The 57,671-nt window shown below is 61.1% G+C and carries 42 protein-coding genes and 3 pseudogenes (1 of these 45 running past the window's edge); 24 read left to right on the top strand and 21 right to left on the bottom strand.

The genetic code is table 11. The features are described from left to right. A protein-coding gene (locus BV106_RS01165; protein WP_081891419.1) for a serpin family protein crosses the window boundary here: on the top strand, nt 1-701 show its 3' portion. It extends 544 nt beyond the left edge of the window; only the last 701 of its 1,245 coding nucleotides appear in the window; its start codon lies beyond the left edge, outside the window; it ends in the stop codon at nt 699-701. Between the two features lie 112 nt (nt 702-813). Here BV106_RS01165 and BV106_RS01160 read toward each other — a convergent pair whose 3' ends face one another. Next, entirely contained in the window at nt 814-2,403 is a 1,590-nt protein-coding gene (locus BV106_RS01160) for a PhoH family protein (RefSeq protein ID WP_265595203.1), read from the bottom strand. 410 nt (nt 2,404-2,813) lie between these two features. On the opposite strand from BV106_RS01160, the gene BV106_RS01155 reads away from it, so the two are divergent. The 9 genes from BV106_RS01155 (at nt 2,814) to BV106_RS34860 (ending at nt 15,506) form a co-directional block, all read left to right on the top strand. After that, a complete protein-coding gene (locus BV106_RS01155; RefSeq protein ID WP_038159216.1) occupies nt 2,814-3,662 on the top strand; it encodes a PIG-L family deacetylase in 849 nt (282 codons plus the stop codon). A gap of 1,069 nt (nt 3,663-4,731) precedes the next feature. Then, nucleotides 4,732-6,543 carry a potassium-transporting ATPase subunit KdpA gene (gene kdpA, locus BV106_RS01145; RefSeq protein ID WP_038159209.1) on the top strand — a complete coding sequence of 604 codons (1,812 nt, stop codon included), beginning with the start codon at nt 4,732-4,734 and terminating at the stop codon, nt 6,541-6,543. 19 nt (nt 6,544-6,562) lie between these two features. Beyond that, entirely contained in the window at nt 6,563-8,584 is a 2,022-nt protein-coding gene (gene kdpB, locus BV106_RS01140; protein WP_038159206.1) for a potassium-transporting ATPase subunit KdpB, read from the top strand. A gap of 8 nt (nt 8,585-8,592) precedes the next feature. Further along, the gene (gene kdpC, locus BV106_RS01135; protein ID WP_038159203.1) at nt 8,593-9,210 is read left to right on the top strand and encodes a K(+)-transporting ATPase subunit C; all 618 of its coding nucleotides are present in this window, start codon (nt 8,593-8,595) and stop codon (nt 9,208-9,210) included. Nucleotides 9,211-9,289: 79 nt separating this feature from the next. Continuing rightward, complete coding sequence (locus tag BV106_RS01130) at nt 9,290-9,715, top strand: potassium-transporting ATPase subunit C (protein ID WP_038159202.1); 426 nt, start codon at nt 9,290-9,292, stop codon at nt 9,713-9,715. 134 nt (nt 9,716-9,849) lie between these two features. After that, entirely contained in the window at nt 9,850-11,292 is a 1,443-nt protein-coding gene (locus tag BV106_RS01125) for a hypothetical protein (protein WP_038159198.1), read from the top strand. A gap of 16 nt (nt 11,293-11,308) precedes the next feature. After that, nucleotides 11,309-13,966, top strand: a complete 2,658-nt coding sequence (locus BV106_RS01120; protein ID WP_038159194.1) for a sensor histidine kinase KdpD — start codon at nt 11,309-11,311, stop codon at nt 13,964-13,966. Beyond that, nucleotides 13,963-14,661, top strand: a complete 699-nt coding sequence (locus BV106_RS01115) for a response regulator (RefSeq protein WP_051944683.1) — start codon at nt 13,963-13,965, stop codon at nt 14,659-14,661. Before BV106_RS01120 ends, BV106_RS01115 begins: the two co-directional genes overlap by 4 nt. Nucleotides 14,662-14,732: 71 nt before the next feature. Beyond that, nucleotides 14,733-15,506 (top strand): helix-turn-helix transcriptional regulator, encoded by a 774-nt coding sequence (locus BV106_RS34860; protein ID WP_081891418.1) that lies wholly within the window; start codon nt 14,733-14,735, stop codon nt 15,504-15,506. A 448-nt stretch (nt 15,507-15,954) separates the two neighbouring features. Here BV106_RS34860 and BV106_RS39195 read toward each other — a convergent pair. The 13 genes and pseudogenes from BV106_RS39195 to BV106_RS01055 form a co-directional block, all read right to left on the bottom strand. After that, a pseudogene (locus BV106_RS39195) lies at nt 15,955-16,077 on the bottom strand (VOC family protein); the annotation flags it as partial. Nucleotides 16,078-16,132: 55 nt separating this feature from the next. Next, nucleotides 16,133-16,735 carry a hypothetical protein gene (locus BV106_RS01105; RefSeq protein ID WP_265595202.1) on the bottom strand — a complete coding sequence of 201 codons (603 nt, stop codon included), beginning with the start codon at nt 16,733-16,735 and terminating at the stop codon, nt 16,133-16,135. 82 nt (nt 16,736-16,817) lie between these two features. After that, complete coding sequence (locus BV106_RS01100; protein WP_038159187.1) at nt 16,818-17,237, bottom strand: VOC family protein; 420 nt, start codon at nt 17,235-17,237, stop codon at nt 16,818-16,820. Nucleotides 17,238-17,450: 213 nt separating this feature from the next. Next, on the bottom strand, nt 17,451-17,972 hold the full coding sequence (locus tag BV106_RS01095; protein ID WP_038159184.1) for a hypothetical protein: 522 nt from the start codon (nt 17,970-17,972) through the stop codon (nt 17,451-17,453). Between the two features lie 98 nt (nt 17,973-18,070). Next, nucleotides 18,071-18,349 (bottom strand): hypothetical protein, encoded by a 279-nt coding sequence (locus BV106_RS01090; protein ID WP_038159181.1) that lies wholly within the window; start codon nt 18,347-18,349, stop codon nt 18,071-18,073. Next, the gene (locus BV106_RS37935) at nt 18,295-18,519 is read right to left on the bottom strand and encodes a hypothetical protein (protein WP_265595201.1); all 225 of its coding nucleotides are present in this window, start codon (nt 18,517-18,519) and stop codon (nt 18,295-18,297) included. The genes BV106_RS01090 and BV106_RS37935 overlap by 55 nt, the downstream gene beginning before the upstream one ends. 30 nt (nt 18,520-18,549) lie before the next feature. Continuing rightward, complete coding sequence (locus tag BV106_RS01085; protein ID WP_038159178.1) at nt 18,550-21,063, bottom strand: protein kinase; 2,514 nt, start codon at nt 21,061-21,063, stop codon at nt 18,550-18,552. Between the two features lie 232 nt (nt 21,064-21,295). Further along, entirely contained in the window at nt 21,296-22,066 is a 771-nt protein-coding gene (locus BV106_RS34855; protein WP_051944673.1) for a peptidylprolyl isomerase, read from the bottom strand. Nucleotides 22,067-22,224: 158 nt separating this feature from the next. Continuing rightward, nucleotides 22,225-22,572 (bottom strand): hypothetical protein, encoded by a 348-nt coding sequence (locus BV106_RS01075; RefSeq protein WP_038159174.1) that lies wholly within the window; start codon nt 22,570-22,572, stop codon nt 22,225-22,227. Next, nucleotides 22,569-23,513, bottom strand: coding sequence for a glycine cleavage T C-terminal barrel domain-containing protein (locus tag BV106_RS01070; protein WP_038159163.1), 945 nt, complete (start codon nt 23,511-23,513; stop codon nt 22,569-22,571). The genes BV106_RS01075 and BV106_RS01070 overlap by 4 nt, the downstream gene beginning before the upstream one ends. 2 nt (nt 23,514-23,515) lie before the next feature. After that, nucleotides 23,516-26,314, bottom strand: coding sequence for an NAD(P)-binding domain-containing protein (locus BV106_RS01065; RefSeq protein ID WP_038159161.1), 2,799 nt, complete (start codon nt 26,312-26,314; stop codon nt 23,516-23,518). A gap of 58 nt (nt 26,315-26,372) precedes the next feature. After that, entirely contained in the window at nt 26,373-27,428 is a 1,056-nt protein-coding gene (locus BV106_RS01060; RefSeq protein WP_038159159.1) for a peptidylprolyl isomerase, read from the bottom strand. 45 nt (nt 27,429-27,473) lie between these two features. Beyond that, nucleotides 27,474-28,481 carry an ATP-dependent Clp protease proteolytic subunit gene (locus BV106_RS01055; protein WP_038159157.1) on the bottom strand — a complete coding sequence of 336 codons (1,008 nt, stop codon included), beginning with the start codon at nt 28,479-28,481 and terminating at the stop codon, nt 27,474-27,476. 147 nt (nt 28,482-28,628) lie between these two features. Here BV106_RS01055 and BV106_RS01050 point away from each other — a divergent pair, with 147 nt between their 5' ends. The 7 genes from BV106_RS01050 (at nt 28,629) to BV106_RS01020 (ending at nt 40,276) form a co-directional block, all read left to right on the top strand. Further along, nucleotides 28,629-32,354: a PVC-type heme-binding CxxCH protein gene (locus tag BV106_RS01050; RefSeq protein ID WP_051944670.1), complete on the top strand. Its 3,726-nt coding sequence runs from the start codon at nt 28,629-28,631 to the stop codon at nt 32,352-32,354. 305 nt (nt 32,355-32,659) lie between these two features. Continuing rightward, complete coding sequence (locus BV106_RS01045; protein WP_038159144.1) at nt 32,660-33,577, top strand: ABC transporter permease; 918 nt, start codon at nt 32,660-32,662, stop codon at nt 33,575-33,577. Next, on the top strand, nt 33,570-34,562 hold the full coding sequence (locus BV106_RS01040; protein ID WP_038159122.1) for an ABC transporter permease: 993 nt from the start codon (nt 33,570-33,572) through the stop codon (nt 34,560-34,562). The genes BV106_RS01045 and BV106_RS01040 overlap by 8 nt, the downstream gene beginning before the upstream one ends. An 89-nt stretch (nt 34,563-34,651) precedes the next feature. Beyond that, on the top strand, nt 34,652-35,017 hold the full coding sequence (locus BV106_RS01035; RefSeq protein ID WP_265595200.1) for a hypothetical protein: 366 nt from the start codon (nt 34,652-34,654) through the stop codon (nt 35,015-35,017). Nucleotides 35,018-35,041: 24 nt separating this feature from the next. After that, complete coding sequence (locus BV106_RS01030; protein ID WP_081891416.1) at nt 35,042-36,037, top strand: endonuclease/exonuclease/phosphatase family protein; 996 nt, start codon at nt 35,042-35,044, stop codon at nt 36,035-36,037. 49 nt (nt 36,038-36,086) lie between these two features. Continuing rightward, on the top strand, nt 36,087-38,912 hold the full coding sequence (locus tag BV106_RS01025; RefSeq protein ID WP_265595199.1) for a zinc-dependent metalloprotease: 2,826 nt from the start codon (nt 36,087-36,089) through the stop codon (nt 38,910-38,912). A 14-nt stretch (nt 38,913-38,926) separates the two neighbouring features. Further along, nucleotides 38,927-40,276 (top strand): carbon-nitrogen hydrolase family protein, encoded by a 1,350-nt coding sequence (locus tag BV106_RS01020; protein WP_051944664.1) that lies wholly within the window; start codon nt 38,927-38,929, stop codon nt 40,274-40,276. 650 nt (nt 40,277-40,926) lie between these two features. Here the strand turns inward: BV106_RS01020 and BV106_RS01015 are convergent. Further along, nucleotides 40,927-42,365: pseudogene (locus BV106_RS01015) on the bottom strand (DUF1501 domain-containing protein). Continuing rightward, nucleotides 42,358-44,724 (bottom strand): annotated as a pseudogene (locus tag BV106_RS39190) (DUF1549 domain-containing protein); the annotation flags it as partial. The pseudogenes BV106_RS01015 and BV106_RS39190, both read right to left, overlap by 8 nt. Before the next feature lie 215 nt (nt 44,725-44,939). Here BV106_RS39190 and BV106_RS01000 point away from each other — a divergent pair. Then, nucleotides 44,940-45,779, top strand: coding sequence for an AraC family transcriptional regulator (locus BV106_RS01000; RefSeq protein WP_265595198.1), 840 nt, complete (start codon nt 44,940-44,942; stop codon nt 45,777-45,779). A gap of 170 nt (nt 45,780-45,949) precedes the next feature. Here BV106_RS01000 and BV106_RS00995 read toward each other — a convergent pair whose 3' ends face one another. The 3 genes from BV106_RS00995 to BV106_RS00985 all read right to left on the bottom strand — a co-directional run bounded on the left by BV106_RS00995 (nt 45,950) and on the right by BV106_RS00985 (nt 47,514). Next, entirely contained in the window at nt 45,950-46,312 is a 363-nt protein-coding gene (locus tag BV106_RS00995) for a hypothetical protein (RefSeq protein WP_265595197.1), read from the bottom strand. A 260-nt stretch (nt 46,313-46,572) separates the two neighbouring features. After that, nucleotides 46,573-46,914 carry a DUF4282 domain-containing protein gene (locus BV106_RS00990; RefSeq protein ID WP_038159086.1) on the bottom strand — a complete coding sequence of 114 codons (342 nt, stop codon included), beginning with the start codon at nt 46,912-46,914 and terminating at the stop codon, nt 46,573-46,575. Nucleotides 46,915-47,025: 111 nt separating this feature from the next. Next, the gene (locus BV106_RS00985) at nt 47,026-47,514 is read right to left on the bottom strand and encodes a DUF4870 domain-containing protein (protein ID WP_081891414.1); all 489 of its coding nucleotides are present in this window, start codon (nt 47,512-47,514) and stop codon (nt 47,026-47,028) included. 143 nt (nt 47,515-47,657) lie between these two features. Between BV106_RS00985 and alaS the strand changes: the two genes are divergently transcribed. After that, a complete protein-coding gene (alaS, locus tag BV106_RS00980) occupies nt 47,658-50,411 on the top strand; it encodes an alanine--tRNA ligase (RefSeq protein ID WP_038159084.1) in 2,754 nt (917 codons plus the stop codon). Between the two features lie 105 nt (nt 50,412-50,516). Here the strand turns inward: alaS and BV106_RS00975 are convergent, their stop codons facing one another. Then, nucleotides 50,517-51,404, bottom strand: coding sequence for a diacylglycerol kinase family protein (locus BV106_RS00975; protein ID WP_051944660.1), 888 nt, complete (start codon nt 51,402-51,404; stop codon nt 50,517-50,519). Between the two features lie 271 nt (nt 51,405-51,675). Between BV106_RS00975 and BV106_RS00970 the strand changes: the two genes are divergently transcribed. The 5 genes from BV106_RS00970 (at nt 51,676) to BV106_RS00950 (ending at nt 56,120) form a co-directional block, all read left to right on the top strand. Then, a complete protein-coding gene (locus BV106_RS00970; protein WP_038159081.1) occupies nt 51,676-53,757 on the top strand; it encodes a hypothetical protein in 2,082 nt (693 codons plus the stop codon). A 304-nt stretch (nt 53,758-54,061) separates the two neighbouring features. After that, nucleotides 54,062-54,280 (top strand): translation initiation factor IF-1, encoded by a 219-nt coding sequence (infA, locus tag BV106_RS00965; protein WP_038159077.1) that lies wholly within the window; start codon nt 54,062-54,064, stop codon nt 54,278-54,280. Nucleotides 54,281-54,349: 69 nt separating this feature from the next. Then, entirely contained in the window at nt 54,350-55,138 is a 789-nt protein-coding gene (locus BV106_RS00960; RefSeq protein ID WP_038159074.1) for an RDD family protein, read from the top strand. 28 nt (nt 55,139-55,166) lie between these two features. Further along, nucleotides 55,167-55,715 carry a ribonuclease H-like domain-containing protein gene (locus BV106_RS00955; RefSeq protein WP_038159253.1) on the top strand — a complete coding sequence of 183 codons (549 nt, stop codon included), beginning with the start codon at nt 55,167-55,169 and terminating at the stop codon, nt 55,713-55,715. 63 nt (nt 55,716-55,778) lie between these two features. Then, nucleotides 55,779-56,120 (top strand): helix-hairpin-helix domain-containing protein, encoded by a 342-nt coding sequence (locus BV106_RS00950; RefSeq protein WP_081891412.1) that lies wholly within the window; start codon nt 55,779-55,781, stop codon nt 56,118-56,120. Between the two features lie 30 nt (nt 56,121-56,150). On the opposite strand, the gene BV106_RS00945 is transcribed toward BV106_RS00950, so the two are convergent. Further along, nucleotides 56,151-57,671, bottom strand: a 1,521-nt coding sequence (locus BV106_RS00945; protein ID WP_038159071.1) for a tetratricopeptide repeat protein, incomplete at its 5' end; no start/stop codon positions are given.

Below are 57,671 nucleotides of genomic sequence, written 5' to 3'. Positions count from 1 at the left end.
TGGGGAGTGATCCCAATGCGCTGGCTCTGGTGAACACGCTGTATTTCAAGGGGCCATGGGCAGACCGCTTTCCTCCGCAGGATACTGTGCAACGGGTGTTCTGGGTGCCCTCAGTCAGGAGGGACAAGCAGGTCATGATGATGCGGAGGAAAGGCACTCTGCGTCACGTCAAGATGGAGGCCCAGGGGTATGGGCTGCTGGAGATGCCAATGGGGGACCGGTCACAGGACTACAGCATGCTCATCCTGCTGCCTGCCGCACAGGACGGGCTGCCCGCGGTGGAAAAGGCTCTCACTCAGGTTGGGCTGGAGGAGGCCATCGGCAAACTTGAGTCCACTCAGGTGACGGTGCACCTGCCCCGGTTCTCCTTTTCCCTGGGCGGGGAGCTTTCGATGCTGCTACGTGCCTTGGGGGCCGGAAGAGTGATCACTCCCGGGGGTGCGGAGTTGGGGCCGATGAGCCGGAGCCAGCCTCTCTTTCTCAGTGGACTCTACAAGGAGACCACAGTGGATGTCAATGAAGCGGGGGCAGAGGCGACGTCTGCCCTCTATGCGCCTGCAGATCCTTTTGGCGGCGGCAAGCCTCCGGAGGAGAAGGGGCCGATCCCCGTGCTCTTCATCGCCAACCACCCGTTCCTTTTCTACATCCGCCATCAGCCCAGCGGTTTGATCCTGGTGATGGGACGGGTGGGGAATCCCTAGTCACAGGTTCGATGGGGCAACATCCGTGATGTGCCTCAGGGGGGCCAAAACAATGCCGGCCTGGGCGATGAGCCCAGGCCGGCATCGGTGTCTGAGAGCGGGAGTAAATGAACTACAGCAGGCGGGCCCCGGCTTCCGCGAGCGGGCTGCGCTCGCCCTTGCCCAGCGGGACGTGTGCGGCAAAGGACTGGCCGCGCATGCGCTGGCGGGTGTACACCAGGCCGTTGCTGCGGCTGTCCACATATGGGTTGTCGATCTGGGCGGGATCGCCGATGAGGACCAGCTTGCTGCCACGGGACATGCGGGTGACCACGGTCTTGGCCTCCAGCGGGGTGAGCTGCTGCGCCTCATCCAGGATGAAGAAACGGTCCGGGATGCTGCGGCCGCGGATGTAGCAGAGCGCCTCGATCTCGATCACGCCGGACTGCACCAGCGGATCGTAGGGGGCGGCGGCGCTGCCGGAGGCCATGCTCTGCAGGGGCGGGTTGGGGTTGCCATGACGGGAGGTCTTCTTCTTGCTGAAGCTGGGATTGGCAGCAGGGCGGGTCAGCAGATCCAGGGCATCGTACACCGGCTGGAGCCAGGGGCGCATCTTCTCATGCAGGGAACCGGGGAGGAAGCCGATGCCCTGGCCCATGGCGACGATGGGGCGGCTCACGGTGATGCCGGAGTAGGTGTTTCCCATCACCTGGGAGAGACCTGCGGCACAGGCCAGCAGCGTCTTGCCCGTGCCCGCCTGGCCGAAGCAGGTGACCAGGGAGATCTCCGGGTTCATGAGCGCATCCAGCAGGCAGGCCTGGCCCAGGTTCATGGGCTTGATGGTGCGGCCCTGCAGGATCTTGAGCGACTCCGGCACCTGCAGTTTGATGAAGGAGCCCGTGGCGCTGAAGCGCGCGGGCATGGTGTTCTTCTCCCCGGCGGAGAGCAGGACGTATTCGTTCACGGCCAGCGCGGGATAGCGGCGTGGCTCCAGCTCCAGCGTGGCGCTGCTGGCAAAGCGCTGCAGCTCATGTGAGGTCACCTGCACGGTGACGAGCTCGGTTTGGGAAACTTCGCGGGCCTCCACCTTGTCATGCAGATAGTCCTCACAGGGCATGCCCACGGCGCGGGCCTTGAGCTGCATGTTCAGATCCTTGCTTACCAGGATCACCGGATGATCCGCGATGTGACCCAGCCAGAGGGCGCAGGCGAGGATGCGGTGATCCGGCTTCTCCATGTCATGAAACACGCGTTCAAAGCGCTGCACCGGCTTGGATTGAAGCGCTTCCTTGAGGTCAAACACCACCAGGCGCACGCGGCCTCCGCCGGCAGTGGTCACCCCCTGCATGACGTCCGCGCCGGGCTGTGAAAAGGCGCGGGAGAGGGCACGGTGCACCTCGCGGGCGTTGGCTCCTCGATCGCTGGGTTCGTTCTTGAACCGGTCCAGCTCGCCCAGCACATCCACGGGGATGCACACTTCATTGTCCTCGAACCTTTGCAGGCAGGCCGGATCATGCAGCAGCACGTTGGTGTCCAGCACAAAGGACTTCACCCGGGTGCTCTGGGCGGAGCCGTTCCGCCCGTTGACTCCTCGCTTCCTTCGCGTCCCTGTTCCGCCGCTTCCGTACTGGACGCCGCCCCCGTTGCCGTTTTCCCTCCCGTTAGTGATTTCCTCTTCGAGACTCAGCATCAGTTCGGGGGAAGGAGCGGCTTCGTGGAGCATATAGGGTGTTGTTGGGGTGGTTGAAGGTTCAGGGTTGACCAGCCAGCAGTGGGGTTAGCCCGACCATGGCGGAAAAAGAAAACCGCCCATAAGGAACGCAGAGGCGTCCTCGGGCGGTTGGGGTCGTGCGGATGAAGCGTACATCCGAATTAATTAAGTTCGTCAAAGTAAACACGACTTTGAGTGGCAACTGCAAGCATAAAAACCACGATCCCTCCATTTTCATGGAGAATCGCGTGACAGATCTGTTGCATGCCTAAAGCGTGCCAGATGCTCCGGTAACCTTGGGCCGCCCGGTCCGAAACTTGGAGATTTTTGCTCCCAATGTGCCGGTTTCGGACATTCGTCTTTCGGAATGCCACCAATCGCCTTGCCCCGAGGCGGTTTCCGCTCATCGTGAACCACCTGCCATGCTCTTTCGCCACTCCAAAGCCGACCTGTTTGTCCCCGATCAGACTGACCCCGCCCAGGCATTTGCCCGGGTGACCCACCTTGGCATCGTCAGCCACCAGGACGACCTGGAAATCGCGGCCTATCACGGCATCACCGAGTGCTTTCGGCGGGATGAAAAGTGGTTCGGCGGCGTGGTGGTGACGAACGGATCCGGCAGCCCGAGAAAGGGGCCGTATGCCCACTACACGGATGAGGAGATGCTGGAAGTGCGCAAGCACGAGCAGCGGAAGGCCGCCTTCGTCGGCGAGTACAGTGTAATGGTCCAGCTGGGCTATCCCAGCGAAGACGTGAAGACCGGCCGCAAAGAAGACGTCTCTGATGACCTTCTGCGCATCCTCAAGCTGACTCAGCCCCAGTTTGTGTATCTGCACAATCCGGCGGACCGTCATGACACCCATGTGGCCACCTTCCTGCGTTGCCTGGAAGCCCTGCGCTCCCTGCCCAAAGAGGCCCGCCCCCAGCGGGTGTACGGCTGTGAAGTCTGGCGCAAACTGGACTGGCTGCTCAGCGAGGACAAGGTGATGCTCTGGGTGGACCAGTATCCGCATTTGATCGGTGCGCTGCTCGCAGTGTTCGACTCCCAGATCAGCGGTGGCAAGCGCTATGACCTGGCCGAGGAAGGCCTGCGCCGTGCGAATGCGACCTATTTTGACTCCCACACGACCGATGCGACTAACTCGCTCACGTTTGCGATGGATCTGACGCCGCTCATCCAGGATGATACCTTGAACCCTGAAGAATTTGCCCTGGGATTTGTGGATCGCCTGAAGGATGACGTGCGGGCACGGATGCGGAAGTTTGCTTGAGGAGAGGTTTAGGCGCGCTGCGCGCTGGTTGAGGGGCCCGCAAGCGGGCTGTTGAGGCGCTCCGCTGGTTTAGGCGGCGCGAGCGCCTGGGGGGGATGGGGTGAGAGGTGAGAGGTGAGAGGTGAGAGGAAACGCCTTTCGCCTCCGATGTTGCAAGCCGACTTCATGTCCGGCCTCTTTTAGGCATCCTCCACCTGGATGCGAAGCATCTTTAGGAGTGCGGCGAGAATCGCCGCTTTGGGGAGTCCTGTGTTGGACTGAAGGCGGGGAGACGTGAACGGAGGGATGATGGTCGGCTTCGCTGGAAGGTGTAAGGGGATCGAACCTCACAAGGCGTAGCGAAAGCGGTGATGCTCACCGCAGTCCCAAAACGGCTGCGCCGTCAGGTGATGGGGACGCTGAGGGCAGAGGGTGCCTGGCGGGCTTGCGATATCGGAGGGTGATTGAATGGCAGGCCAGGATGGATGTTCATCACCTGGATGCGAAGCATCTTTAGGAGTGCGGCGAGAATCGCCGCTTTGGGGAGTCCTGTCTGACTGAAGCCGGGATACGTGAACGGAGGGATGATGGTCGGCTTCGCTGGAAGGTGGTGAGGGGGATCGAACCTCACAAGGCGTAGCGAAAGCGGTGATGCTCACCGCAGTCCCAAAACGGCTGCGCCGTCAGGTGATAGAGGTGCTGAGGACAGAGGGTGCCCGGCGGGCTCGCGATGCCGGTGGCCCAGGCGCATCCCCCATCCGCCCCGTCGTTTTAACACTTTTTTAACACCTCTTGGCCCCCTTTTAATTCGAGGGCCAGAGCGGGTGGAGGATCGTGGTTCCAATGAAACATCCAACCCGGAACCACCCATGACTGACCTCCTCTACATCGCTGCCTTCACCGGCTTCTTCCTCGTGAGCGGACTCTATGTCCGGTTCTGCGAGAAACTCTAACCCCGCCCTCCACGCACACCATGGAAACCATCCTCGTGGGCGGCGTCGCGCTGCTCCTCTTCATCTACCTCTTCACGGCCATGATCCGTCCGGAGAAGTTCTGATTCTTTCCTGAAACTCTTTCACCCATCCATTTCATGCACACATCAGACTGGCTGCAGCTCGCCCTTTTCATCGGGTTGCTGGCCGTGATCACCAAGCCTCTCGGCCTCTATCTCACGCGGGTTTTGGATCCGCAGGGGCGGACCTTCCTGGACCCGGTGTTGGGTCCTTTGGAAAGACTCACCTATGCTCTCATGGGCGTGGACCGCACGCGGGAGCAGAACTGGAAGCAATACACCGTGGCCATGCTGCTCTTCAGCGTGGCAGGCTGTGCGTTCACCTACGCCATCCTGCGGTTGCAGCATCTGCTGCCCTTCAACCCCCAGGGGCTCGGGCCGTTGAATCATCATCTGGCTTTCAACACGGCCATCAGCTTCACCACCAACACCAACTGGCAGAGCTACGGCGGGGAGGGGACGGTGTCCTACTTCTCCCAGATGGTGGGGCTGACCCTTCACAACTTCACCTCGGCTGCCACAGGCATCGCCATCGCGGCCGCCCTTGTGCGTGGCATCACGCGCCAGTCCACCGGAGTGCTGGGAAATTTCTGGGTCGATCTGGTTCGATCCACCTACTACCTGCTGCTGCCTCTGAGCCTGGTGTTCGCGATCTTCCTGGTCTCCCAGGGCATGATCCAGAACTTCAAGCCCTATGACACCGCCACGCTTCTGGAGCCGCAGAAGGTGCAGGTGGAGAAGAAGACTGAGGCGGGCGAAACCGTCCAGGGTGCCGATGGCAAACCCGTCATGGAGGAGCAGGTCATCACGACGCAAACCATTGTGCAGGGGCCCATGGCCTCCCAGGTGGCGATCAAGATGCTGGGCACCAATGGCGGTGGTTTTGCCAATGCCAATGCGGCTCACCCTTTCGAAAACCCCACGCCGTTGTCGAACTTCTTGCAGATGCTCTCGATCTTCGCGATCGGCAGCGGGCTGACTTACTACCTCGGCCGCATGACCAAAAACCAGGCGCATGGCTGGTCGGTCTGGGGCGCGATGATGACCCTGTTCGTGGCCGGGGTGTTGATTTGCTGGTGGGCAGAGGCCCGGGGCAATCCCATTCACCAGGCGCTCGGCGTCTCGCTCACGGATGGCAACATGGAAGGCAAGGAGGTGCGCTTTGGCATCATGAATTCCTCACTGTTCGCCACGGTGACCACCGCCGCCTCCTGCGGTGCGGTGAATGCCATGCATGACTCATTCACGGCCATCGGCGGCCTGGTGCCCTTGTTCATGATGGAACTGGGCGAGGTGGTGATCGGTGGGGTGGGTGCCGGGCTCTATGGCATGCTCGTCTTTGTGGTGCTCGCCGTGTTCATCGCGGGACTCATGGTGGGGCGTACGCCCGAGTATCTGGGCAAAAAGATCCACGCCTATGATGTGAAGATGGCCATGCTCTCGCTGCTGGTCCTGTGCCTGTCCATCCTCGGCTTCACCGCCTGGGCATCCGTGAGTGACTGGGGCCTGGCCGGTCTCAACAATGCCGGCCCGCACGGGTTCAGCGAAATGCTGTATGCCTACAGTTCCACCACCGCCAACAACGGCAGTGCCTTTGGTGGTCTCACGGCGAATCCTGCCAACGGTGATCCGCACTACAACGTCACGCTTGGCTTTGCCATGCTCATCGGCCGTTTCCTCATGATCATCCCCATCATGGCGCTGGCCGGTTCTCTGGTGCAGAAAAAGATCTCCCCTCCAAGTGTCGGCACGTTTCCGGTGGCAGGGGTCACGTTCACCGTCCTGCTGATTGGCACCGTGCTGCTCGTTGGGGCGCTCAACTTCCTGCCTGCCCTCGCCCTGGGCCCCATTGTCGAGCACTTCCTGATGCTCAAGGGCCAGTTGTTCTAAACCTTTATTTCCTAAGACCATGTCTCATCAAGTTCCTTCTCTGTTTGACTGGAAGATCGCCGGACCGGCGGTCGGCGGGGCGTTCAAGAAGCTCGACCCGCGCCTCATGTTCAAGAACCCCGTCATGTTTGTGACGATGGTTGGCGCGGTGCTGACCACCGCCAGCATCTTCACCGCCAGCGCTGACCGCTTCTTCATTGTCCAGTTGGCCATCTGGCTCTGGTTCACGGTGTTGTTCGCCAACTTCGCGGAGGCAATGGCCGAAGGTCGTGGCAAGGCCCAGGCGGACTCCTTGCGCAAGGCGCGTAAAGACACCGTTGCCCGCCGTGTGCGCAGCGGCAAGGAGGAGCGGGTCCCTGCTCCCGAGCTGCAAAAGGGCGATGTCGTGGTGTGTGATGCCGGAGATGTCATCCCTGCCGATGGCGAGGTGATCGAGGGCATCGCCAGCGTGGACGAGGCCGCCATCACGGGTGAGTCCGCTCCGGTGATTCGTGAAAGTGGCGGTGATCGCAGTGCGGTCACCGGCGGTACCAAGGTCATCAGTGACCGTATCATCATCCGAATCACTTCGGAGAAGGGGAACACCTTCCTGGATCGCATGATCTCGATGGTGGAAGGAGCCAAGCGTCAGAAGACGCCCAACGAGATCGCCCTGACGATTCTGCTCTCGGCCCTCACACTCATCTTTCTGCTTGTGGTGGTGACGTTGAAGCCGTTTGGCATCTATGCCGGGACGAACTTCACCTTGCCGGTGCTCATTGCCCTGCTCGTGTGCCTCATTCCCACCACCATCGGTGGGCTGCTGAGTGCCATCGGCATCAGCGGGATTGATCGTCTCATCCGTCGCAACGTCATGGCCACCAGTGGGCGCGCCGTGGAAGCGGCCGGCGACATCGATGTCCTGCTGCTTGACAAGACGGGCACGATCACGATCGGCAACCGCATGGCTTCAGACTTCCGCCCTGCTCCGGGTGTGTCCGAGCAGGAACTGGCGGACGTCGCACAACTCGCCTCCCTGGCGGACGAGACGCCGGAGGGCCGCAGCATCGTGGTGCTGGCCAAGGAGAAGTTCAACATCCGCGGTCGTGAGCTGGCAGAACCCCATGCCACCTTCGTTCCCTTCACCGCCCAGACCCGGATGAGTGGGGTGGATCTCGACGGGCGCAGCATTCGCAAGGGCGCGGCGGAATCCGTCCGCCGCCACATCGAGGCGTTGGGAGGCGCTTATCCCACCGAAGTCGAGAAGATGGTGGAAGCTGCCGCCCGGGCCGGTCGCACGCCCCTGGTGGTGGCGGAAGGTTCCCGTGTGCTCGGTGTGGTGGAGCTCAAGGACGTGGTCAAAGGAGGGATCAAGGAGCGCTTCGCCCAACTGCGCAAGATGGGCATCCGCACCGTGATGATCACCGGGGACAACCCCATGACTGCCGCCGCCATCGCTGCCGAAGCGGGCGTGGATGACTTCATGGCCCAGGCCACACCGGAGGACAAGCTCAAGCGCATCCGTACGGAGCAGGCGGAGGGGCACCTCGTCGCCATGACGGGTGACGGCACCAATGATGCCCCGGCCCTGGCCCAGGCGGATGTGGGCGTGGCCATGAACACCGGCACCCAGGCCGCACGTGAAGCTGGCAACATGGTGGACCTGGACAGCAACCCCACCAAGCTCATCGAGATCGTGGAGATTGGGAAACAACTCCTCATGACCCGCGGCTCGCTGACGACCTTCAGCATCGCCAACGACGTGGCCAAGTACTTTGCCATCATCCCGGCCATGTTGATGGTGACCTTCCCGGCCATCGCCCCGCTCAACATCATGGGCCTGGCTTCGCCGCAGAGCGCCATCCTCAGCGCCATTGTCTTCAACGCGCTCATCATCATCGCCCTCATTCCCCTGGCCCTTCGTGGTGTGGCCTACCGGCCCGTGGGGGCGGTGGCGGTGCTCCGTCGCAACCTCTGCATCTACGGGCTCGGCGGCCTGGTCCTGCCCTTCGCGGGCATCAAGGCCATCGATGTCATCATCACCACCCTTCACCTTGCCTGATACACACTATGAAACAACTCATTCATGACCTTCGCGGAGCCGTGGTGTCCACGCTCGTCTTCACTGTGGTGCTTTGCGGCGCCTACCCCCTCGTGGTCTGGGCAGTGGCCCAGACCGCCTTTCCCGACAAGGCCAATGGCAGCCTCATCAAGGATGCCGATGGCACGGTGAGAGGCTCCACTCTGCTGGGGCAGAACTTCACTGGGGAGGCGTGGTTCCAGCCGCGCCCCTCTGCGGCCGGTGCGTTTGGCTATGACGCTGCCAGCTCCAGCGGCAGCAACCTCGGCCCAACGTCCCAGAAGCTGGCGGATGCCATCAAAGAACGTGTTGCGGCTTATCGAACCGCCAACGGCCTTGCCGAGACCGAATCTGTGCCCGCGGATGCAGTGACGGCCTCCGGCAGCGGCCTGGATCCCCACATCAGTCTCCGCAATGCCGAGCTGCAAGCAGGTCGGGTGGCCCGGGCGAGGAATCTCACCGTGGAGCAGGTGCGCGTGCTCATCGCCCGCTGCACGCAGAAGCCTGATGCCGGCCTGCTGGGCGATGCGGGCGTGAACGTGCTCCAACTCAATCTTGAGCTGGAGCGGATGCCGCACAGCGCCACCAGCAGCACGGGGACGCCTTGATCAATCCGACTCATGCCTGACCGGGAAGGTGATTCCCAAGTCCCTCCCGGTCTTTCAACCATCCCCATTTATCCAAGCCATGAAAGCGCAAACCAATGACAGTTTTCCCATTCGCATCATGGGGTTCTTTGCGGCGGGCCTCGTGTTGATGTTTCTTCTGTTCTCCGGCATGGCCGCCTACATGCGGCACCTGCGTGCCGATGATGCCAGGCCGATACCGGATGAAAAGGTGGTCGCGGAGCAGTTGCTGGCGGAGAAGCTCACCGGTCCCCGCTACTTCGAGCTCGATGAGCCAACCACAGAAACGCCCCGCCCTTTCCTCAGCCCGTTCCAGGCGAAGCAACAAATCGAACGGATTGCCCGGGAGCGGCATCTGGATGCCGCCGGAGTGCAGAAGGTGGAGCAGCTCATTGAGAAGCTGACGGAGCCGCCGCCGTCCCGGGCGATCGGGACCGACCGGGTCAATGTGTGGCGGTTGAACCTGGCCCTGGATGAACTGCCCTAGCGTGTCGCCGTCCGCCGGCTCCAGCCAGGCGGGCGGGACAATCCCGAGACCTCCCTCATCGAAAGGGTGGTCCCGGGACTGCCCCTCCGTGGGCGGTTCGCAAACCGTCAGTTCATTCTTCACAACCCACTGCCATGAATCAGGCTCAAACCATCTTTGCCATTCCCACCTATCGATTGCGGGACGTGCCCGCGACCATCGAGGCCTATGATGACAATTTCTGGCGCAACGGCCATGCGGCACGCATGGTGATCTTTGACGACTCCAGCCTGGCCGCCCACCAGAAGTACTACGAGCTGCTGGAGCAGACGCGCACGGCCAATGAACTCTATTATGTGGGGCCGAGGGAGAAGGAGCAGTTCATTGATTTCCTGAACCGCAAGCTGCGTGACCGCAAGCTGGAGTCCCTGGTTCGCAGTCTCTTCCGCCCCAGCTACGGGGGGAACCGCAACTTCACCCTCATCTACACGCTGGGGCACTACCTGATCAGCTCGGACGATGACATGCGGCCCGATGCATTCATTGAGGAGAGCATGGAGACTCTTGGGGCCAACGAGATCTGCCGGGGCAAGCTCTGCCGCACCTCGCAGAATGGCTACGTCAGCAAATCGTTCGACTTGCTCGCTGCCTTCAAAGATGCCCTTGGCAAGAAGGCCGGGCAGATGCCTGCTAACTACGAAAAAGGGGAGCTCGTGGTGGATACGGCCATGGATCTGGAGACCAACACCACCACCAGTTTCTCCCGTGAGAATTCGCTCATGCTCCAGTCCGGGCCGTTGTCGAAGGATGCAGTGGTGAAGATCGCGCAGACCTACCGCACCGGCACCAACGACATCGATGCGCTCGACTACGTGGAGATGTTTCTGGGGGACGAGAGCCAGACGGACATCGATGCCCTGAATGACGTCTATGTGCTGGTGAACTTCCGACCCGTGGTGACGAAGAAGAACTGGCGCATCGACTGTGGGGTGGCTGGCTATGACAACCGCCTGGGCCTGCCGCCGTTCTTTCCCACCCGACTGAGGTTCGAGGACTACATCTACCGGCTCTGGATCCAGCAGCCTGGCGTGGCCGCCGCTCATGTGGACGCGGTGCAGCGCCATACGAAGAACAACTACATGCGCAATCCCCTGGCCATGGAGGTCTTCAACGAGGAGCTGTGCAGCCTGCTCAAGAAGAAGATCAAGGACAGCGTGTATCACCGGGATGATCTCGGTATCAAGTTCCGCTACAACGGTGAGGTGACCCTGGAGGACACCCAGGAGATCTTGGGGAAGGTGACGGCCGTGCACGCCCGCGTCCAGGCTGCGGCGTCGGCCTGCAAGGATCCCGCCCGGCAGCAGACGCTCAAGGTCTTTGCGGAGAATCTGGCGAAGGTGTTCTATGGCTTTGAGCCGGACTTCTTCCAGCAGAACGTGAGTCGTATTGTAGATGATGTCATCAGCCAGATCCACGCCTCGCTCGAACTCTGGCCGACCCTGGTGGAGATCTGCTATTATCAGAAAGACAAGCAGGCATTTCCCCAGACTCGTGTTAAGAACAAGCGGGTGAAACCCGGTGCCTCTGAGACGCTTTGATCCACCTGCCATCGCGATGACTGAACCCCAGCGCCCCGACCCCGATGCCCTGCTGGCTGAGCTGCAGCGCACCGAGCAGGCATCCCGTCTCGGAAGGCTCTTCATCTTCCTGGGGATGTGCCCGGGCGTGGGCAAGACTTACGCCATGCTCCAGGCGGCCCGGCAGAGGCAGAAGGAAGGAGCCCGGGTGCTGGTGGGCGTGGTGGAGACGCATGGACGGTCAGAGACCGCTGCTCTGCTGACGGGGCTTCCTGTCCTGCCCCGCCGGCAGTTGGAGCATCGGGGGCACACGCTGGAGGAGTTTGATCTGGATGCTGTGTTACAGCAGCGGCCGGATCTGGTGCTGGTGGATGAGCTGGCCCATAGCAATGTGCCCGGCTCCCGCCATGCCAAGCGCTATCAGGACGTGCTCGAACTCGTCGGCGCAGGCCTGGATGTCTATACGACCGTCAACGTTCAGCACATTGAGAGCCAGGTGGACATCGTCCGTCAGATCACTGATGTGACCATTCGGGAAACGGTGCCGGATTCCATCCTGGATCATGCCGATGAGATTGAGCTCGTTGACCTGAGTGTCGAGAAACTCCTGGACCGCATGGCCTCAGGCAAGGTTTACCTTGGCGACCGTGCGGAGTGGGCCGTATCCAACTTCTTCAAGGAGGGCAATCTCACCGCACTGAGGGAGATGGCACTCCGGTTCACGGCGGAACATGTGGACCGTGATCTGGTGGACATCCGGCGGGCTCGAAGGGTCAGCACGGCGTGGAAGACGCAGGCGCGTCTCCTCGTGGGGGTGGGCCCCAGTCCGTATTCCGAAAGTCTCATCCGCTGGACGCGTCGCGCCGCTGCCCGGCTCGGCTGTCAGTGGATTGTGGCCTGGGTGGACAGCACCCGGCGGCTGGTGCCAGCGGAGCAGGAGCGTCTTGCCCGTTCCCTCGCCCTGGCCCGCAAGCTGGGCGCAGAGGTGGTGAGCGTTTCTGGAGAGGATGTGGCCGCAGCGCTTTTGCAGGTCGCCCGCGAGCGCAACGTCAGCCAGATCGTGGTGGGCAAGCCCGGAGGTTCGTCGTGGTGGCGCAAGTCCCTGTCAGACCGGCTCGTCCAGGAAAGTGGTGACATTGACGTCTGCATGGTGCGGCCGGAAAGCAGCGGAAGTCAGACGGAAACGTCCAGGCTGCAGACAGCGGAGGCGGTGATGACAGGCGGAGTCCTGCCAGAGTACTTCTGGGCCATCGGTCTTACCTTTGGCGCAGCCGTGCTGGGCTGGCTGGCACTGGCCTATACCGGCTACGTCTTCGTCGGGTTGCTGTTTCTGCTGGTGGTCATCCTGGCCGCCGTGCGGCTGGCCCGTGGGCCGGTGCTGTTGATGGCGGCGCTGAGCGCGTTTCAGTGGGATTATTTCTTCATCCCTCCGCGGTTCACGTTCCACATCAATCAGCCGCATGACATCGTCATGTTCGTGATGTTCTTCATTGTGGCCTTCAGCATGGGGCATCTCACCACGAGATTGCGCCAACGGGAGCAGGCGGAGCGTCGGAGGCAGAGGCAGACCGCCGCCCTGTTGCGTGTTACCCAGAGCGCCGCGTTGACGGCTGAACCCGAGCGGGGGCTGGAGGAGGCGCTGACTGCCATCAATGAGTTCCTTCGCGCGGACACGGCCGTGGTCGTGCGCAATCTGGATCGTTCCCTTCCCCATGCCGTGCATGCGGCCAGCACCTTCCAACCCAGTGGAAAGGAGTGGGGCGTGATCAACTGGAGCTATCAGAACAAGCAGGCTGCCGGCCGGTTCACGGACACTCTGCCTGAGTCCGAGGCGGCGTGGTTCCCGCTGCAAACCGCCACTTCACAGATGGGCGTGTTCGGCGTGCGTCTGCGGGAGGCGTCAATCATGGACTTCACCACCCGTCAGTCCATCGAGGCCTTCGCGCTCCAGCTGGCACTGGTGCTGGAGAAGGAGCACTTCATCTTTGCTGTGCGTCATGCGGAGCTCATGGAGCAGTCGGAGCGTCTGCAGCGCACGCTGCTGGACAGCGTCTCGCATGAGTTGAAGACACCGCTTGCCGTCATTCACGCAGCTCTCGAGGGGCTTTCCGGCACCAAGAACGCGTATCTGGATGAGATTCACACCGCATCGGCGCGTTTGCAGCGGGTGGTGAATCATCTGCTGCAAATGACCCGCATCGAGTCCGCCGCCGTCCGGCCGGTGCGGGAGTGGTGTGTGGTCGGTGATCTGATCGAGCAGGCAAAAGAATCCGCCGGGGCGGCGCTCGACAATCATCCGCTCACCCTCGACGTTTCACCGGATCTTCCCGCTGTGAAACTGGACCCCAATCTCTTCTCCCAGGCCCTGGCCAACATCCTGCACAATGCGGCGGTGTACACCCCTCCAGGCAGTCCTGTAGAGGTTCAGGCCACCCTGGGTCACGGTGGCACGCTGACCGTGCGTATTGCGGATCGCGGCCCAGGCCTGCCGGCCGAGGCGGAGGAGCAGGTGTTCCAGAAGTTTTATCGCGGGCCTGGCAGCCCCACGGGCGGCACCGGACTGGGCCTGTCGATCACACGGGCGTTGCTGCGCTCGCTGGATGGCGAGGTGAAAGCCTCGAACCGTCCCGGCGGCGGCGCGGAATTTGTGATCACCCTGCCTGTGGAAACCCTGCTCACACCATCGCTTCCATGAGTGTTTCCTCGATACCCAGCCAAGGTCGTGCCCTCGTGGTGGATGATGAGGTGCAGCTGCGGCGTTTGCTGCGTCTGGCGCTGGAGAGCAAGGGCTATGAAGTCTTTGAAGCGGGCACCGGCTCGCTGGGTCTCTCTGAGGCGGCGTTCCGTCATCCTGATGTGATCCTGCTGGATCTGGGTCTGCCCGACATGGACGGACTGGAGGTGCTCAAGCGGCTTCGTGAATGGACTGAGACCCCGGTGCTTGTTTTGTCGGTTCGTGACCAAGAGGCCACCAAGGTGGCGGCGCTGGAGAACGGCGCGGATGACTATGTCACAAAGCCATTTTCCACCGCAGAACTGGCGGCTCGTTTGGTGGCGATTCAAAGACGACGCAAGACCCCGGAGGAACCTGCTCTGGAGCTGGGAAAGTTATTCCTCGATCTCGCCGCACGGGAGGTGAAACTCGCCGGCGCCGAGCTCAAGCTCACGCCGATCGAATACAACCTGCTCAAGCTGCTGGCCCGCAATGTGGGCAGGGTGATCACGCAGAAGCAGATCCTGAAAGACGTGTGGGGCCCCAATGCCACGGAACAGGCCCAGTACCTGCGCGTGTATGTGGCCCATCTGCGCAAGAAGCTGGGCGACGCGGCAGGCGTGCAGATTCGCAATGAGCCGGGGATTGGTTATCGGATGGTGGTGGAGGATTCTTAGTTCTTGGTTCGAACTTCTGCGCACGAAGCATTTTCCGCCCTGATTTCACGGTTGCGAATGTTTCGCATCCGATGATACTTTTGCGTATGGCCTCCGGTTACTTGTCTCAAGCCCGCCTCAAGGCCTTTTCAGATTGTTTGCACCGGATCTACGGGGAACCCACGGGTGAGAACCCGTTGACGGGCATCATGGATGCGATTGAGCAACTGCTACCCATGAGCAGTCTTTCCGTGGATCATGTGAATCCGGTGGATTTGTCTATGAAGCACATAGACGACCGTTACACGGAAGCACTGCCGGAGATCCATGAGGTGGTGTCGCAGCTCATCCATGATCATCCCGGAGTGCAACATCTCATCAAGCACGGACCTATGCCGGTGCAGCGTCTGTCCGATTTCGTCAGCGAGCGCCAGTTGCGTGAAATCTCGCTCTACGGGCATGTGAACAAGCTGCACACCTTTCGCGATCAGGCGTGCATGCTGGTGGGCGTGCCAGATGGAGCCATGGCCTTTGTCATCAATCACGATCGCATCTATTCCGATGAGCAGGTGGAACTGCTGGGTATGCTGCAACCTCATGTGCAGCGGGTCATGGGGAGGTGTGCTCTGTTTGCCCGGTTCAAGACCAACGGTCACCTCACACCGCGGGAGCGCGAGGTGCTTTTCTGGATGACACGGGGCAAGCGGGACGAAGAAATGGCCACGATCCTTCGCGTGGGAGTGAGGACGATCCACGAGCACGTGCGGCGCATCCTGGCCAAGCTGAATGTGGAAAATCGCACCTCTGCCGTGGCAGTGGTGTTGAGCGGGTCCGAGGTGGATGCGGAGCCGCCGTGGGGAGGGTGATAAGTTGTTTGGTCTTGATTGTTAGATTGACGCTTTTCCAGGCAAGGGGCCGGGTGTCGTGGCCGATGTCGATGAGGAGAGAGGATTTGTGAATAATCTGCTAGGGAGGGGGTGTGTGACAGCCTGAAGAGAGGGGGAGACAAAGAGTCGTTCGCGGCGGTCCAGTGCCGTGCAGGGGTGGGTCCTGGTCGCCTCGACGATTGACTCCTGAACCTGATTGGGCGTTACGATTCATCCTCACACAAAGGCACGAAGGCACAAAGAAGATTCATGTGGCGAGGATCCAGATGAAGCTGTTGGTAGTACAAACTTCAGTTTGCCTCAGTGCATCAAGGGTAAGGCGTGCTGAGGCAAACTGAAATTTGAACTTACGAACAGAGCCCCGCCGACTACATCAGGAAGCCGTCTTCGTGCCTTGGTGCCTTTGTATGAGAATGAAAAACTTCTTTTCGACAGCGAACATGACACGGCGAATGCCCATGGTGTTCACGGGAGCGTCCATGGGGCCAAACCTGAGGGGTTCGGGCGTGTGAAATTTGTCCAGCTCAACGTCCTGTCCGTCGGGAGTAAGATGGAATCCAGTGACTCGAGAAGGCGGCGTCCCTGGCGCGCTTCTTGGAGTTCTGCTACGGCAGTGCCGCCACGCTGTAGTTCTGAGCCTCCGCAAGCTTTTTGATGAACTCGACAGCATCCTGGGCTTCATCAGGCAAACTGCCTGTAAGCAAGGTCAACGCTTCGCCAAAACGTGACAGCTCGCGCAACGCTTCCGCTTTCATCAGCCGCTGATCCGGATCGTCTTCTGACAAGATGGCGGCAAATGCTTCGAGATTCTGGAGATGGAGATCTGACAACGTTGATGCTTCCGATTGACGTATCTGGTCATTCCCGAGCCACCAGAGTCTCATCCGGACATACCTCATTTTTTCATTGGTATCGGCGACACCGCTGTTCACGGCAACGATGTAGTCTTCCTCAACGGGGTCTTCGGCATATTCAAGATCCTTCCAATCAGGGTTCGGTGGTTCATCGTCGAAGTAGCTGATTTGACCGATTTCTTCGCACTCGTCTGACCAGAAGAGAACTCCCTCTGCGGGGCTTTTTCTTAGCCAGGGCTCGTCTGAGAGACAGGGGGCTTCACACTTTCCATCTGTCCAAAATGTTGCGCCAAATGTATTACCAGAACCGTCGGTAGCGATTTTGACCGGCTTGTTGCAGCCGGGAACCTTCATGATGAGGGTGGGGCCGGGGGTCATGTTAGTGCAGTGTGTGTTTGGGGTTGTGGTTGAACTTGCAAAAGAATCCAATCAAGCGTCAGCCAAGCTGCTCGGCCAGGCCGACAATGATGCCCTCAGGTCCGCGGATGTAGGCGAGGCGATACGCGTTCTCGTAGTTCATTTCGCCGATGAGCTCGGCACCGTGGTCGAGCATGTGCGCAACGACGGCGTTGATGTTTTCGACCGCGAACATGACGCGACGGATGCCCATCGTGTTCACGGGAGCGTCCACGGGGCCAAACCGGACGGGTTCAGGGGTGTGGAACTTGTCGAGTTCAATGCCCTGTCCGTCGGGAGTTCTCAGCATTGCCAGGGTGGCCCGGACATCCTTGAGCCCGATCAGTTGCCCGACCATTGGGCCTTCGACGGTTGTTTCTCCCTCGAGAACAAGACCGAGTTCGAGGAAAAAAGTCTTCACGGCTTCCAGGTCGTCAACAACGATGAGGACGTTGTCCATCCTTTTGAGCCTTCGGTTTCCGCTGAGATTTGATTCGCTGGACATGGCTTGCGTGGGGTTGCCGGTGGCAATGTGGAGTATTTGGCCCCAGTTGGCAAGGGGTCGAGAGGATGCCCAAACCACGGGGCAGACGACGGGCGGTGGCCGATTGCCCGCACCCGCTTGCTGGCCTTTCGCGGCGGTATTTTAGCCCTTTCGTTGCGTGGCCGATATTCAGTCTTCCCAGCTAAAATCGAGGTCCCACACTTCGGGGGTTTCTCTGCTCCAAGGTGAAGGGAGCCCGAATGACTTGATGATGTCTTTTACGTCAAACAGAGCAGGCCACCCAGTTTCCTTCCCCAGCCTTGAGATCAGCTTTCGTCGACCGATTTCCTCCCAGGGCTCCTCTTCGCCAAAGTTCTGGATTACCCCGCCCTCTGTGCTGAAGATGGCTCGCAAGCATCGCTCATTAATGTGATGCCGGTAAAAGGAGGTTGAGCTGCTATTCTGTACGGTGAGGCTTATTGTTTCTGCCGCCAGGGGGCGCAATGCTGGATGGATGATTGTGTCGGTCGCCTTGTCCCCGTCATTGGAAAAACCGAAGAGGTGAAGCCATTGGAAGCCCTGTGCGTACTGAACGCGGCAACCATCCCTCACTTGCGGCCATGAGAAAAATCCATCGGCAATAGCTTGAGCAAACGCATCCGAATCCGTGTTTTCAGGAATTCGAACGAAGCCAGCGCTAAATCCACTCATGGCGTAAAGGGCAGGATGCAGTGCTCAAGCACACGATGTCTCCGCCGGTAGGTTGCTCCGCCATCCAGCGCCCTGGCGTTCTGATATGGCACTGTGTGCTAGCTAGAACCCGGCAGCGGTGCTTCGCGGATGATCTCCGCAGGCAGGCGCATAGATCCAAGCTTGGGATGACCGATGGCGAAGCCCGCCATCTCGCGACCCCAGAAGAGGCGGCTGAATTGCAGATTGTGGATGTCCGCCCAGGGGATGAACAGCCGGGGGTGTCCGGTGCGGAAGAGCCAGGGGGTCTCGATGTAGAAACCAGCGGGTCCAGCATGGATGGTTAACACCCCCTTGTAGCTGGCCACTCCCACCATGCCGAACTGGCCTGACCACATCTTCCCTTCGGGGGGGACTTGGCGGCATAGGTGGATGCCAGCCTGGACCAGCCGCTGAACTGGCTGATGAGCCAGACCACGAAGCACCAGAAGAGCGGAAAGACGATGAAGAAGGCCAGCGGAATCAGCGCCACCAGCCAGATCGGAAAGGGAGGGGAGGAGGACGGCATGACGGCGGACGGAAAACGGCGGCTCCCAGATCAGCTGCCCACCCGGGTGAGGGTGGCGTCTTTCAGGCGCATGAGGTACTCGCCATCCGCGATGAGTTGCGGGCGAATCCAGATGCGGTAAAGGCCGGGCTTCTCGAACCGGGCCTTGCCCGCAGTCACGGTCTTGAACTCTGCGGCGCTGGAAGTTTTTTCCACGTTCTTCAAGTAGGATTCCTTGCCGATGGTGGCGCGGTATCGTCCCGGACTGGCCTTGTCGAAAGACTGGTTGATCTGGAGTTCGTACTCACCCGGCTGCTCGATCTTCACGAGCCAGTTCACCTGATCGCCGGTGTTGATCCAGTTGATGATCGCTCCCTCTGCGACGGTGAGCGGGCCAGGAGGCAGTTCTGCCTTCGCGGAATCCAGGGTGGTAGGCTCCGCCGTCACGGGAATCAAGCGGTCGAGCGCGTGGTTGATCGTGCGGATGGCGCTGTCTGCCACCGGCTTGCGGCGGGGTTCGCGGTTGCCGAGATCGCGGAAGAAATTCACCGCAGCAGGATCGGCGACGCGGGCGATGGCGCCTAAGATGGCTCCTTGCTCACGGCCATCGCGGGTGGCATCGAAGGCCTTTGAGAGCACCACGGCGATTTCCTCCTGCGGGATTTCACCGGAGAGAGGGGCGAGGTTGCCCAGGCTGTTGATCGCATGGGTGCGGACGAGCGAGTCTTTCTCACGTGAGATGAAGGCCTCCAGTGCGGCCACCGGCTCGGCGGTGGGCCAATCTCCCAGCGCGAGCGCGGAAGCGGTGCGGAGCTTGGCGTTGCCATCCTCCAGGGCCTTCCGCATGTCGTCCAGGGCGTTGGAACCACCGAGTCGGCCCAGGGCGCGCAGCAACATCGCCTGCACATCATCGGTTCCAGAGTTCGCGCGGTAACCCTGCAGCACCGGCAGACTGCGGCGCTCCGCGTCTGGCTCCTTGCGCGACGCGTTCACCAAGGCGCCTTCGGCCGCGCGGAGTTCATCCGCATCGGAACCCGAGACATCCTCCAGCATGAAAGGGACTTCTGCAGGAGTGGCCACCCGGCTGAGGGCGTTCCAAGTGGCGATCCTCACCTCGCGTTCTGAGGCGCGGCCCAAGTGGCGCATGAGCGCTTCAACCGAGTCCGTGATCCCGCGATTGCCGGCGAGGATGGCGATGTTTTTCCTCGCCCACGGCTCTTTGGCACGGGGGATGTGCTGAAGGATCAGCTTGTTGGTGACGTCTTTTTCCTCAAACTTGCCCAGCACTTCGGCTGCGGTGTCGCTATTGCGGGAGTCTTCCAGGAAGCCCAAGAGCAGGTTCACATCCTTGGCGGATCCCGTGGGCTTGCTCATGTGAGCGAGTGCCTCGAACCGGCTCTCCCCCATCATCCGCTGCACGTACTGGGTGCCGAAGAAGAGCGCAGTCCCGATGACGAGCGTGGCGGGTACGCCAGCTGTGAGCCACTTGGGCAATGCTTTCTTGTGCTGGAGGTGCTTGGGAGCGGCTGCCGCTGTGATGTTGACCGGCTTCGCCAACGGCTTGGGCACGGGCTTGGAGCCGAGGGCCTGGGTGACGCTGCCGGGCCGGGTGAACTTGGGGGCGCTTCTCCGCAGGGCCTGACTGGCGGTGCCACTGAAGTTGGGAGCGGACGGTGGCGCGTGCAGGATGTCCGGCGGTGGCGGGCGACGAGCGATGGCATCCTCTTCCTCCGGCGTCAGTGGAGCCTGACCGGCCTGGAACCACTCAAAAGCGTTGTCCATCGTGGCTGGCCGGCGATCGGGAGAGCGGCTCATGAGCCACTCCACCCAACGGCAGAGGTCCACCGGCAGGTCAGGGCGCAACTGCGCCAGCGGGATGAAGCTGTGGTAGAGGTGGCTGGCCATCACCTCCGGCGCGGTCTCACCCTGGAAGGGGTACTGCTGGGTGAGGGAGAAGTAATAAACGCAGCCGAGCGAATACAGGTCCGTACGCACATCCACCGGAGAGCGCTCGAACTGCTCCGGAGCCATGAAGAAGATGCTGCCCAGGATGGCACCTTCCGCATCGGTCTCCTGCACCATCGGCTGGTGCGCGATCTTGGAGAGGCCGAAGTCGAGAATCTTGATCTGGAACTTGCCGCTGGGCAGCCAGATCACCATGAAGTTCTGAGGCTTGATGTCGAGGTGGATCAGGCCCGTGGCATGGGCGGCGATCATCCCTTCCAGGGACTGGCTCACCAGCTGCCGGAAGTCCCCTTCGTTCAGAGCGCCGCGCTCGATGATGTCCTCAAGGGTTTCCCCCTTGAGCAGTTCCATCACGATGTAGGCACCTTCTTCATCCTTGCCGACATCGAAGATGGTGACGATGTGAGGATGCTGGAGCGTGGAGAGCGTGCGCGCCTCCTCAAAGAGCTGCTCAGCCTGGCGGTCTGCTTCCTCGGCCGATTCGGCTCGCACCCGCTTGAGCGCGACTTCCCGCCGAAGATTCCGGTCATACGCTTTGAAGACACTTCCCAGGCCGCCGTCGGCAATTTTTCCCAGGACTTCGTAGCGGGTTTGACTCATGTGCTGAAGTAGAAAACCGGGCGATGCGAATCACCCGCAGTGTGGCGGTTTAGGGTAATCCCAAAGTCAATCAAAAGGGCGCAGCTTTGGCAAGCATGTAAACAGGCGGATCGGCAAACTCAGAGGAGAACCGCCCTTTTGATGAAAAGGAGACAACAAAAAGAAAAAGGCAGTGGAGACGCTGTGGCTCCACTGCCCGAAAGGTCAGTTTAGACTACGTTCCCCGCGAGGCTTACCACACGCGCTCCAGGAACTTTTCGAAGGGGCCCTTCAGTGAGTCGGGCTTGGTCTTGCCGCGCTTGCCTTTGTTGGCGCTGCTGGAGGCCATGGCCACCATGGGACCCTTCTGGTCCACCACTTTGATGCTCTTGATCTCGGCGCGCTCCAGCGGGCAGTCGTTGGAGTCAGTAGCCACCTTGGAGAGTTCCTTCAGGTCGTCCAGGCCCACCACCACTTTGCCAAAGACGCTGTATTGGCCGTTGAGGCTGCTCATGTCACCCACGGCGAAGTAGAACTGGGTGCCGTTGGATTTGCGGTTCGGGTTCACCTTGTCACCGCGGCGGGCCATGGCGACGGAGCCGGTGCTGTGGGGAAGCTTGAACTCACCTGGGATGGTGTATTCCTCACCGAGGCCCCACTGGTCCCGCTGATTTTTGTCCTTGCTGGTAGGGTCCCCGGTCTGTACGAGATAGCCGTCAACGGCGCGGTGGAAGGCCTGGCCGTTGTAGGTGCCCTTGTTCACGTTGTCCACGAAGTTCTGGACGGTGACCGGGGCGTCGTTTGGGAGGAGCTCAAACACGATCTGGCGTTCCTCACCACCAAAGACGACTTTCATCACCGCCAGCTTGTGGGACTCCTCGACGAGGTTCTGCGCTTCGGCAGGAAGTTGCTTTTTGACTGCGGCGACCGGCTTGGACGAGGCCGTTGCTGCAGGTTGCTCAGCATGGACGGCAGGCAGGGCAAGGAGCGTGGCCAAAAACAGGCAGCGGAAGGACAACTTCATGGGGACGTTGGGGTGCGGGTTGTGCGTAGCGTGGTTAGCCTTGATTGGCCTTTTGTGCGAGCGGTTTTACGCGTGAATCTGTGTGAAGACACATCGCGAGGGAGACAGACCCCGCCCCTGAGATGAGGAATCCAGGGGGGAGCACCCTTCAGGCCGGATCAGCGCAGTTTCTGAATGGTCGCCTGGTCCACCGTCGGAGCTTCCGGGGCGACGGGCTCCTGAAGCCGGGGGGGCGGAGTCGCGGCCGTAGGGGCGGATTCGGGTTCCGCACTGTAGGTGGGATTCGGCGTCGGCGTGGTATTCTCCGGCAGGTCGCCAGGTTCCATGGGGCGCAGACGGGGCTTCACGATCCGGGGTTTCATGCCCCACTGGCTCTCCATGTGGGTGACTTCGTCCGCATTGGGGTTCGAAATCACCGTGCCCCCTGCAGGGCCTGTTGATTCACAAGATGCCAGCACAAGGGTGGATAGGGCCAGGACCGGGAGCAGCGCAAGATTCCAGTTCATGAGGTAAGAATATCAACTTCGAAAGTTATCTTAGGCGGCTCTTCGGACGCAAGCAATAGCGAATGAACAGAGGCAAATGCCTGCTTCACGTAGCCTAGGCCAATCGGGAGACCATGCACGGGATGCCGGGTGACACTGGTCACGTGCCCCACTTTGGACTCCTTACCGTCCTCATTCCGGTGAAACAACAGGGCACCGACGGAAAGAGGGACAGCAGCGTTCTCACGGGCCTGGAGGCGCACCAGACTCTGGGGCATCTTGCCGGTGGTCTTGATCCGGGAGAGGATTTCCTGCCCGATGTAGCAGCCCTTGGCGTAGTCCATGGCCCGCTCTTGAAGACCGGCTTCAGGCGGGAAGACCTCCGTATTGAGCTCGTCCGGCCAGGCTGGCACGCCGGCGCAGATTCGCCAGACCTCAAGTTCCCCAGCCGTCAGGGGTGTTCCCGCGGTATCAAGGGAAGGCGGAGCGTCCGCCGCGACTGGCCACCAGAGGTCCACGCCGTCCTGACCAAAACGCCAGGCGCTGGTACGGTGAGCCCCCTCAGGCAGGGGGATTTCCTGAAACTGGGCGGCTTTCCCGCCGAAGGCATGCCAGAGCTGCCACTCGTCGCTCACGTCCACGAGTTCGGCATCATCGGCAATGATGTACCGGTCCAGTCGCACGCCCAAGGTCTCACGGAGACCGGGTTCGGCATCCACCACCAGAACCTGGCCGCCCTCAACGAGGCTGGAGTGGACGAAGACATCCCCTTCCACCCGGCCTTTGACATTGGTCACACAGGCATAGACCGACCGGGATTCGCTGGCGGTCTTGATGTTGTTCGTCACCTGCCCGTTGAGATAGCGAACCCGGTCGCCCCCGCGGAGGAGCCACTTGGCCCGGGCGCTGAGGTCGACGAAGCCGCCTTCCTGAGAAATTTCCTCGAAACGTTCCTTGGTCATGTTCAGGCTTGGGGAGGGGCTTCACGATCCGCCTGAGCAGCTGCTTCAGGTTCGTGCGGGGCCTCTGGCTCCGTTTTTTCCGGCTGCGACGGGGCCCTTTTCCGTGAGGACTTGCCCTTCTCCACGGGTTCCGTGGTCGCGGATGTGGGGGGCGATGGGGCCAGATTGGGAACGATGAAACCACGCGTGCCCTCCAGCCGGGTCTGGGGTGGAGTGACGGGAGCCGGCGGGGGGGCGGGTTCTTCGCTCTCCGGCTGGACGACGGTGCGTTCCGGGATTTTCGGGAAGGCAGAGAGCTTGGCGTTGACCTCGCGGGTGATGTCTTCCAGCGACTTGCTTGCGTCGAAGGTGGGCTCTGGGGCGGGTTCTGGTTGTGGTTCCGGTTCTGATTCCAGTTCTGCCGCAGGTTCCGCTTTTGATTCCACGGTCGATGCGAGCGCAGGTGCGGGCTCGATCACAGGTTCAGTTTCGGCGGCAACCTCCGCTGCGGCAGGTGCGTCTCCGATAGGCTCCTCTGCGGGGACATCTGCGATGCTCTCAGCCACGGCAAGTTTCTCGTCCTGAGGCGCGGTTTCCACTTCGCCTTGAGTAGGCTCAGAGGCAGGCGCGCTGACTGGTTCGGAGTCGGCGGGAGTGGGGAGGGCCTCTGCCACGACGGGTGAGATGGTTTCCTCGCTGTTGGCAGCAGGGGTCTCGCTAATTGACTCCTTTTTCTCTTTCTCTTCCAAGGGGACGGCAAGAGTGGGGATGGCGACTGGTTCATCTTTGTCGTCATCCTCGTCCTCCACGTCGGTGTCGCTAAGGAGCTTGGCGACCAGCGTGGTGGCTGGCGCAGAGGGGTTCTTTGGCCGGAAGGGTTTGACGGGTTTGATCGGGGGCGGTGGCAGTTTGGTGGCTGGCAGGGCGGCAGTCTCAGGAGCAGGAATGGGGGCCTTGCCCTCGGTGGTGTCCACAGACAGAACGGCCGCGAGCGATCCGCCGGGCGACTTGCCTGTTGGGACCGGGGTCGCGTGCTTGTCCTTCTCTTTCTCCTTTGATTTGTCCTTGCCCTTGTCTTTGTCTTTCTCCTTGTCCTTCCCGGGCGCGACCGGAGCGGCAGGCTTGGCTGCGGCCGGGCTTGGAGCGTCGGGGGTCTTGAAAGCTTTGACCACGGGCGGTGCTGACTTGGTCTCTTGATCCTTCTTTCCTCGGCCGGTGATGCCGCGGAAGAGGCGGCTCACGAAGGAGGGCTGCTTGACCACGGGGGCAACTTCCGCCTTGGGGGCGGCAGCGCCCGGCTTCACGGGATCGCCTGGTTTGGGTGGCGTTCCTGTGCCCGTTGCAGTCTTGCCGTCCGGAGCCGCTTCGGTTTTGTCTGCTCCCGGGGCTTCGGGCTTCAGGCCTGCTTTGGCGATGGCCGGCGGTTTGGGCAGACCTGACGCGGTCGGGGTTTCTGTTTCCGCTTTCTTCTCATCGGTCGCCTTGGTGACCTCCAGAGTGGTCCCACCCTCGACCTTGTCTTTCTTTACCGCGGCGGTTTCACCCGTCACGGCGACTTCAGGTGCTACCTTCTCCTTGTCAGCGTCCTTGTCTTTGGACTCCGGTACTGGGGCAGTGCCGTCTTTGGCGATGGTAGTTTCGGCGTTCTTTTCCGCAGAGGTTTTATCTTGGGCATCCTCTGCTTTTTTGGCGAGTGGCGCGGTGTCTGCAGAGACGGAGGCGGGGACGAGTTTGGTGTGGGTGGCAGTCTTGGCTTTGTCTGCCTCGGCGGGTGAGGCCGGGGCGGTCACGCTTTCACCTGCGGGTTGATCTTTGCCAGCTTCCTCAGGCTTCACCTCATCCTTCTGCGTCTTCTTGTCCGCTTCCGGAGACAGTGTCTCTGTCGTGGGAGTGGGTTCGACGGGGGCGGGCGTCGGGGCTGGAGCGGCCTCCTTGGCCTTGAGCCGGGCGGCGCGTTCTTCCACGGCCCGGAGCATGGGGGCGTAGTTTTCCAGAACCACGGAGTAGTCGAACTCTCCCTGACCGCTGCGCACCCCGCGATCCATGGCCTGGGCGGAAGCATTGAGCACCGGCAGAGCCAGACCCTTCTCATCCGCGATCGCCTGGGCGTAGCGGGCGTCCTTGAGCATGTTCTTCAAGGAAAAATGCGGCGCATAGCTGCGGGCTGCCATGGTGGGCAGCTTCATGGTGAGGAGCGCGGAGGAGTTCGCGTTGTCAGCGAGGGCTTCCTGCAGCTTGGAAACATCGATGCCCTCGGCCTTGGTGATGGCGATGGCTTCGGCGAGCGCTTCCACCACGGCCGCGCTAATAAGATTGGTGGCGATCTTGAGGACGGTGGCATCGCCCGTCTTGCCCAGTTGGACGATTTTCTTGCCGCTGGTTTCGAGGGCCTTTTTCGCCCGATCCAGAGGTGCCGCATCCCCGCCAATATAATAGACGAGCTGGCCCTTTTCCGCTGCAGTCCGGCTGCCGGTGAAGGGGGCGTCCAGGAACGCTGCGCCCACCCTGCTGGCGATGGCCGCCGCCCGACGGATGCCCCAGGGGTTCACGGTTGAATGGCAGAGCACCACGTGATCCGGCGTCAGGGCCTCTTTCATGTCTTCCATCACGGCGACAAGAGCCTCGGCATCGCGCACAAAAATCTGAATCACCTGGGCGACTTCCGCGACCTCTGCCGGAGAGGCCATGAAGTTTGGCTCGGGCTTGATGGAGCGGTTCCAGACATAGACGTTGAAGTCCGCGTTGCGAAGGCGCTCAGCCACCCGGCTTCCGATGATGCCCAGGCCGATGATGCCCACGCTGTTATTTTTGCTGCCAAACATGGCGCTAGAGTAGGCGGACTGCTGGAATACGCAATGAGGTTGCGCATGGTCCCGCGACCTAGCTTTCCGGCACCACACCACTGAGGCGATCCAGATGCTTTTCCACGGTGGTGAGCTTCAGGATCTCCTCCATGAGCCGGGTGGATTCCGCGCTGCGGCGGGTGGAGGTGAGGTGGGCGGCGACTTCTGCCTGCGCTTCTTCAAACGTGGCGGCACGGGCCGGGCGTCTGGCCTGCACCTGGACGATGTGCCAGCCCAGTCCGGTGCGGAAGGGGATGCCCAGTTCTCCTGTCTTCTGGGAGAAGACCTTCTCCGCGAAATCTGCCGGCACCCGGTCCCGGCTGAACCAGCCGAGACTTCCGCCCAGCTTGTTGCTGCGCCCGTCTTCAGAGACCTCACCTGCCAGGGCGGAGAGTTTGACTTCACCGGCCAAGAGACGTCGATGCAGGTCATTGATTTCTGCTGTCCGGTCTGGCTTGTCTTTGTCATGCCCGCTCAGGAAGACGTGGCTGGCGGAGATTCGCTCTGGCAGGCGCACCTGTGTGGCGTGATCCTGGATCCATGCCTTGATCTCCTGGGGTGTCACGGTGGTGATGCGGCGATTGACCTCGGCATCGAAAGCCAGCCTCTGACGGGTCTCGTCTTCCATCCAGATGTGGAGCTGGACTTCATTCATCTGCTGCAGGGCGGAGCGTTGCCGCCAGGAGTCGGGGATCTCGAACTGCTTGATGAAGGTCTGCAGAGCATCCTCTGCGGCAGTGGGGTGCTCAGGGGCCTGCTGGGCGAGCGCCCACTGCTGGAGCGCATGAGAGGCGATCAGGCGATCGAGCGCTTCCACACGACGTTGCTGCTGCAAGACGGGAGCCAGTGCCTCCCAGGCCTCGCTGCGAGACCAAAGCTGGGAACGCAGCGCCTCGGCAATCTGGCGGCGGGTGATCTCCCGTGAGGTCGCTGTCGGCCCCACTCGCGCTACCACCTGGGCCTCATGGGCCCGCTCCTGGAGGTGCCACCAGAAGGCTGCCGCTGAGGCGATCAGGGCCAACATCACCATCACCACAGGCCAGGAGAGCCCATGGGATGGCATGGTGAATCGGGGGCGAGTGAGGGGCTTCATGCCAGGCAGAGTGGGGCACGAGCGGCCTCAGGGCGTTCCCTGAACTTAACGAATGTGGAAGCGGGTCGTGCGCAATTTGCCCGCCACCATGGTGTTTTTGTTCCAGGCGCTCTGGTCATTGAGCGGCACCCAGCGCCGTTCGTTTTCGCGGTAGTGCCAGTCCTTGTCGTTCTGGAAGTTGAAGCTCACGCCCTTGCCCTCGATGATGTTGAGGATCTCGTGGTCGTGGTAGTTCTTCTCGTCGAAGTCGGTGATGGCCTGCTGCCCCATTTCCGAGTAGCGCTCGCTCAGGCTCACCAGCAGATCGTTCAGCTCGGGATCCAGCTCGGTGACCTTCAGACCCACGCGCTTGGCCTCACGCAACATGATCGGGTAGCCGTGGCTGGGGTAGGCGGAGTTGAGGTGCTTGCTGATGCGCTCACGCTGGGTCGCGTCCTTTAAATGATAAGAGAGGATCTCCTCGCAAATCTTGATGGAGAGGGAACTGGCGCGGTCGATGGCCCCGAAGACGAGCGGGTGCACGTGATCGTAGAGGTTTTTATAGGGGTTGGTATCGCCGGTTTGGGAGGACTCTCGCCACAGGCGCAGCACGCGGTTCAGCTCGTCCTGGCTCACGGCCACGGCGTAGTTGTTGCGATCCACCGGGGAGAGCGCATGGGTGAGGGAGGTGTCCACCGCCGTGAGGTAGGCCAGGGGGCCCATCTGGATCTCATCGGCCCCGATCGCCATCATAGTGGCGGCGCTGGCGCACTCCAGCGGGACCAGGGCAGTGATCTTCGTGGCGTATTGTCGCAGCAGGTTCACGATGCGCAGGGCGGCCTGCCCGTTGCCGCCGTTGGACTTGATGAAAAGATAGAGATGCTTCTGGTGGCCGAGGTTTTTCAGCACCTCAAAGAAGGCCGCCACGTCATTGTGGCACACGGAACCGTTTCCGCTGGACCAGTAGGCGATGAAGGGACCGTCCAGTTTCTTCTCCACCCGGGCGATGATTCTCTGGGTTTCAGGGTAGAGAATCGGGGGCTTGTTGATCTTAACGGTCCGTTTTTTCTGCATGGGAGGACGTTGGAGAGAATTTTCACTGTCACAAGGCGCATCTTGGGATGCGTGGTTGGGAGGAGGGCTGTGTCCGATTCGTCATAAAAGATGTCCGTGAGATCCCAGGGAGGGTTTCGTAGCATTTCACCTCGCAACTTCCTTTTTATGAGACCTTCCTATCTTCTGCTGCTCGCCCTGGGATTGACCGGGATGGCGCATGCTCAGACCGCCAGCAAAGAGCTGGTCGGCGAGCGCGCTCCCGCGAATTCCATCTGCCCCTCCCCGGAAGAGGCGCAGAAGAAAACGACCGTGCCGCCTGGGTATGAGGTACGGTGTTTTGCCCATGAACCGATGATCGAGAATCCCGTGGGCATGGCCTGGGATCCCAAGGGGCGACTCTGGGTGGTGGAGCTCTACGAATATCCGGAAGGGTCCACGGCACCCGCCCCCTTTGGCGGTGAGGCCAAGGATGATCTCTACCATCCTATGCCGGATCTGAAGGGGCCGATTCCGCGAGATCGCGTGGTCATTCTGGAGGACACCGACAATGATGGCGTGGCCGACAAGCGCACCGTCTTCCTGGAAGGTCTGAATCTCGCCTGCGGCATCCTTTACGGAGATGGCGGCGTGTACATTGGCCAGCAGCCGCATCTGCTGCACTTCCGGGACAATGATGGCGATGACAAACCGGATGAATGGCGCGTGGTGCTCACAGGTTTCGGCCGCGAGGACACGCATGAGCTCCTGAACTCTTTCTCCTGGGGGCCGGACGGCTGGCTCTACATGACGCACGGTGTGTTCACCCACTCCAAGGTGCGTCGCCCGGGGGATCCCAAGGATCAAGGTGTCGTGTTCAATGCTGGCATCGGGCGGTGCAAGCCGGTGGGATCGTGGGCTTCTGAGGCGCACTACAAGTCCAAGGCTGCTCCGTGGATGTTCGAGGTGTATGCAGACGGAACCAGCAACCCCTGGGGATGTGATTTTGACGCTGCGGGCAATCACTTCGTCAGCGCCTGCGTCATTGACCACTTGTTTCATATGTCCCCTGGCGGGCTCTACGTCCGACAGGGTGGAGCGCCGGAGAATCCGTACTCGTACGAGCTGCTGCCCAGCATCGTGAACTTCAAGCACTTCCGTGCTGCCTACGCCGGCATCCAGATTTATCAGGGTGGTCGCTATCCCGCAGACACGAACGGGCACTTGTTCATCGGCAACATTCACGACAACGCCGTCCATGAAGAAGTGGTGAACCCCGTGGGAGCCAGCTTCAAGGCCGCCCCGGTGCGCGACTTCCTGCGTGCCAACGACGGGTGGTTCCGCCCCGTGAGCACGAAGACGGGCCCGGATGGTTTCCTCTGGGTGATGGACTGGTGCGACAAGTACCCTTGCTATCAGAATGCCAAGGCCAATCCTGAAGGCGTGGACCGCGCCCGCGGCCGCATCTGGCGCGTGGTGTACACCGGCAAGGACGATCCGGCGCTGGTGAAGGCCAGCGTGGGTTCGAGGGAATCAAAGGACCTGAATCTGGACAAGCTCGCCACGCCGGAACTGGTGAAGTTGGTGGCGCACTCTAACAACTGGGTGCGGCGCACGGCGAGAAGATGTTTGCAGGAGAGAAGGGACGAGTCGGCGCCAGTCCTGCTGCTTGAGCTTTTCAAGTCTTCAAAGGATGTCCCAGTGCGTCTGGAGTGTCTTTGGGCGCTGCATGCATGTGGTGGTGATGAGCAGACGATGGAAGCCGTCAAACTTGCCGCAGTGGACTCGGATGCCTCCATTCGCATTTGGGCGGCACGGCTGACCGGAGAGTCTCTGGACATGTTCCATCACTACGGGCCGAAGCTGGATGGAGACCAGCTGCGTTTCCCGCTGCTGGAAACACTGGCACTCGACAAGGAGCCTGTGGTCCGCAAAGCCGTTGCGACGTCGCTGCGCGGCATGATGCGTGAGAAGTATCACATTCCCACCCCGCTGGGGCGGACCAGCCGTCTGCCTGAGCCGGACAAGAACACGCTGGTGTTGGATCCGCCCGCGCGAAGCTCGGCCTACAGCATTGGCAACCTGCATCCTGCCTTCCTTGAAAACCTCCTGAAATCCAGCGGCGCAGAGAACGATCGACTCATCGCGTTCCATCTCTGGATGGCCCTCGAACCCAACCTCTCCGCGAAGCCGGACAAGTGGATCCCGTGGCTGGCCTCAGTGGCTCCCGCTTCCCAGCCCATGTCGCGGACCCTGGCATACAAGGCCATGCGCCGTCTGTCGGATACGAGGGACGCGAAGAACATGGATCTCGCGCTGCAGTTCGCCGCCAAACTGGAAGGTGAAGACGCCCTTCTCGCCACCACGCTCGACGGCTTGGTGAAGGGGCAGGAGAGTGGTGTCCTGAAACCCACGGTCGATCCCGCCGCCCAGCTCGCCACGTGGCGTGCCAGCAAGAATGACGAGGTGCGCAAGCAGGCGCACAACCTGGCCGTGCTCTGGGGGGACAAGTCGGCTGTGGCTGAGACCATGACCCTGGTGCTCAATGACAAGACGCCGCTGCAACAGCGCATCGATGCACTGCAGGTGGCTCGCAAGGCCGGTGGGGCAGCCATTCAAGACGGTCTTCAGTCTCTGGTGAAGTCGGACGTGCCCGAGCCGCTTTTGCTGGAAGCCGTGCGTACCACGGCTGAGGCGGGTGGTGAGGCCATGCCAGCGCTGCTTCTGCAGCGTTGGGCCAAAGCCAGTCCGGCAGTGCGCACCGCTATTTCCCAAACCCTGACCAGCCGCCCTCAATGGGCCGCTCTGTTGCTGGATGCGGTGAAGGACAATCGCGTGGCCCGTGCCGACGTGCCGGTGATCGTGAGCCGCTTCTTCGCCACCCAAAAGGACGCTGCTCTGAAAAAGCGGGCAGAAGACCTGCTGGGCGTGTGGCGTGAATCCAACGCGGACGTCAAGGCCCTCATCGCGGCCAAGCGCAAAGTCTGCATGGAAGGGGAGCCGGATCTCGCCATGGGCAAGATCATGTTCCAGGCCACGTGCGCCACCTGTCATGAGTTCTTTGGTGGTGGGCAGAAGGTTGGGCCGGAACTGATCGGCAGCGGTCGCAGCAATCTCGATGCGTTGCTCTCCAACGTGATCGATCCCAACCAGATCATCGGCAATGGCTATGAAGCCGTGAACGTGACCACCAAGGACAACCGCACGGTGAGCGGTCGTGTGGTGGAAGACACGCCCTCTCACGTGAAGCTCCTCGCCATCGGCGGGGCAGAGCAGATCGTGCCGCGGGATCAGGTGGCCAAGGTGGAGAACACCCACCAGAGCCTCATGCCCATGGGCTTCGGTGCACTCCCTGACGACGCGTTCCGCAACCTCATCTGGTACATCCTGGCACCCCCGGACGAAGGCCCGCTGACCAAGGAGAAGAAGATCGCTCTCAGCACCAACATGGACGCCCCGGTGGCGAAGAAGCCTTCCGGCGGGACCAACTGGCGCGCGATCGATTGGGAAAGTGTCTCCCTGTGGAATCCCGAGTGGAAAGTCTCCGCGCCCGACTTCGAGCGCACGCCGGTGAAACTGCCGGAGTACCAAGGCCGCAAGAACGTGCTGCTCATGCACCCATTTGCGGAGAACAAGCCGGCAACGCTGGAGCGCAAGGTGAAGCTCGCTCCCGGCAAGCCGCACAAGCTCTCCGTGGTGGTGGCCGCCCATGATCAGGGCGACTGGGAACTGCGCATCAAGGTGGGGGACAAGGTCATCAAGAAGCAGGTCATCGGCCACGATGGCGACCGCTGGAAGGCCGTCACCGCCGACCTCAGCGAATTCGCCGGCCAGGAAGTGGATCTGAAACTCGAAGGCGCCGCCACCGGCTGGGCCTGGGAGTTCGGCTACTGGGGCGGTATTACCCTCGAGTAGAAATCAGGGGTGGCTTGGGGGTAGAGGTTTAACCACAGAGACACAGAGAGCACAGAGACTAGAACTGAAACTGAAGTCAGACAGAATTCACCGAATTAGGGGGCAGCTGCGGAATGACTTTGAGTGCACCCCTGTCCGCCGCCCGAAACCGAATTTTGTTAATTCCGTTAATTCTGTCTAAAAATCAGTCTCTGTGTTCTCTGTGCCTCTGTGGTTAATTTATAGCACGTCCCTCAACCCCAGACCTCCTCTCCACCCACATTGGCTCTTGCCCTTGAGCGCTGTCGCGCCTAAGTCGGGGGCCGATGTTCGCGTTCATCCTCCGACGTTTCCTCAGCAGCCTCGTGGTGCTGGGGTTCGTGGTGTCGCTGACGTTCCTCCTGTCCATCTCTCAAAAGGGTGGACCGTTTGAGAGGGAGAAGCTTACCGCAGCAGCCAAGGCTGAACGCGAGAAAAATGCGGAGCTGGATGGCCCCAAGTGGTGGCAGTTGCAGCGCTATGTGAAACGCCTGCTGCGTGGAGACCTCAATGTTTCGCTGCGGTATCAGAATCTCTCGGTGGCGGAAGTCTTGGGGCAGAAGCTGCCGAATTCGCTGATCCTGGGTGGCAGCGCCTTTGTCATCGCGGCCGTGGGTGGCGTGGCGATGGGGTTTGTAGCGGCGATGCGGAAGGATTCTGGTCTGGACGTCGCCAGCATGTTCGTCGCCCTTGCGGCCATCAGTATTCCGTCCTTCATCACCGGGCCGCTCTTTGTCGCTTTATTTGGCCTGAAGCTCGGCTGGCTGCCCATCGGGGGCTTTGGCACGATCCCGCAGCTCATCATGCCCTCGATCTGCCTGGCTCTTCCGTTCCTGGCCTACGTGGCCCGGTTGACGCGGAACAGCCTGCTGGATGTGAAGTCGCAGAACTACATGCGCACGGCCAAGGCGAAAGGTCTGGATGATGCGACGGCCCTGGCACGGCATGCCATGAAGGTGGCCATCCTGCCCGTCATCACCTATATGGGGCCGATGGCCGCCTATGTGCTCACTGGCTCCTTTGTGGTGGAGAGTGTCTTCAACATCTCCGGTCTCGGTATGGTGTTCGTGAATGCCATTCAGAACACGGACCCCTTCCTGCTGACCGGGGCGGTGGTGGTGTACTCCGCTCTGCTGGTGTTCTTCAACTTCGTGGTGGACGTGCTGTACACGTTCCTCGACAAACGCATTCAGTTGCATGCCTGACGCTGTCGCGACGCCCAACCGATGGACCGGTACGCCTCCCAATGGCTGGCAGGTGCTGCGTCGCAATCGCGTGGCCGTGCTCTGCTTCTGGTACCTGGTGGTGGTGGCTTTGGCGGCCATCGTGGTGCCGGTGTTCCTGCCTGCGGAGGTGAAGATGGTGAGTGAGTCTTCCTATGTCCCACCGTCCTGGTGCGAAGGCGGCATCTCCCGCCACTTGCTGGGCACGGATGTGAACGGGCAGGATCTTTTCTATCGCCTGCTCACGGGAGCCCGGGTCAGCCTGGGGGTGGGCCTGGTGGCGGCGCTGGTGAGCCTCGTGATTGGCGGCACCTATGGCATGATCAGTGGCTATGCCGGCGGCCGGGTGGATGGCGGCATGATGCGGCTGGTGGACATCTTGAACTCGGTGCCCAGCCTGCTCTTTGTGATGATCTTCATCGCGGCCTTCGATGGTTATTTCACGGATGCCCTGGACGGCCTCCGCCTCTGGGGGCAGCGGGAGCACTGGGGCTGGGTGGAGGCTTGGGCTGGTGCAATGATTCCCTACAAGCGGATCTTCCTGCTGGTGCTCTCCCTGGGGTTCATCCAGTGGCTCACCATGGCGCGCATCGTTCGTGGTCAAGTGCTGGTCTTGAAGGAGCTGGCATTTGTGACTGCCAGCCGTGCCATGGGGCAGAAGGGTTGGTCCATCATATGGAAGCATCTGTGGCCGAATCTGAGCACCATCGTGCTCACCTATCTGACGCTCACCATCCCGGCAGTGATCCGGGACGAGAGCTTCCTCAGTTTCCTCGGACTGGGCATTGAAGATCCGGCGGCCAGCTGGGGCTCGCTGCTCAAGGATGGGGCGCAGGTCATCAATCCACTCGACAGCAAGTGGTGGCTGCTCGCTTTCCCTGCGGGCTTGATGTCCACCTCGTTGCTCGCACTGAATTTCCTCGGTGACGGATTGCGGGATGCCTTTGATCCACGCTCTTCTGATTAAGAAGATATTCATCTTTCACATGCAACTCGGTTGACACCACCGAGCACCCCATGCAGCTTGCCTTCCGTTGCACAAACCAAGGCAAAGCCATGGGTACACGAGCGAACCAACGGAAGGCAAAAGCGGCGAGCGGGGGCAGTGTTGTCACCCGGATGTGTTCCATCAGCACTACTGGCGTGATCTTCGCCAGCAGCAGGGCCTTGGAAGTCTCTTCAGAACTGGCCCTCTCGATCCAGACGGATCTGCTTGGGCTTCATCGTGAATGGAGTGTGCAGGGGTGGGTGATCGAATGCACCCCGTTGGACGTGAGCGAGGCGGGACCGGAATTTCTGGTCACCTTGTTGTTTTCTGAAATCCCTGCCGGGCTGCAGCAACTGCTGCTGCTGACGGAAAGTGCGCAGGGTGGGCGGGCTTATCCCGTGGTGAGGGATGCGGAGATCTTTGGGCTGAACTGACCCAGTGACTCCCACTCTGCCGAAATGAAAGTTCGAAGCCTTCTCCGATTTGTTGTCCGGCACTGGCTGGAGTTGGGATTGTCGGCGGGACTGGTGGTGACTCTGCTGGGATTTGCGGGCCGCTGGCACTGGTACCCGGATCTGTACAATCACCTGCGACCCCAATATGTGGTGGCGTTCGCACTCGGACTGTTGCTCTGCTTGGGGTTGCGTCGGTGGAAGCTCGTCGGGCTCAGCTCGGTGGGATTGGCATTGAATGTCGCAGCGCTGTGGCCTCATGCTCAGCCCGCTGCCGCACCTGCCACGGTGGTGGCCAATGACTCGACGCTGGAGATTGCCACTATCAACCTCCTCCGCCGGAACCAGAATCATGCGGCGCTGGAGGCCCTGTTGCGGGAGCGTCAGCCCGATGTGGTGGTGCTGCAGGAAGTTTCGCCTCGCTGGGCAGAGATGCTGCCCCGCCTGAAGGACCTCTATCCCCACCAGCGGCTGGAGTATCATCGCAAGGGATCATGGGGCCTGGCCATCCTGAGCCGGGGGCCCTGGCATAAGGCCGGCCTTCACAAACTGGGGGAAAATGGCCCCAAGAAAATCGGGATGTTCGCCGAGTTCGCGTTTGAGGGGCGGACGGTGAGTCTGCTGAACGTGCACGCCTCGCATCCGACGTCAGCGGGCGAGATTGCGGACCGGCGCGTCATGCATGAAGAGATCAGGCTGTGGAGCTTGCAACGGCAGCAGGAGGGGCATGCCGTGATTGTGGCGGGCGATTTCAACTGCACCCCCTGGGCCTGGCTCTACAAGGACTTTTTGCACCAGACCCAGCTGGTGGACACCAGTCAGGGGCGGCTCTTTGAGGCCACACGACATGTGTGGCTTCCCGACCGGATCATGATTGATCACGTCTTCGTCTCTCCTGACTGGAAGGTGGGCGGACGTGAGGTGGGACCGGACTTTGGCTCAGACCATCGCCCCGTTTTTGTGAGCCTGGATTGGGATTCTTCGAGCCTCGCGGCAAAGTAATCCTAAAAAAACGCCCCAGCGGTGCGTCTTTGGCAATAGCCATTTTGATATGAAACTATCCCTCCGCCCAGTCGGGTTGCTCGCGCTACCTCTGACCTGTTTGATCGTCGCCGTCTGGAGCGCAGCCCAGGAGCCTGCTCCCCAGCCCGTCCCCACGCCTACACCTGCTCCGGCTCCAACGCCTGCGCCTGCACCCGCGCCGGCCCCAGCCCCAGGATCCGGAACGGCCCCCAAGCCAGAACCGACGCCCGCTCCGGCCCCGGCTCCTGCACCGTCGCCAGTCCCCGCTCCGGTTCCGACCCCTGCCCCGGCAACGCCGCCAGCCAAACCGGAGGTGAAACCCAATCCTGTGGAAGCTCCTGCGGCCAAGGTGGAGGAAAAACGCCCCGCCCCGGTGACGGTCGTGCCGGCGCCGCCCAAGAAAAAGACCATCGCCGATGTGACGAAGAACTGCGATGAGATCAAAGGGCTCTTCAACCTACATCGCGATCGCGAAAACGGCACGGTCTATCTCTTTGTGCGGAAGGATCAGATGGAGAAGGAGTTCATCTACTTCACCCACACGGTGGAGGGGGTGCTCGCTGCCGGTCACAACCGCGGCCAGTTCCATGATGAGACGGTCTTCGTCATGAAGCGCAGCTACGACAAGGTGGAGTTCGTCAAACAGAACACCGCCTTCTACTTTGACCCCATGCACCCACTGGCCCGGGCAGCCCAGGCCAACACCAGCCATGCGGTCATGGCGGTGGAAGCGGTGGTGGCAGAGAACACGGAGGGCGTGCTGCTCAATGCCGGTAACCTCTTCCTGAAGGAGACCCTGCTACAGGTGAAGCCTGGCGGCGGGGAGAAGGCCTTCCTCGGGAAGCTCTCCGAAACAAAGACGAAGTTCACCAAACTGAAGTCCTACCCGAAGAACACGCTCTGCTCGGTGGAGTACGTGTTCGACAACCCGACGCCGCCACGGAATGACAATGACAAACAACTGGGCGATGTGGTGGACCCCCGCTACGTGAGCGTGACCATCCAGCACACGCTCATCGCCATGCCGGACAACGGCTACCAGCCCCGCGTGGATGATCCACGGGTGGGTTATTTCATGACCCAACTCACGGACCAGACCTCCACGGAGGTGACCCCGTGGCGCGACTTCATCCACCGCTGGGACCTCAAAAAGAAGGATCCCAACGCAGCTCTGAGCGAACCCGTGGAGCCCATCGTGTGGTGGATTGAGAACACCACGCCCCTGGAATTCCGCGACACCATCCGCCTCGCCGCCCTGCAGTGGAACAAGTCCTTTGAGAAGATCGGCTTCAAGAACGCCCTCATCATCAAGGAACAGCCGGACGACGCGGACTGGGATGCGGATGACATCCAGTACAACGTGCTGCGCTGGACCTCCTCGCCCAAGGCTCCCTTTGGCGGCTACGGACCCAGCTTTGTGAACCCTCGAACCGGGCAGATTCTGGGCTCCGACATCATGCTGGAGTTTGTGTTTGTGAAGAACCGCCTCATGGCCCGCCGTCTCTGGAACGAGGTGGGTCTGGCCGGGATGGATGCGGCCGAGGGCGGCAATCTCTTTGACAAGAACTCCTGCATGGCCGCGAATGTCATGCAGCAGGGGCTGCTCTTTGGGAACCAGATGATGCGCCTGCGAAAGGCGGATGACGTGGACTTCGATGTGATGCTCAAGGAAAGCCTCACACAGTTGATCCTGCACGAGTTGGGGCACACTCTCGGATTGAACCACAACTTCCGCGCGAGCCATCTGCATTCACCGGAAGAATTGCAGAACCGCGCGCTGACGGAGAAGACCAGCCTGAGTGGATCCGTCATGGACTACATGCCGTTGAACTTGGGGCCGGATCGGGCGCGCCAGGGGCAGTATTACATCAATGCCCCCGGGCCGTATGATGACTGGGCCATTGACTACGGCTACAGCGTTGCCGCCCCAGAGCCTCAGGAGGAGACCAAGCGCCTCGCCACCATCGCCGGGCGTTCGCATGAGTCCCAACTCGCGTTTGCCAATGATGCGGATGACATGCGCGCCAACGGCAAGGCTATTGACCCACGAGCCATGCTTTTTGACATGAGCAGTGATCCGGTGGCTTATGGCGTGGCTCGTTGTGAACTGGTGAAGCAGGCCACGGGCAAGCTTCTCGCTGACTACCCCACCCAGGGCAAGAGCTGGCAGGAGCTGACCAACGCCTACATCTCGCTGACGTCGGAGTCGGGGAATGCCCTCACCGCCATCTCCCGCTACGTGGGAGGCGTGTACGTAGAGCGTGCCTATGTCGGCCAGGTGAAGGACAATCCGCCAAATCCCTTCCGCCCCGTAGAGGTGGAAAAGCAAAAGGCCGCCATGGCCGCACTGGCGAAGTACGCCTTCGGACCGGAGGCCTGGGTTGCGCCGGAGCCGCTCCTGGCCCACCTCCAGCAGCAGCGTCGCGGGTTTGACTTCCGCGACAACGGCGAGGATCCCAAACTGCATGAGCGCGCCCTCAAGGTCCAGCGCTCCCTGCTGGACCAGCTCATGCACCCGAACACGCAGCACCGCATCCTGGACAGCACGCTGTATGGCAATGGTTATGTCCTCGGGACCATGATGGGGGACCTCACCGCTGCCATCATGAAGGGTGAGGCGGCCGATGCTGCCGTCAGCACGCAGAGGCAGAACCTCCAGCTGGACTACGTGGACCGCCTGCTGAACATCGTGAACGGTCGCGCCTATCAGCCGGCGGTTCAGAGTGTGGCCTTGGCGCAGCTGCGCACCATCCAGTCCCAGTACCGGGATCATCCCGTGGCGGCGGCCAATGAGGCTCATGCCCAGTTCGTGCTCTATAAGATCGAGCGCGGTCTGGACGACAAGAAATCATAATTTAGCTCACGATCATGAAGCTCGCTGCCAGCATCGCCGTCACTCTTGTCCTTGGAATGGCTGGCGCTCTGCTGGCAGCGAACGTTTCCACGCCCATGCCGGGGCCGGACTGGCGCTCCTACGTGCCCCGTCCGGGCATTGCCCCTGTCTTCAGCCATGTGGACATCGGGGGACGGGATGGGAAGGGGGCCTGGGTGATCGCGGCGGATCAGCGCGAGGGCCTGCAAGGCTGCTGGACCCGGGAGATCCCGGTTCAAGGAGGCAAACCCTGGCGGTTCACGGCGTGGTATCAGGCGGAAGGGGTCAATCACGAGGGACAGCAGGTCGTAGCCCGTGTGTTGTGGCGGGATGCCGCAGGCAAGACGGTGCGGCATGCAGAACCGACCTTCACCGCCTACCGGCCTGGCGAACCGCCGCAGGCAGAGCCGGAGTATCCGGCCCGCACCGGCGTGGTGAAGGATGGCTGGCAGGAGATGTCGGGTACTTACCTCGCACCCAATGGGGCGACTGTGGCGGTGGTGGAACTCTGGCTGCAGTGGCGGCCCCAGGCCCGGGTGAGCTGGAGCGATATCCGTCTGGAGCAGGTCGCGGCCATGCCAGAACGGAAGGCCCGGCTGGCGACGGTGCACTATCAGCCACGAGAAGGGAAGACGATGCTGGAGAAGGCCGCGTTGTTTGCCCCCTTGATTGAAGAGGCCGCCAAGCAGAAGGCGGATCTGGTGGTGCTGCCGGAAACGCTGACGTACTACGGCACCGGCAAGAAGATGCATGAATGCGCCGAGCCCGTGCCGGGATCGGTGACCGAGTACTTCGGAGGGCTCGCCAAGAAGCATGATCTCTACATCGTGGCCGGACTGGTGGAGCAGGACAAAGAGGTGGTGTACAACGTGGCCGTCTTGATCGGTCCGGATGGCAGGGTTCAAGGCAAGTACCGAAAGACCTGCCTGCCACGCAGCGAGGTGGAGGCCGGCGTGGCCCCCGGGCATGAATTTCCTGTGTTCGAGACCCGCTTTGGCAAGCTGGGCATGATGGTCTGCTACGACGGCTTTTTCCCCGAGGTCGCCCGCAATCTGACCGTGAACGGTGCCGAGGTCATCGCGTGGCCCGTGTGGGGTTGCAATCCCCTCCTGGCCCAGGCGCGGGCTTGTGAGAATCACGTGTACCTTGTGAGCAGCACCTACATGAAACCCGAGGACGGCTGGATGATCTCAGCCGTGTTTGGGCACGATGGCCGGGTCCTTGCCCAAGGAAAAGAATGGGGCACCGTGGTGATGGCGGAGGTGGATCTGGAGAAGCGCGAGCATTGGAACAGTTTGGGAGATTTTAAGGCGCAGATCCCGAGTCATCGGCCGGTGGGGGAGTGAGGGGGAGGCGGAGAGTTTTTTTGGTATAGTTGTTTTGCGATCCCTTCTGGATTTGGGGGCGTGAAGCTCGGAAGTCCAAGTGAGATTGGAGGCCGGAAGAGGTTCCGAAGTCTGGGGGCGAACAACGCCTGGCCCCGCTTGCGGGGCTATGGAGTGCGTGCGTGAAGCGCCGCTGTGGTGGATTGTTGGGTTTCCTTGAACCTGATGGGTGGAGCAGGGGGGCTGGCGGGAGTGTTGAGGTTGTGGGGGATTGTTGTCGGCAGTCGAAAGCGGCGCTTCACGCGCGCACTCCACAGCGGCTGCGCCGCCAGGTGTTGGGAGTGGTGGGCAAAAAGGGTGACTGGGGGCATGATGTGTTGGATGAACGTTCGGTGACTGGGGGACAGCCCAGACCCCCGGTTGCCTTCTGGGATGCCTTCGGCATGGCGAGCGGGGTGGGAGGCGGGAGACGGAGGGCTTTCGCTCACTCACCTGAGCAGTCGCACGGAGGCGGTCAGTAAAAGGAGGGAGGGACATTCTTGTCCCGGTCCGTAACAAACGTCCCATGACGCGGCATCCGGTTGGGTGTCAATCACCGGATGATGCGCTGGGACGTGCGATGGGTCCGGGACTGGAAAGTCCCTGCCTCCCTTTACTGATGACGTTGCAACTCAAGCCAGAATCTTCGTCAGCACATTCCCCTCCACATCCGTCAATCGAAACGGACGTCCATTGTGTTCATAGGTCAGCTTCTTGTGATGCAGCCCCAGCAAATGCAGCATCGTCGCGTGCAAATCATGCACTGACACCGGATCCACCGCCGCCTTCCAACCGATTTCATCACTCTCGCCATAGCTCATGCCTGGCTTGATGCCTGCGCCAGCCATCCAGGTGACAAAGGCTCCAGGATTGTGATCTCGCCCCGCCCCCTGCTCGGACACCGGCATGCGGCCGAACTCTCCTCCCCAGATCACCAAGGTATCCTGCAGCAGTCCCCGTTGCTTTAAGTCTTGCAGGAGCGCTGCCACTGGCTTGTCCGTCTCCGCACATCGCGCATCATGATTCTTCTGCAGTGAGGCATGTGCATCCCATTCATCGTTGCAATACACCTGTACGAACCGCACCCCACGCTCCACCAGTCGACGTGCCAGCAGGCACTTCTCACCAAAAGGTCTCGTCAACTCCTGGTCCAGCCCGTAGCTGCTACGCGTCTGTTCCGACTCCTGCCCCAGATCGACCACTTCTTGTGCTTCACTCTGCATGCGGAAGGCCAGCTCATAGCTTTGAATACGAGCCAACAAATCAGACTCGCCCTTATGACTGGAGAGATGATCCCCGTTCAGACTCGACGCCAAATCCAGCATCGCTCTCTGCGATGACGGATCCACGTCTTGAGGCAGCTTCAGATTCATGATCGGGCTCTTGCCAGAGCGGAACGTCGTCCCCTGATAAGCCCCAGGCAGGAACCCCGAGCTCCAGTTCGCAGGCCCCCCTTTGGTGCCGCGAGAGTTTTGTAATACAACGAAACTCGGCAAGTTCTGATTTTGCGTTCCGAGCCCATAGCTTACCCAGGAGCCGGCACTCGGCATGCCCACCCGTGTCACCCCTGTGTTCATCTGCATCAAAGCTGGTGCGTGGTTGTTCGACTCGGCAAAGCAGACTTGATGAAGCAAATGTCATCCACCTGCCGGGCGATGTGCGGCAGTTTCTCGCAGACCCAGGCCCCGCTCTGGCCATACTGCTGAAAGGCGTAAGGGGACTTCAACAGCGGACCCGGGTTGCCGAAATGCGTGTGAATGTCCATCTGCGGACGCATGCCATGGTACTTCGTCAGCGCGGGCTTTGGATCAAAAAGGTCGAACCCGCTGGGCCCGCCTTCCATGAACAGCCAGATGACCGACTTCGCTTTGGGCGCAAAGTGCGGCATCTTTGGCTCGAAGGGATTCAACGTCGCGTTCTCCGCTGGTGCCGCATTCAGCAGCCCGTCATATCCCAGCAATCCGGCCAGGGCCAGCATGCCGAAGCCATTCCCAGCTCGTTGCAGAGCTTCGCGACGGTTGCAGAACCCATCGTGGCGACCACAGGATTGAAAGGAGGCGTTAATCGACATAGATGAATTCGTTGAGGGTGAAAAGTGCGTGACAGAAGTCCGTCCAGGCAAGGATCTCAGGCGCTCCCATGCTCTGTCTTGTTTGGATAAACGTCACAGCCTTGGCCATCTCAGCAGCCTGCGGCGATCGCCCTAGCGCAAGCTGAAACGCCAGCCTGACCTGCCCGCTCATATCGCCCGGCTTCGCGATCGCAATCCGGTTCGCGAAATCCGCCGCTCGAAGTCGAATGAAAGGATCATTCAAGAGTGTGAGCTGCTGTGTCGGCGCAGTCGTCACTGCCCGACGGCTGCACGCCGACAGAGGCTCCGGTGCATCGAAGACCTCCATCATCGGGAAGCGCACGGAACGCTTCACATACATGTACACCGCCCGCTTCCACAGTGCGGGGCCATCCTCCGCTTTGTCGGGATACTTGTCTGCCGAGCGGGTGGACATGGCCTCCGCAGGCACAGGTGGCTTGAAGCCCGGTCCAAATGCCTCGGCCTGCAGGCGGCCGCTGGTCAGCAGGACAGCATCTCTCAGTTCCTCTCCGGTCAGTCGTTGTGGACGCCGCCGCCAGAGCAACCTGTTCTCTGGGTCCACCTTCGCCCTGGCCCCATCCCATGACGTGTCCTCGCTGTAAACCTCGCTGCTGAGGATCATCCTCTCGATGGTCTTCAGCCTCCATCCGCTGCGGATCAGTTCTCCCGCCAGCCAGTCCAGAAGCTCGGGATGGGAGGGCTTGTCACCCTGCAGACCGAAGTCTCCCGCCGTGCGCACCAGCCCCTCGCCGAAATGCTGCTGCCAGACCCGGTTCACGATCACTCGTGCCAGCAAGGCTCCAGCCCCTTGTTTGGGGTCTGTGATCCACTGCGCAAGCGCTGCCCGTTGGCCTGTTGAAGTACTGGGACTGGTGGCGCGAGCTTGTTTCCAATAATCCTCGGCGGATCTGTCACGCGTGAGCGCCTGGAGGAAGCCCAACGTCAGAGGCTCCGCCTTTTGCATGGGATCGCCTCTGTGAAGCAGCCAGTTGGGCTCAGGCGTGGCGCTATAGTCCAGCATCGCATAGACCGTGGGGACATCCTTGATGCCTGCGGCTCTGGTCCTGCCCTCCAATACCGTCAACTCAGCCTTCTGGGCATCTGTGAGGAACGCCCGCAGATCCGCCTCCGTTGCCACCAGGGGACCGCTCCATTTCTTGAACACCGCCTTCTGCGTTTGATTGTTCTTGTTCAAGACCGCCCGCAACAGCACCCGATCCTTTTCTGGAATTTGCAGCATCTCCATGTGCTGCTCCCTCCACTCCGCCTGACGGTGCTCCAGCCAGAGGCCCAGCTCGCGATGCGCGCGCGACTGGGGCTGGTCGCCACGTCGGGCCGTGGCGAATGCACCCAGCAGGCTGTAGTAATCCCGTGTCGGCACCGGATCATACTTGTGGTCATGACAGCGGGCACAACCGATGGTGACGCCCAAGAACGCGGATCCCACCGTTGAGACGATATCGTCCAGATTGTCATAGCGGACCTTCTCCTTGTTTTCCGGCAGATCAGTCGCCTGCGTCTCCGCCTGCGGGCCAGCAGCGAGGAAGCCGGTGGCCGCCAGCGCTTCCGGAGAATCTGGGGCCAGCTCATCCCCCGCAAGCTGCCAGCGCACGAACTGGTCAAAGGGCATGTCATCGTTCCACGCCCTGATCACAAAATCGCGGTAGCGCTAGGCCTGTCGTAGTCAGCTTCAAACCCATCGCTGTCTGCATAGCGCGCCACATCCAGCCACATGCGGCCCCGCTTCTCCCCATAGTGCGGAGATCCCAGCAGGCGACTTACCAGTTCCTCATAGGCATTCCCCGAAGTATCCTTTTCATAAGCTGCAGTCTCCTCCGGAGTAGGCGGCAGTCCCGTGAGGTTGTAAGTGAGCCGCCGAACCTCCTGACTCCGGCTAATGCGTGGGGAGGGGGCCAGCCCTTTGCTTTCAAGCGCTGCCAGTATGAAAAGATCGATGGGCGTCTTCGGCCCAGTCTCGTTCTGAACCTTGGGCGGCACGATGGTTTGCAGCGGACGGAAAGCCCAGTACTGCCTGTCCTTATCTGTCACCACCATTTCCGTCTTGCCCGACTTCACTGGTTGAGAATCCTGCTTCCATACCGCCCCTTCGTCCACCCATCGGCGCAGCAGTTCGACTTGAGCGGGAGACAACGCATCTGCCCTCTTCGGCATCCGGTCTGACTCATCGTGGCTTCTTACCAGCGTCACCAACAGGCTCGTGTCGCTGGATCGGGGCACGATGGCGAGATCCCCCGAGTCGCCTGGTTTGAAGGCATCCGCCTTGTTGTCCAGCCGAAGCCCGCCATTCTGTTTCTCCGGTCCATGACAGGAGTGACAATGCTCCACCAAAATGGGCCAGACCTCTTTTTCGAAGTCCACAGCACCCAGCAAGACAGGCGCTCGCAACAGCAGCAAAGGCCAGGCAAGATGAACAATGGGACTGCGCAAGACGAACACGTTTTTCATGCGTACTGTGGGAAGCTGAACGGCAGCTCACATGCTGCCGGCCTGCATTTTCAGAAAGCAAGTGTACCTCAATCTGTTTGCTCGACCATGCTTCAGCCAATCCAACATGTGCCGGAAACGAACATTGTCGGGCCGCACACCCGACAATGGGGCATCTCCTCGCAGGTGTGCCCAGCCCTTGCGGCGCACCACATGATCGGTGTAGGTATGGGCAGTCTCGGGGAGGGATATAAGATCGTTCGTCACCACCCCCACTTCTCCCACATCAACGTCTGTCTCGAAGGAACTGGCCAGGTCTTGCTGGAAGGCCGATGGACGTCCTACACCTCCGGCTGCGCCACCCTCCTTCCCAAAGATCAGACGCATGGGGCCCAATCCGTGGGTGTCCCCTGGCGCATGCTCTGGGTGCTCTACGACGAGCCCCTCAGAAAGGAGCCCACCATCCCCGTGGCACAACCCACCCTGCTCCAGGTGGATCCGCGTCCTTTCGAATGGGCCATGCTGGGCTTCTATCAAGAGTTCAACGGAGCAGCAGATCCTCATATCATCGAACACTGGCTGAAGCTCATTCACCTTCAGGTGGTGCGTGCCGCTGGCAGAATCACGACGAACAGTCGCCTCATCAAGTTGTGGGAGAAGATCGATGCCCACCTTGATCACCCCTGGACCGCTGCGGAGCTGGCGCGTATGGCCAGCATGAGCGAGGTCCATCTGCGTCGCCTCACCCAAGAAGAACTCGGCCGCAGTCCGCTTCAACACCTGAGCTATCTGCGAGTTCGCAGGGCCACCTATCTGCTAGAGTCACAAGCCCTCACGGTGGAAGCCGTCGCCTGGGCTGTTGGCTACCGTAGCGTCTCCGCATTCACCGCCGCCTACAAACTGTGGTTGGGCCGCACTCCGAGGGAAGTCAGGAGAGCTGGAGGATAACTACGAACCGCCATTCAGCAGGCGATGAAGGCGTGGAAGATGCGAAGATGGAGAGGGAGAGAGAGGCTGTGTGGTGTGCTGGAAGCTGTATGGAGTCCAGGCTTCAGCCTGCGCGAGCTACCCCTGAGCAGACTAAAGTCTGTACTCCAAACAGAGCCCCTGATGCGTTGCTATAGGGATGGTTCGTCCCAATCTGCGCCGTAGCCTTTGAGAGGGAAATTGCGCCAGGTTTGGGCAGCTGTTGTTTCACCGACACTCTCCAGGTAGTCACGTGCGGATGAGAATGGCCAGTCCTGCCATTTGGAGACGTAGCCATGCCGAACCGGATTGTGGTGGATGTAGTTCATGGTGGCCCAGAAGTGCGCTTCGCTGCGCATGTCGCGATCCAGGGCATTGCACCACACCTGCCTGCCACGACTCACCTCCTCGCCGTTCCATGCAAAGGAGGTGCGACCATGAAAACGACCCAGTTCAGACAAAGTCCGCTTCAGGTCCACTGTGGTGACCAGAACGTGATAGTGATTGGGTAGCACAACCCAGGCATGGATTTGCTTACAAGTGGCTTGTAGTTCGCCAATCAATGCTCCGCAGAAGTTGCGTAGTCGGTCCGTTGTTTGGCCAATGATGGGGCGATGCTCAAAGCACGCTGCGGTGAGTAAACAGGCCCCTTCGCCCGATCCATGCGGAGGGCTGTGAAAAGGTCTTAACTGATCGATCCTCCATTGGAGAAGAACCTTTCGCTCATCTTCGGAAAGGCTCCTCCAACGGTACATCTTTGCAATACGGAGTCCCTTTACTTCGTCTTCCGGTCAATGCTCTTCAGATGCTCCAGGATCCGGAACAGGGCCACCACGACCTCGAGCAGGATGCGGGTGAGCAGCGCATACAAGATAAAGAGGATAGGGGCGAAGAGAAGTGAGGTCATGCCGCCCATGATGCCGCGCATGAATGAGTCGAGAGCCCAGCGACCAGTGAAGAGGGCGGCGGCAATCAGACCAACGATGTAGAGGATCTGCACGATCTTGGGTGTGATCGCGGTCTTGAAGGAGAGGTCCAGCAGGGCATCCAACAGGCCGACGGACTCGTGCGATTCGTCGATGGGATCTTTGGGCTTGGAGAGGATTTTTTCGTCCATGAGAAGAGAATGGGAGCGGTTGAGGTGGTGGTAGAGGAGGGAGAGGGAAAACCTATGAGGGGGACTGCGTTGGGGCCGAGCGGGAGAAGGGCCGAGCCTACGTCACATCGGTCAATTGATCATCCGGATACACAAAGGATAGCGGTAGGCGATGCCCTTGTTGGCTTCCAGACCGGCGATGATAACCATGACTAGAGAGAAGATCGGAGGCCCAAAGAGCACGGGAAAGCCCCACCCACACGTGATGAAGGTAATCACCACGGAGGCGACCACGTAGATCGTGATGGAGATTTGGAAATTGACGGACTCTTTCCCCTGGTCGTTGACGAAGGGCATCTTGTCCTTGTTCACGAGCCACAGAATGAGTGGCACCAGGATGTTGCCGAACGGCAGGACATAGCCGGCCAGACTGCCCAGATGGCAAAACAATGCCAGGTTGCGTTCATCGGGGCTGGCGGCCCAGCCGGGCGACTCTGGGAGGTAAGAGCCGTACGGGCCTTGGGGAGGGGGAGGCGGGATCTCCGCCGCTGCGGGAGGCGGAGTCGGTGGAAACTGAGGATTCGGACCTTCTGACGGCGGGGGCGGCGGTGGTGAGTCCATACGGGGCGAAGATAGAACAACCCCCCCGGTGGGGGCAAGCGCCGACTTGCCCCAAGGGGCTCCCGACGCCCGGTGCCCCACTTTTTCCTATGCCGACCGCCGAAACGGGGCTAGTGTCCCCGCTCATTTTCCGCCCGCATCCCATGACCAGCGCCCAGATCCGCCAGAGTTTCCTCGACTTCTTCAAAGAGAAGCAGCACACGATCGTGCCCAGCGACAACGTCGGCTACACGAGCCGGGACGGAGCGCGCATTTTCACGAATGCCGGGATGAACCAGTTCGTCCCCATCTTCCTGGGAGAGCGTCCGGCGGATGTGGACACCTGGCCGGGCGTCCTGCACAAAGGACTGCCCACCCGGGCGGCGGACACCCAGAAGTGCATCCGCGCCGGCGGCAAGCACAATGACCTGGAAGACGTGGGTCTGGACACCTACCACCACACGTTCTTCGAGATGCTCGGGAACTGGAGCTTTGGCGACTACTTCAAGAAGGACGCCATCTCCTGGGCCTGGGAACTCGTGATCGAGCGCTGGAAGTTCCCGCCGACCCGCGTGTTCGCGACCATTTACCAGCCGGGCGAAGGCGATCCCGCCGAGCGTGATGAAGAATCCTGGGGCTACTGGGCGGAGAAATTCCGCAGTGTGGGCCTGGATCCGGATATCCACATCGTCAACGGCAACAAGAAGGACAACTTCTGGATGATGGCGGAGACCGGCCCCTGCGGTCCCTGCACGGAGATCCACATCGACCTCACGCCCGGTCCCCGCGATCTGGACGAAGACCGCCAGCGTGAAGGTGCCAAGCTGGTGAACGGCAGCAGTGCTGACTGCATTGAGATCTGGAACAACGTGTTCATCCAGTACAATGCGAATGCGGACAAGACTTTCTCGAAGCTCCCCGCCCAGCACGTGGATACGGGCATGGGCTTTGAGCGCGTGACCAGCATCATCCAGGGCACCAAGAACTTCACGGACTTCGAGAACGCGAAGATCAGCAACTACGACACGGACGTCTTCAAGCCCATCTTCGACGAGCTCTCGAAGCTGAGCGGCAAGGCTTATGCCAGCACCCTGCCTGTCGCTGGCAGCACGGGCGATACGGAGCAGGAGAAGATCGACGTGGCCTTCCGCGTCATCGCCGACCACATCCGCACGCTGAGCTTCTCCATCGCCGATGGCATCTCCCCCGGCAACAACGACCGCAACTACACCCTGCGTCGCATCCTGCGCCGTGCGGTGAAGTATGGCCGCACGCTCGGGTTCAAGGAGCCCTTCTTCTACAAGCTGGTGGATGTGCTGGCCCAGCACATGGGCGAGGTGTTTCCTGAACTCCGTGCTCGCAAGGAGCACGTGAAATCCGTCCTGAAGATGGAGGAGGAAAGCTTCAACCGCACGCTCGACCGCGGCATCAGTCTCTTTGAGTCTGAGGCGGACAAACTGGCAGGTAAAGGCACGGAGATCACCGGTGAGGTGGCCTTCCGTCTCTCCGATACCTTTGGCTTCCCCATCGATCTCACTCAGCTTCTGGCCCGTGAGCGCGGCCTGACCGTGGATGTGCCAGAGTACGAGCGCCTCCTCAAGGAACAGAAGGAGCGTGGTTTGGCCGACCGTCAGGGCAAGAAACAGGTGGTTTCTCTCAGCGAAATTGAAACCAAAGAGCCCACCAAGTTCATTGGCTACGACAACCTCGAAGCTCCGGCCAAGGTGTTGGAAGTCGTTTCTGTGAAGGACAAGTCGGCGGTCGTACTCGACAGCTCTCCCTTCTACGCAGAGATGGGCGGTCAGGTGGGAGACTCAGGCGCACTGATCATCGGCGCGGACAGCTTCCCGATCTCCAATACACAGAAAATCGGCAACACCTGGTTGCACTTCCTGGACGGTGAAGACACCCCGGCAGTGGGTATGGAAGCCCAGTTGGTGGTGGATTTCACCCGCCGTCGTGCTATCGAGCGTCACCACACGGTCACCCACATCATGCACTGGGCTCTCCATGAAGTGGTGAGCAAGGAAGCCACTCAGAAGGGGAGCTCCGTGACGCCGGACAAGCTCACCTTTGACTTCAACAGCGCGGCCCTTACCCCCGGACAGCTGGCTGACATTGAGCGCCTGGTGAACGAGCGTATCGTGGCCAACGATGTGGTCTCCTGGGACGAGCTTGCCTATGCGGAGGTGAAGGCAAACCCGGGTATCATGCAGCTCTTCGGAGAGAAGTATGGAGACAAGGTTCGCGTCGTTCAGATCGGCGGCCAGGCCCATGCCCTCAATGGCTACAGCATGGAACTCTGCGGCGGCACTCACACCCGCTCCACGGGCGAGATCGGCCTCTTCCGCCTGGTGGGCGAGAGTGCAGTGAGCGCTGGTGTGCGTCGTGTCGAAGCCGTCGCCGGACTGGAGGCCTATCAGGCGGCCCGTAGCGATGCGGACCTGCTCAAGGTGCTCGCAGGCAAAGTGCTCGCTCAGGGTACGTTGGATCTGGAGAAGAAGATCGAGTCACTCCTCGATCAGCAGAAGGCTTTGGAAAAGGCGCTCAAGTCTGCCCAGCAGCGTGAAGCCGCCGGGCGTGCCAAGACGCTGCTTGGCTCTGCCACGAACGACGCCATCGTTGCCAACCTTGGCGATGTGGACGGCGACTACGTCATGGCAGTGTCCGATGCGTTGAAGAGCCTCTTCAGCGGCATCGTGGTGCTCGCGGGCACGGCGGGCGGCAGCGTGGCCATCATCGCCACGGTGAGCAAGGACCATCAGTCCCGCGCTCAGGCTGGCAAGATCATCCAAACCGTCGCTCCCATCGTGGGCGGCAAAGGCGGCGGCAAGCCGGACTTCGCCCGCGGGGGCGGCAAGGATGTGGCCAAGGTGGATGCAGCCCTGGACGAAGCCCGTAAGCTGGTGGGGGCGTAGGGAGTTTTCAGTTTTCAGCACTGAAATGAAAAGCGGCCTTCGGGGGAACTCGAAGGCCGCTTTGTTTTGGCGAGCGTTGTTGGGCGCTGCCAACAACTGAAAACTTCAAACCCCGGTCCGCACCTTCAACTTGAACGGGGCGAGTTTGATCTCCACCGGGGTGTTCTGGCCGAGTTCGCCATCAAGCTCATAGGGCACGACTTGCTCTGAAGTGACCTTGAGCGACTTCACCTGAAGGTAGTCGATGTCATTGCACTCCTGGTAGCCCGTGGCCACAAGGGCGGCGAGGAATTGGAAGGCCTCCAGCGGACGACGCTGATGCAAGATCAGAACGTCCAGGAGGCCGTCGGTGTTGGAGGCATCGCGGAACACCCGCACTGGCCCGCCGTAGTGACGGCCGTTTCCCAGCAGGACCACGGAGCCGAAGAGTGGGGGGCGCCCCTCGATTTCTACTGAGAGCACTGGGGCTTCCTGGCCTAGGATGCGGGCAGCGGTCATCACATAACTGAGGGGGCCAAAGCGGCGCTTCATTTCCCATGGGGTTTGCTGCACGATCTCGGCATCAAAGCCCACGCCGGCGAGTTGGGCAAAGTACTGATCATTCGCCTGCCACAGGTCAATCTCTCGCGTTGTTCCAGACTGGATCACCTCCCAGCAAGCTTCCAGATTTCGTCCTGGCAGGCCCATTTCATAGGCCATCACATTCATGGTGCCCACGGGCAGGATCCCCAGCGCCGTGTGCTTGGAAGCATCCGCCAGTGTCAGATGGTGGGAGGCGAGACCATTCACCACTTCATTGACGGTGCCGTCTCCTCCTGCTGCCACCACGATGGGGCGGCCCTCGGCGGCCAGCCGGGCAGCGATGTCCCGGGCATTCCCCACGCCTTCAGTCACGTGGATCTCCGGTGCGGGTTGCAGCTGACGGATGCGCTCCATTTGGGCGGCTGCCTTGGTGCTATTGGCAGCGGGGTTGATGATGATAGGGATGGCCATTCCAGTTCTGACGGGTGGCAGACAGCTCAACAATCTGGCGGGAAGAAGTACGGCGCGGATCTCGCGGCGGATGACGGGTGCTCTAGCGTGCTTCCGCCAGCCCGCAACCTCTGCTTTGTCACATCTGTCACACAAAACGCAGAGATGCCGGAGGAACAGCCGTATTGACACGTATGCGCCCGGTGGTTATTCCTGCTGGACGGTACTCTTGTGAAGGATTCTTCACACGGAGCAGGGTTGTGGGGAAGGGAATGTAAGGAAAGGCAAAGGCATGCAGCACGGCTTCACCAGGCAGATTCCCGGCATCACTTTTGCCTGGGGCGCGTTGATCACCCTTGGCGCGTGGCTGGGCTCACCCAATCTGTCCGCCCAGGTCACCACGCGATCAGACGAGGTGGGGAAGCTCATCCTGAAGTGGCATGGTGAGGGCACGGCGGCAGGGCTCAACGGGTTTCGTTACGAGAACCGCGATGGCGGCCACTCGCAGTACGACGTCAAAGTCTGGCCGCAGGTGGATTTGTACCAGCCCACGGCGGCCGAGAAGGAGCGCAAGGCGGATGTGGGGCCAGCCAACCAAGTGCGCCCGTTTCCAGTGTTGGGCAACTGTTCCATGTCCGCGCCAGCCGACAAGGGAGGCAGTCTGCCGCGGCTCTACATGGGCAACCGGCAAGGGTTCGAGTTCCTCAACGCCCAGTATCTGGGGAACAACCTCTATTTCTACCCGGAGCATCAGGATTACGACCCTGGCTGGAATGGGCGCAATGGCTGGGGGGACCTGTATGCGGCGAACACGCCCTTCGTGGTGATCTCCCAAGGCTCCTCCTTCACGGACCAGCCCTTCCTCCAGGCCTTCTTTGGTGCCGCGGCTGCGCTGCCGCCGGAGACGCAGCAGTTGCTGCTGCGCAACCGCATCCTTGCGCCCACCCTGCAGGCCATCTTCCGCAAGAGCAACCGCATGGTGAAGACGGAGGCGGACTACTTCACAGGGGCAGCGCACCCGCCAGTGTTCGATGGCGGCCAGATCGATGAAACAAAGATGGTGACGGAAGCTCATGACATGCTGCCGCCGCTCATCCCGCCGGTAGCCATCCTGGAGGTGCTGGAGGAGACCGGAGCCTCGGCCAACAAGGACTTCTTCGAGCTGGATGCGGTGACAGATGAAAAGCTGGGGAACGTGCCCGGCGTCATCGCCCGTGTTTTTCGTGGCTCCGCCCAGGAGCGGCAAATCGTGGTCACGGCGCGCAAGTCGCCCGACCTGATGCGTCGTCCGCTGACCTACAAGTGGGTGCTGCTCCAGGGGGATCCTGACCGCGTGAAGATCGAGCCTCAAGGCAATGGAGACACGGCGCGCATCACGGTGAAGTGGCAGTCTGAAACGAAGGCGGCGACCGGCATCACCTCCCACCGGGTGGATGTGGGGGTGTTCGTGGGAAACGGGGTCTCCTGGTCGGCTCCGGCGTTTGTCTGCTTTGCCATGCCGGCAAACGAAATGCGCTTCTATGATGGCGAAGGCCGGATCCAGGAAATCTGCTACGACGCGGGAAATCCTGATCTGGGGATGCCGGCGACGACAGATCTCCGCTGGCTGGCTCTGGGGCGCAGGCTGGGGGGTGACGGGGCGACCCGGGGAATCCGCCTGGTGACCGAGGCGCTCGGGAAAGAAGCCGTGACCGCATTTCAAGCACTGGCTGCGGATCTCGCTCCCGCGCAGGAAGCCTGGCGAAAGCTCAGCGCTGGCGAGGACAAGGCTGCGGCGGAGCAGTCACAAAAGAACCTCCAGGAGGCCCTCAAGACAAAGCTGACGGCAGACGGCGGGACCGGCAAGAGCCCGCTGGCCCAGCAGATGGAGCGGGCGATCTCCCAGGTGGCGGACCGGGTGGATCTGTGGTCCCTGCCCACGAGTGAGCTGCAGTCGCTCATCGGTGCGTCCTCCAAGTCTGATGCCAAAGAGGCGGTGAAGGCCGCCCAGCAGCGGCTGGTGGACTATGGCGTGCTGCGAGAGCGTGACGGCAGCCTCACTGCCTCCTGGCAGGAGCCCGGCCCGGCCATCCGGTATCAGCTGCGGCAGTATAACCTCACGCTATTGAGCCAGGTGCTGCTTCCGGAGTTCTTGGAGCGCACAGGTGCCACGGCTTATGTGGATCCTCTTCTCACTGCCCGGAAGGCCTGGCGTGATGTGTACGTGTATGACAAACAGGGCCTCTGCCAGGGGTGGACGCGCTACTCTCACGGTCGCACGTACGAGTTCGATTTGGAAGGTTGGTTGCTGCCGCGCGGCAGGGGAGAAAAGTCCGTGGCCGTGAAGTATGTGAAGGATGAAGCTGCCGGGACCTTGATTTTTGTTCCAAGATAACAAGAATTCAGAGGGATTCGGGTGTAGTGAAGGAGGGATTGCCCACTTTCAGCTTGTCAGGCCCCTTCTCTGGCGGCACCTTCGGGCAATCTCTGTGCCTTTGTTTTTTTGTAGATCAAATATGACACCCCAGCCGAATCAACCGAACCGCAATGATTCCCCGCAAGGCGGGATTGGACCCCGAAATGCTGGCCCTCCTCGGCGGAGTGGCGGAGGTGGTCGCGGGCGCGGGCGCGGGGGTCCGAGAGGCCGTGGTGGCTTCATGGGTCGCCCTGGTCCTCAGCTGGGCCAGAGCCCTGAGGGCATGGAGGACAAGGACAAGCCGATCGAGCTGGAAGGGACCGTTTCCGCCGTGCTCGCTGGCACCATGTTCCGCGTGAAGCTGGGTAACGGCCACGAAGTTCTCGCCCATATCTCCGGGAAGATGCGCAAGCGTTTCATCCGTCTCGTCATTGGCGACCAGGTGAAGCTGGAGATGTCCCACTACGATGGTGACAAGGCCCGTATCGTCTATCGTCTCTGACCGGTCTCATTTCTGCGGGGGCCTCGTCCATAGCTGACGAAGCCCCGCTGCTTACCCCTATTCCTGAGGATGGAATATCATCTCTCCATCGCAGGTGACCGCACTGGACCGCATTCGCAATTTCGGATCATCGAGCAGATCCGTGATGGTCTGCTGAAGGGGGATGAACTGGTGTGGCGCCTGGGGGTGCCGGACTGGCTTCCCTTGAAAGAGCTGGAGGATTTCGAGGGGTACTGGCCCCCGGCTCCTGAAATGCTGGCGGCGGCAGAGGCTGCCCGGCATGTGGCCCTGAAGGAGCTGGATCGCCCACGTCCCTGGATGCGCTTCTGGGCGCGTATGGTGGACTACTTCTGGTTTAGCTTCACGCTGGGGTTGGCCTTGCGTGGGTTGCTGCCTCCTGAGGCGGCGGAGGTGCTCTTGAGGCCGGGGATGGAGCAGTGGCTGATCAATTCCGTCACGCTGCTGCTTTTTGTCCCGCTGGAGGCCTGGTTCCTTAGTCAGCGGGGTGCCACCCCTGGCAAGGCGCTGCTGCGGATTCAGGTGCGCAACCTGGATGGCAGCTTGCCCACCTACCAGCAGGCCTTGCTGCGCTCCGTCCAGGTGTGGCTGAAGGGCATGGGCCTCTGTCTGGTGCCGGTCATTGCCCTCATCGCCATGGCCTGGTGGCGCATCCGCCTCCTCCAGAAAGGCGTCACCTCCTGGGATGAAAGCTGCCTTACGCGCGTGGAGCATGGTCAGCCTGAGCCCTGGCGCATGGTGGTGCTGGCGGGGCTGGTCGCCCTCCTGCTGGTGCTGGGCGTGCTGACCCTGCTGATGAGCAAGGAAGTGCTCGAGGCCATGCGCAACTTGCCAAAGTGACCACCGCATGCCATGGACACAGGAACCCATGGCCCGCGATATTGTTTACTTTGACCTCGAAACCCAGCGCACCGCCAACGATGTCGGTGGCTGGCAGAACAAGCACCAGATGGGCATGTCCATCGGCTGCACCTACAGCAGCAAGACGGGGCAGTACCACATCTACACGGAGAGCACCGTGCAGGATCTCATTACCCAGCTGCGCCGGGCTGACCTCGTGATTGGGTTCAACCACATCAGCTTCGACTACGGGGTGCTCATGGGCTACTACGCCTTTGACCTGAAGGAGGAGCTGCAGAGCCTGGACCTGATGGCGGACATCGAGACCAAGGTGGGCCACCGGCTGAAGCTGGAGTCCCTGGCGAGCGCCACTCTCGGCGCGGGAAAGACGGCGGACGGTCTGGAGGCCATCCGCTGGTGGCAGCAGGGGAAGCTGGCGGAGATCGCCGAGTACTGCTGCTATGACGTGAAAGTCACCAAGTGCATCCACGAGTACGGGGCCGAGCATGGCCATGTGAAGTACCTGGATCGCAACCAGCGGGAGCAGACCGTGGTGGTGAACTGGACCACCGCCTGAGGGGTTCGTCGCTCACATCCGCGGGTTGCCTCCTGGAGGGAATCCCGGTATGCTTCACGGGAAATGGGTGAACTTTACGATGAATCGTCGGCGATCCGCCGGCGGGAGGAACGGAAGGCGGCGTCGCGTCGTGGAAACTACTTGTTTCTCGCGCTGGTGGCCGTCCTGATCCTGGCGGCAGCGGGCATCGCGGCCTGGCGGAAGTTTCATGACCCCGCCACGGCAGTGCTGAATCTCAATACGGCCACGGCAGTCCAGCTGGAAACACTGCCGGGAGTCGGGCCGGAGACGGCGCACTCGATTATCAAAGGCCGACCCTATCAGACCGTGGAGGACGTGAAGAACGTCAAAGGGATCGGCGACAAGACTTTTGAGAAAATGAAGCCCCGTATCAAGGTGGACTAGGGGTGCACGAGATCCGGTGACCTGAAGTTATTACCTGGATCCGGAGGAGCGGAGGCTGGCGAGGTGCTTCTCATAAGCGGCCCGCTGTGCGTGGCTGTCTGGCAGGGTCTTCTGCGCGGCGGCGACGGCCTTGGCGGCCAGGACGGCGGCCTGGTCCAGTTTCCCCTGCTTCTCACGCATGAGGGAGAAGTTGTGCGCCGTCTGGGCGACATAGGGGTGATCGGGGCCCAGCAGCTTTTCGAGCCCGGTCATGGCGCGTTCGAAGAGGGGTTCCGCGGCTTCGAATTCGCCGTCGAGGTAGTAGGCGTAGGCCAGGTTGGTAACAGTGAGCAGGGTGTCCTCGTTGTCAGGACCCAGTTTGCGTTCCTGGGCATCCAGCACGCGCTTGTAGAGCATGATGGAGTCTTCATGCTTGTTCAGATTGCCCAGCACGCCGGCGAGGCGTTCGGCCACTTTCAAGGTGGACGGGTGTTCCTTTCCCTGCAGACCTTCGCGGGCGATGAGCACCTTCCGGTAGAGCTTGGCGGCTTCTTCATACTCCCGCTTGCTGGCGAGGATGAGGGCCAGGTTGTTCTGGCTGTCGAGGGTGTCTGTGGATTGCGGGCCCAGTTCTTTTTCGCGGATGATGAGCCCGCGGCGGATGCATTGCTCAGCTTCAACCGGTTCTCCCAGATCCAGGAGCACCAAGCCCAGGTTGTTCAGGGTGGCGGCGGTGGAGGGGTTGTCTTTGCCGTCGGTGCGTTCGTTGGCCGCCAGATTGGTGCGGTAGAGGGCTTCTGCACCGCGCAGGTCACCCTTGGCCTTGAGCAGCACGGCCAGGTTGTTGGAGCTCTGCAGTGTCTCGCGGTGGTCTTTGCCCAGCGTCTTTTCGCGTCCTTCCAAGGCCATGCGGTAGAACTTTTCTGCTTCCACATACTCGTTGAGGAAAAAATGGAAGGCACCCAGGTCGTTGCAGTACTGGAGGGTGTCCTTGTGGTCCTTGCCCAGGGTCTTCACCGCTTTGGCCACCAGTTCTGCCGCGGTGTCGCGGGCCTCCTGGTAGCGGCCATCACGATACAGGTACACGCACAGATCGTGGGTGGCGGAGAACCACTCCTCGGGTTTCTTGGCTTTCTCGGACTTCTTCACTGCGGCACGGAGAGTTTCCTCTTCCTTCGCCATCGGTGCTGCGGGTGTGGCGTTCGCCGTGGCTGCCGCTGGAGCGGGGGTGACCGGGGCGGGAGCGGGAGGAGGAGAAGGTGGTGCGGGAGCCGCTGGGGTGGCTGCTGTCACCGTGAGAGCAGGGGCAGGGGCCGGAGCCGGGGTGGCGGCTGCCGGAGTCAGAGCGCCCATGGTGCGCGGTGGTGTCTTGGCCGGGAAGGAGGTGGTCGAGGGCGCTTCTCCCAGAGCGCGCCCCGACTCAGCGGCCGCCATGGAGGCGGCCGGAGCGGGGGTGGAAGTCGCTGCGCTGGGGCGATCACCAAAGTCGATCACCTTCGCGGGAGCGCCACCGGTGGGCGGGGCACCCGAGGGTTCAGCCGGTACTGAGGGAGAAATGGCAGGAGCAGGAGC

The organism is Verrucomicrobium sp. BvORR106 (genome assembly GCF_000739655.1).
GTDB lineage: Bacteria > Verrucomicrobiota > Verrucomicrobiia > Verrucomicrobiales > Verrucomicrobiaceae > Verrucomicrobium.
Note: the sequence above shows the minus strand (reverse complement) of the source record. Positions and strands in the feature narration are given on the sequence as shown.

Bases quoted from the DNA above. Each gene is read 5' to 3' on its own strand.
- BV106_RS01160 (WP_265595203.1), bottom strand. From the start codon at position 2,403: ATGCTCCACGAAGCCGCTCCTTCCCCCGAACTGATGCTGAGTCTCGAA.
- BV106_RS01155 (WP_038159216.1), top strand. From the start codon at position 2,814: ATGCTCTTTCGCCACTCCAAAGCCGACCTGTTTGTCCCCGATCAGACT.
- kdpA (WP_038159209.1), top strand. From the start codon at position 4,732: ATGCACACATCAGACTGGCTGCAGCTCGCCCTTTTCATCGGGTTGCTG.
- kdpB (WP_038159206.1), top strand. From the start codon at position 6,563: ATGTCTCATCAAGTTCCTTCTCTGTTTGACTGGAAGATCGCCGGACCG.
- kdpC (WP_038159203.1), top strand. From the start codon at position 8,593: ATGAAACAACTCATTCATGACCTTCGCGGAGCCGTGGTGTCCACGCTC.
- BV106_RS01130 (WP_038159202.1), top strand. From the start codon at position 9,290: ATGAAAGCGCAAACCAATGACAGTTTTCCCATTCGCATCATGGGGTTC.
- BV106_RS01125 (WP_038159198.1), top strand. From the start codon at position 9,850: ATGAATCAGGCTCAAACCATCTTTGCCATTCCCACCTATCGATTGCGG.
- BV106_RS01120 (WP_038159194.1), top strand. From the start codon at position 11,309: ATGACTGAACCCCAGCGCCCCGACCCCGATGCCCTGCTGGCTGAGCTG.
- BV106_RS01115 (WP_051944683.1), top strand. From the start codon at position 13,963: ATGAGTGTTTCCTCGATACCCAGCCAAGGTCGTGCCCTCGTGGTGGAT.
- BV106_RS34860 (WP_081891418.1), top strand. From the start codon at position 14,733: ATGATACTTTTGCGTATGGCCTCCGGTTACTTGTCTCAAGCCCGCCTC.
- BV106_RS01105 (WP_265595202.1), bottom strand. From the start codon at position 16,735: ATGAAGGTTCCCGGCTGCAACAAGCCGGTCAAAATCGCTACCGACGGT.
- BV106_RS01100 (WP_038159187.1), bottom strand. From the start codon at position 17,237: ATGGACAACGTCCTCATCGTTGTTGACGACCTGGAAGCCGTGAAGACT.
- BV106_RS01095 (WP_038159184.1), bottom strand. From the start codon at position 17,972: ATGAGTGGATTTAGCGCTGGCTTCGTTCGAATTCCTGAAAACACGGAT.
- BV106_RS01090 (WP_038159181.1), bottom strand. From the start codon at position 18,349: ATGTGGTCAGGCCAGTTCGGCATGGTGGGAGTGGCCAGCTACAAGGGG.
- BV106_RS37935 (WP_265595201.1), bottom strand. From the start codon at position 18,519: ATGCCGTCCTCCTCCCCTCCCTTTCCGATCTGGCTGGTGGCGCTGATT.
- BV106_RS01085 (WP_038159178.1), bottom strand. From the start codon at position 21,063: ATGAGTCAAACCCGCTACGAAGTCCTGGGAAAAATTGCCGACGGCGGC.
- BV106_RS34855 (WP_051944673.1), bottom strand. From the start codon at position 22,066: ATGAAGTTGTCCTTCCGCTGCCTGTTTTTGGCCACGCTCCTTGCCCTG.
- BV106_RS01075 (WP_038159174.1), bottom strand. From the start codon at position 22,572: ATGAACTGGAATCTTGCGCTGCTCCCGGTCCTGGCCCTATCCACCCTT.
- BV106_RS01070 (WP_038159163.1), bottom strand. From the start codon at position 23,513: ATGACCAAGGAACGTTTCGAGGAAATTTCTCAGGAAGGCGGCTTCGTC.
- BV106_RS01065 (WP_038159161.1), bottom strand. From the start codon at position 26,314: ATGTTTGGCAGCAAAAATAACAGCGTGGGCATCATCGGCCTGGGCATC.
- BV106_RS01060 (WP_038159159.1), bottom strand. From the start codon at position 27,428: ATGAAGCCCCTCACTCGCCCCCGATTCACCATGCCATCCCATGGGCTC.
- BV106_RS01055 (WP_038159157.1), bottom strand. From the start codon at position 28,481: ATGCAGAAAAAACGGACCGTTAAGATCAACAAGCCCCCGATTCTCTAC.
- BV106_RS01050 (WP_051944670.1), top strand. From the start codon at position 28,629: ATGAGACCTTCCTATCTTCTGCTGCTCGCCCTGGGATTGACCGGGATG.
- BV106_RS01045 (WP_038159144.1), top strand. From the start codon at position 32,660: ATGTTCGCGTTCATCCTCCGACGTTTCCTCAGCAGCCTCGTGGTGCTG.
- BV106_RS01040 (WP_038159122.1), top strand. From the start codon at position 33,570: ATGCCTGACGCTGTCGCGACGCCCAACCGATGGACCGGTACGCCTCCC.
- BV106_RS01035 (WP_265595200.1), top strand. From the start codon at position 34,652: ATGGGTACACGAGCGAACCAACGGAAGGCAAAAGCGGCGAGCGGGGGC.
- BV106_RS01030 (WP_081891416.1), top strand. From the start codon at position 35,042: ATGAAAGTTCGAAGCCTTCTCCGATTTGTTGTCCGGCACTGGCTGGAG.
- BV106_RS01025 (WP_265595199.1), top strand. From the start codon at position 36,087: ATGAAACTATCCCTCCGCCCAGTCGGGTTGCTCGCGCTACCTCTGACC.
- BV106_RS01020 (WP_051944664.1), top strand. From the start codon at position 38,927: ATGAAGCTCGCTGCCAGCATCGCCGTCACTCTTGTCCTTGGAATGGCT.
- BV106_RS01000 (WP_265595198.1), top strand. From the start codon at position 44,940: ATGCTTCAGCCAATCCAACATGTGCCGGAAACGAACATTGTCGGGCCG.
- BV106_RS00990 (WP_038159086.1), bottom strand. From the start codon at position 46,914: ATGGACGAAAAAATCCTCTCCAAGCCCAAAGATCCCATCGACGAATCG.
- BV106_RS00985 (WP_081891414.1), bottom strand. From the start codon at position 47,514: ATGGACTCACCACCGCCGCCCCCGCCGTCAGAAGGTCCGAATCCTCAG.
- alaS (WP_038159084.1), top strand. From the start codon at position 47,658: ATGACCAGCGCCCAGATCCGCCAGAGTTTCCTCGACTTCTTCAAAGAG.
- BV106_RS00975 (WP_051944660.1), bottom strand. From the start codon at position 51,404: ATGGCCATCCCTATCATCATCAACCCCGCTGCCAATAGCACCAAGGCA.
- BV106_RS00970 (WP_038159081.1), top strand. From the start codon at position 51,676: ATGCAGCACGGCTTCACCAGGCAGATTCCCGGCATCACTTTTGCCTGG.
- infA (WP_038159077.1), top strand. From the start codon at position 54,062: ATGGAGGACAAGGACAAGCCGATCGAGCTGGAAGGGACCGTTTCCGCC.
- BV106_RS00960 (WP_038159074.1), top strand. From the start codon at position 54,350: ATGGAATATCATCTCTCCATCGCAGGTGACCGCACTGGACCGCATTCG.
- BV106_RS00955 (WP_038159253.1), top strand. From the start codon at position 55,167: ATGGCCCGCGATATTGTTTACTTTGACCTCGAAACCCAGCGCACCGCC.
- BV106_RS00950 (WP_081891412.1), top strand. From the start codon at position 55,779: ATGGGTGAACTTTACGATGAATCGTCGGCGATCCGCCGGCGGGAGGAA.